Origin of the sequence: Blautia sp. MSK20_18 (assembly GCF_020553125.1) — a bacterium.
Taxonomy (GTDB): domain Bacteria; phylum Bacillota; class Clostridia; order Lachnospirales; family Lachnospiraceae; genus Blautia_A; species Blautia_A fusiformis.
In genome coordinates this window covers 1-57,671 of sequence record NZ_JAJCGR010000013.1, presented here as the reverse complement: position 1 = coordinate 57,671, position 57,671 = coordinate 1, and the positions used below count along the sequence as shown (strand labels likewise).

Annotated in this window: 59 protein-coding genes and 3 pseudogenes (1 of these 62 running past the window's edge); 56 read left to right on the top strand and 6 right to left on the bottom strand. The window is 44.8% G+C overall.

The window, feature by feature from the left end; translation table 11 throughout:
- The 22 genes and pseudogenes from LI091_RS09225 to LI091_RS09120 all read left to right on the top strand — a co-directional run.
- Positions 1–2,808: pseudogene (locus LI091_RS09225) on the top strand (SpaA isopeptide-forming pilin-related protein) (it extends 3,522 nt beyond the left edge of the window).
- Position 2,809: 1 nt separating this feature from the next.
- On the top strand, positions 2,810–3,307 hold the full coding sequence (locus LI091_RS09220) for a gamma-glutamylcyclotransferase family protein (protein WP_025577045.1): 498 nt from the start codon (positions 2,810–2,812) through the stop codon (positions 3,305–3,307).
- The gene (locus tag LI091_RS09215; RefSeq protein ID WP_008400054.1) at positions 3,304–4,119 is read left to right on the top strand and encodes a class B sortase; all 816 of its coding nucleotides are present in this window, start codon (positions 3,304–3,306) and stop codon (positions 4,117–4,119) included. Before LI091_RS09220 ends, LI091_RS09215 begins: the two co-directional genes overlap by 4 nt.
- Positions 4,120–4,352: 233 nt before the next feature.
- Positions 4,353–5,513, top strand: a complete 1,161-nt coding sequence (gene metK, locus LI091_RS09210) for a methionine adenosyltransferase (protein ID WP_015533350.1) — start codon at positions 4,353–4,355, stop codon at positions 5,511–5,513.
- The gene (locus LI091_RS09205; protein WP_008400051.1) at positions 5,513–6,484 is read left to right on the top strand and encodes a DUF3991 domain-containing protein; all 972 of its coding nucleotides are present in this window, start codon (positions 5,513–5,515) and stop codon (positions 6,482–6,484) included. The genes metK and LI091_RS09205 overlap by 1 nt, the downstream gene beginning before the upstream one ends.
- Positions 6,485–6,488: 4 nt before the next feature.
- Positions 6,489–7,262, top strand: a complete 774-nt coding sequence (locus LI091_RS09200) for a hypothetical protein (protein WP_044932607.1) — start codon at positions 6,489–6,491, stop codon at positions 7,260–7,262.
- A 66-nt stretch (positions 7,263–7,328) separates the two neighbouring features.
- Positions 7,329–8,141, top strand: a complete 813-nt coding sequence (locus LI091_RS09195; protein ID WP_015513369.1) for a DNA-methyltransferase — start codon at positions 7,329–7,331, stop codon at positions 8,139–8,141.
- A 148-nt stretch (positions 8,142–8,289) separates the two neighbouring features.
- Positions 8,290–8,613, top strand: coding sequence for a DUF7768 domain-containing protein (locus LI091_RS09190; protein WP_019162195.1), 324 nt, complete (start codon positions 8,290–8,292; stop codon positions 8,611–8,613).
- Between the two features lie 142 nt (positions 8,614–8,755).
- Positions 8,756–9,133, top strand: a complete 378-nt coding sequence (locus LI091_RS09185) for a DUF3789 domain-containing protein (RefSeq protein ID WP_025577043.1) — start codon at positions 8,756–8,758, stop codon at positions 9,131–9,133.
- 126 nt (positions 9,134–9,259) lie between these two features.
- Entirely contained in the window at positions 9,260–9,568 is a 309-nt protein-coding gene (locus tag LI091_RS09180; protein ID WP_019162193.1) for a plasmid mobilization protein, read from the top strand.
- Positions 9,569–9,571: 3 nt separating this feature from the next.
- The gene (locus LI091_RS09175) at positions 9,572–10,861 is read left to right on the top strand and encodes a relaxase/mobilization nuclease domain-containing protein (protein ID WP_008400045.1); all 1,290 of its coding nucleotides are present in this window, start codon (positions 9,572–9,574) and stop codon (positions 10,859–10,861) included.
- A 5-nt stretch (positions 10,862–10,866) separates the two neighbouring features.
- Positions 10,867–11,703, top strand: coding sequence for a PcfB family protein (locus LI091_RS09170; RefSeq protein WP_008400044.1), 837 nt, complete (start codon positions 10,867–10,869; stop codon positions 11,701–11,703).
- A 3-nt stretch (positions 11,704–11,706) separates the two neighbouring features.
- Positions 11,707–12,645, top strand: coding sequence for an ArdC-like ssDNA-binding domain-containing protein (locus tag LI091_RS09165; RefSeq protein ID WP_008400043.1), 939 nt, complete (start codon positions 11,707–11,709; stop codon positions 12,643–12,645).
- Between the two features lie 96 nt (positions 12,646–12,741).
- Complete coding sequence (locus LI091_RS09160; protein WP_173897467.1) at positions 12,742–13,056, top strand: hypothetical protein; 315 nt, start codon at positions 12,742–12,744, stop codon at positions 13,054–13,056.
- Positions 13,057–13,086: 30 nt separating this feature from the next.
- The gene (locus tag LI091_RS09155; protein WP_015513377.1) at positions 13,087–13,338 is read left to right on the top strand and encodes a DUF4314 domain-containing protein; all 252 of its coding nucleotides are present in this window, start codon (positions 13,087–13,089) and stop codon (positions 13,336–13,338) included.
- Between the two features lie 23 nt (positions 13,339–13,361).
- Positions 13,362–15,095: a VirD4-like conjugal transfer protein, CD1115 family gene (locus LI091_RS09150; RefSeq protein ID WP_158440038.1), complete on the top strand. Its 1,734-nt coding sequence runs from the start codon at positions 13,362–13,364 to the stop codon at positions 15,093–15,095.
- The gene (locus LI091_RS09145) at positions 15,095–15,469 is read left to right on the top strand and encodes a glutamyl-tRNA amidotransferase (protein ID WP_173897465.1); all 375 of its coding nucleotides are present in this window, start codon (positions 15,095–15,097) and stop codon (positions 15,467–15,469) included. Before LI091_RS09150 ends, LI091_RS09145 begins: the two co-directional genes overlap by 1 nt.
- Before the next feature lie 74 nt (positions 15,470–15,543).
- Positions 15,544–16,383 (top strand): hypothetical protein, encoded by an 840-nt coding sequence (locus LI091_RS09140; RefSeq protein ID WP_173897464.1) that lies wholly within the window; start codon positions 15,544–15,546, stop codon positions 16,381–16,383.
- Between the two features lie 11 nt (positions 16,384–16,394).
- Positions 16,395–16,826, top strand: a complete 432-nt coding sequence (locus LI091_RS09135; RefSeq protein ID WP_055056946.1) for a DUF4313 domain-containing protein — start codon at positions 16,395–16,397, stop codon at positions 16,824–16,826.
- A gap of 8 nt (positions 16,827–16,834) precedes the next feature.
- Positions 16,835–17,269: a PrgI family protein gene (locus tag LI091_RS09130; RefSeq protein WP_158434690.1), complete on the top strand. Its 435-nt coding sequence runs from the start codon at positions 16,835–16,837 to the stop codon at positions 17,267–17,269.
- Positions 17,262–19,592 carry a VirB4-like conjugal transfer ATPase, CD1110 family gene (locus tag LI091_RS09125; RefSeq protein WP_330508282.1) on the top strand — a complete coding sequence of 777 codons (2,331 nt, stop codon included), beginning with the start codon at positions 17,262–17,264 and terminating at the stop codon, positions 19,590–19,592. The genes LI091_RS09130 and LI091_RS09125 overlap by 8 nt, the downstream gene beginning before the upstream one ends.
- Positions 19,593–19,623: 31 nt before the next feature.
- Positions 19,624–21,555 carry a lysozyme family protein gene (locus LI091_RS09120; RefSeq protein WP_008400034.1) on the top strand — a complete coding sequence of 644 codons (1,932 nt, stop codon included), beginning with the start codon at positions 19,624–19,626 and terminating at the stop codon, positions 21,553–21,555.
- A 134-nt stretch (positions 21,556–21,689) separates the two neighbouring features.
- Here LI091_RS09120 and LI091_RS09115 read toward each other — a convergent pair whose 3' ends face one another.
- Positions 21,690–22,046, bottom strand: coding sequence for a helix-turn-helix domain-containing protein (locus LI091_RS09115; protein WP_005337966.1), 357 nt, complete (start codon positions 22,044–22,046; stop codon positions 21,690–21,692).
- Between the two features lie 588 nt (positions 22,047–22,634).
- On the opposite strand from LI091_RS09115, the gene LI091_RS09110 reads away from it, so the two are divergent.
- From LI091_RS09110 to LI091_RS09000, 23 genes and pseudogenes are all read left to right on the top strand, one after another.
- Positions 22,635–23,417, top strand: coding sequence for an ABC transporter ATP-binding protein (locus tag LI091_RS09110; protein ID WP_008400030.1), 783 nt, complete (start codon positions 22,635–22,637; stop codon positions 23,415–23,417).
- On the top strand, positions 23,407–25,557 hold the full coding sequence (locus tag LI091_RS09105; protein WP_008400029.1) for an ABC transporter permease: 2,151 nt from the start codon (positions 23,407–23,409) through the stop codon (positions 25,555–25,557). The genes LI091_RS09110 and LI091_RS09105 overlap by 11 nt, the downstream gene beginning before the upstream one ends.
- Before the next feature lie 29 nt (positions 25,558–25,586).
- Complete coding sequence (locus LI091_RS09100; RefSeq protein ID WP_025577041.1) at positions 25,587–26,270, top strand: response regulator transcription factor; 684 nt, start codon at positions 25,587–25,589, stop codon at positions 26,268–26,270.
- On the top strand, positions 26,267–27,358 hold the full coding sequence (locus tag LI091_RS09095; RefSeq protein ID WP_265191093.1) for a sensor histidine kinase: 1,092 nt from the start codon (positions 26,267–26,269) through the stop codon (positions 27,356–27,358). The genes LI091_RS09100 and LI091_RS09095 overlap by 4 nt, the downstream gene beginning before the upstream one ends.
- Positions 27,315–27,827 (top strand): hypothetical protein, encoded by a 513-nt coding sequence (locus LI091_RS09090; RefSeq protein WP_008400026.1) that lies wholly within the window; start codon positions 27,315–27,317, stop codon positions 27,825–27,827. Before LI091_RS09095 ends, LI091_RS09090 begins: the two co-directional genes overlap by 44 nt.
- A gap of 22 nt (positions 27,828–27,849) precedes the next feature.
- Entirely contained in the window at positions 27,850–28,122 is a 273-nt protein-coding gene (locus LI091_RS09085; protein WP_243872360.1) for a DUF6619 domain-containing protein, read from the top strand.
- Complete coding sequence (locus LI091_RS09080; RefSeq protein ID WP_243871917.1) at positions 28,119–28,538, top strand: DUF6619 domain-containing protein; 420 nt, start codon at positions 28,119–28,121, stop codon at positions 28,536–28,538. The genes LI091_RS09085 and LI091_RS09080 overlap by 4 nt, the downstream gene beginning before the upstream one ends.
- A gap of 47 nt (positions 28,539–28,585) precedes the next feature.
- Complete coding sequence (locus LI091_RS09075) at positions 28,586–29,014, top strand: metal-dependent transcriptional regulator (protein ID WP_055057440.1); 429 nt, start codon at positions 28,586–28,588, stop codon at positions 29,012–29,014.
- Between the two features lie 30 nt (positions 29,015–29,044).
- Positions 29,045–29,764 carry a winged helix-turn-helix transcriptional regulator gene (locus tag LI091_RS09070; protein ID WP_008400022.1) on the top strand — a complete coding sequence of 240 codons (720 nt, stop codon included), beginning with the start codon at positions 29,045–29,047 and terminating at the stop codon, positions 29,762–29,764.
- Between the two features lie 272 nt (positions 29,765–30,036).
- Entirely contained in the window at positions 30,037–30,477 is a 441-nt protein-coding gene (locus LI091_RS09065; protein WP_055057436.1) for an ECF-type sigma factor, read from the top strand.
- A 56-nt stretch (positions 30,478–30,533) separates the two neighbouring features.
- Entirely contained in the window at positions 30,534–31,034 is a 501-nt protein-coding gene (locus LI091_RS09060) for a DUF3846 domain-containing protein (RefSeq protein ID WP_015533396.1), read from the top strand.
- 524 nt (positions 31,035–31,558) lie between these two features.
- A complete protein-coding gene (locus LI091_RS09055; protein WP_044921380.1) occupies positions 31,559–32,284 on the top strand; it encodes a DUF4240 domain-containing protein in 726 nt (241 codons plus the stop codon).
- A gap of 21 nt (positions 32,285–32,305) precedes the next feature.
- Positions 32,306–34,282: an ATP-dependent DNA helicase gene (locus LI091_RS09050; protein WP_055147730.1), complete on the top strand. Its 1,977-nt coding sequence runs from the start codon at positions 32,306–32,308 to the stop codon at positions 34,280–34,282.
- Between the two features lie 169 nt (positions 34,283–34,451).
- The gene (locus LI091_RS09045; protein WP_015533399.1) at positions 34,452–35,570 is read left to right on the top strand and encodes a tyrosine-type recombinase/integrase; all 1,119 of its coding nucleotides are present in this window, start codon (positions 34,452–34,454) and stop codon (positions 35,568–35,570) included.
- 12 nt (positions 35,571–35,582) lie between these two features.
- Positions 35,583–37,334: a tyrosine-type recombinase/integrase gene (locus tag LI091_RS09040; protein WP_044921292.1), complete on the top strand. Its 1,752-nt coding sequence runs from the start codon at positions 35,583–35,585 to the stop codon at positions 37,332–37,334.
- Positions 37,327–38,844 carry a tyrosine-type recombinase/integrase gene (locus tag LI091_RS09035; protein ID WP_015535740.1) on the top strand — a complete coding sequence of 506 codons (1,518 nt, stop codon included), beginning with the start codon at positions 37,327–37,329 and terminating at the stop codon, positions 38,842–38,844. The genes LI091_RS09040 and LI091_RS09035 overlap by 8 nt, the downstream gene beginning before the upstream one ends.
- Positions 38,810–39,193, top strand: a complete 384-nt coding sequence (locus LI091_RS09030) for a DUF6262 family protein (RefSeq protein WP_015533403.1) — start codon at positions 38,810–38,812, stop codon at positions 39,191–39,193. Before LI091_RS09035 ends, LI091_RS09030 begins: the two co-directional genes overlap by 35 nt.
- A 286-nt stretch (positions 39,194–39,479) precedes the next feature.
- Positions 39,480–39,902, top strand: a complete 423-nt coding sequence (locus tag LI091_RS09025; RefSeq protein WP_265191092.1) for a cupin domain-containing protein — start codon at positions 39,480–39,482, stop codon at positions 39,900–39,902.
- Between the two features lie 25 nt (positions 39,903–39,927).
- Positions 39,928–40,242 (top strand): annotated as a pseudogene (locus LI091_RS09020) (carboxymuconolactone decarboxylase family protein); the annotation flags it as partial.
- 127 nt (positions 40,243–40,369) lie between these two features.
- Positions 40,370–40,636 (top strand): annotated as a pseudogene (locus tag LI091_RS09015) (cupin domain-containing protein); the annotation flags it as partial.
- Positions 40,626–40,802 (top strand): helix-turn-helix domain-containing protein, encoded by a 177-nt coding sequence (locus LI091_RS09010; RefSeq protein WP_265191091.1) that lies wholly within the window; start codon positions 40,626–40,628, stop codon positions 40,800–40,802. The pseudogene LI091_RS09015 and the gene LI091_RS09010, both read left to right, overlap by 11 nt.
- A 561-nt stretch (positions 40,803–41,363) precedes the next feature.
- Entirely contained in the window at positions 41,364–41,786 is a 423-nt protein-coding gene (locus LI091_RS09005) for a MarR family winged helix-turn-helix transcriptional regulator (RefSeq protein WP_265191089.1), read from the top strand.
- 14 nt (positions 41,787–41,800) lie between these two features.
- Positions 41,801–43,084, top strand: coding sequence for a cytidylate kinase family protein (locus tag LI091_RS09000; protein ID WP_265191088.1), 1,284 nt, complete (start codon positions 41,801–41,803; stop codon positions 43,082–43,084).
- A 151-nt stretch (positions 43,085–43,235) separates the two neighbouring features.
- On the opposite strand, the gene LI091_RS18750 is transcribed toward LI091_RS09000, so the two are convergent.
- Together LI091_RS18750 and LI091_RS08990 are read right to left on the bottom strand one after the other, a co-directional pair.
- Complete coding sequence (locus LI091_RS18750) at positions 43,236–43,466, bottom strand: helix-turn-helix transcriptional regulator (RefSeq protein ID WP_442860777.1); 231 nt, start codon at positions 43,464–43,466, stop codon at positions 43,236–43,238.
- Positions 43,467–43,702: 236 nt separating this feature from the next.
- Entirely contained in the window at positions 43,703–44,158 is a 456-nt protein-coding gene (locus LI091_RS08990) for an Rrf2 family transcriptional regulator (protein ID WP_265191086.1), read from the bottom strand.
- A 390-nt stretch (positions 44,159–44,548) separates the two neighbouring features.
- Here LI091_RS08990 and LI091_RS08985 point away from each other — a divergent pair, with 390 nt between their 5' ends.
- Entirely contained in the window at positions 44,549–45,175 is a 627-nt protein-coding gene (locus tag LI091_RS08985) for a DUF3786 domain-containing protein (protein WP_265191084.1), read from the top strand.
- Here LI091_RS08985 and LI091_RS08980 read toward each other — a convergent pair.
- Positions 45,097–45,744 carry a TetR/AcrR family transcriptional regulator gene (locus tag LI091_RS08980; RefSeq protein ID WP_265191082.1) on the bottom strand — a complete coding sequence of 216 codons (648 nt, stop codon included), beginning with the start codon at positions 45,742–45,744 and terminating at the stop codon, positions 45,097–45,099. The two genes, LI091_RS08985 and LI091_RS08980, sit on opposite strands and share 79 nt — an antisense overlap.
- 168 nt (positions 45,745–45,912) lie before the next feature.
- Between LI091_RS08980 and LI091_RS08975 the strand changes: the two genes are divergently transcribed.
- The 5 genes from LI091_RS08975 to LI091_RS08955 all read left to right on the top strand — a co-directional run bounded on the left by LI091_RS08975 (position 45,913) and on the right by LI091_RS08955 (position 50,106).
- On the top strand, positions 45,913–46,683 hold the full coding sequence (locus tag LI091_RS08975) for an ATP-binding protein (RefSeq protein WP_015524503.1): 771 nt from the start codon (positions 45,913–45,915) through the stop codon (positions 46,681–46,683).
- 85 nt (positions 46,684–46,768) lie between these two features.
- Positions 46,769–47,701, top strand: a complete 933-nt coding sequence (locus LI091_RS08970; RefSeq protein WP_265191080.1) for an AAA family ATPase — start codon at positions 46,769–46,771, stop codon at positions 47,699–47,701.
- A 6-nt stretch (positions 47,702–47,707) separates the two neighbouring features.
- Entirely contained in the window at positions 47,708–49,525 is a 1,818-nt protein-coding gene (locus LI091_RS08965) for a cobaltochelatase CobT-related protein (RefSeq protein ID WP_265191078.1), read from the top strand.
- 16 nt (positions 49,526–49,541) lie between these two features.
- Positions 49,542–49,736 carry a hypothetical protein gene (locus LI091_RS08960; RefSeq protein ID WP_059085501.1) on the top strand — a complete coding sequence of 65 codons (195 nt, stop codon included), beginning with the start codon at positions 49,542–49,544 and terminating at the stop codon, positions 49,734–49,736.
- Between the two features lie 22 nt (positions 49,737–49,758).
- On the top strand, positions 49,759–50,106 hold the full coding sequence (locus tag LI091_RS08955; RefSeq protein WP_330383230.1) for a nucleotide-binding protein: 348 nt from the start codon (positions 49,759–49,761) through the stop codon (positions 50,104–50,106).
- Positions 50,107–50,332: 226 nt separating this feature from the next.
- On the opposite strand, the gene LI091_RS08950 is transcribed toward LI091_RS08955, so the two are convergent.
- A complete protein-coding gene (locus tag LI091_RS08950; RefSeq protein ID WP_059085502.1) occupies positions 50,333–51,481 on the bottom strand; it encodes an SLC13 family permease in 1,149 nt (382 codons plus the stop codon).
- A gap of 651 nt (positions 51,482–52,132) precedes the next feature.
- Here LI091_RS08950 and LI091_RS08945 point away from each other — a divergent pair.
- On the top strand, positions 52,133–52,888 hold the full coding sequence (locus tag LI091_RS08945) for a helix-turn-helix domain-containing protein (RefSeq protein ID WP_320442619.1): 756 nt from the start codon (positions 52,133–52,135) through the stop codon (positions 52,886–52,888).
- Here the strand turns inward: LI091_RS08945 and LI091_RS08940 are convergent.
- Positions 52,861–54,198: an MATE family efflux transporter gene (locus LI091_RS08940; RefSeq protein WP_059085505.1), complete on the bottom strand. Its 1,338-nt coding sequence runs from the start codon at positions 54,196–54,198 to the stop codon at positions 52,861–52,863. The two genes, LI091_RS08945 and LI091_RS08940, sit on opposite strands and share 28 nt — an antisense overlap.
- A gap of 781 nt (positions 54,199–54,979) precedes the next feature.
- Between LI091_RS08940 and LI091_RS08935 the strand changes: the two genes are divergently transcribed.
- From LI091_RS08935 to LI091_RS08920, 4 genes are all read left to right on the top strand, one after another.
- Positions 54,980–55,189, top strand: coding sequence for an excisionase (locus LI091_RS08935; RefSeq protein WP_044963320.1), 210 nt, complete (start codon positions 54,980–54,982; stop codon positions 55,187–55,189).
- A 109-nt stretch (positions 55,190–55,298) separates the two neighbouring features.
- The gene (locus LI091_RS08930) at positions 55,299–55,508 is read left to right on the top strand and encodes an excisionase (RefSeq protein WP_044941017.1); all 210 of its coding nucleotides are present in this window, start codon (positions 55,299–55,301) and stop codon (positions 55,506–55,508) included.
- Positions 55,508–56,788, top strand: coding sequence for a site-specific integrase (locus LI091_RS08925; RefSeq protein ID WP_059085506.1), 1,281 nt, complete (start codon positions 55,508–55,510; stop codon positions 56,786–56,788). The genes LI091_RS08930 and LI091_RS08925 overlap by 1 nt, the downstream gene beginning before the upstream one ends.
- 134 nt (positions 56,789–56,922) lie before the next feature.
- Positions 56,923–57,651: a hypothetical protein gene (locus tag LI091_RS08920; RefSeq protein ID WP_199874098.1), complete on the top strand. Its 729-nt coding sequence runs from the start codon at positions 56,923–56,925 to the stop codon at positions 57,649–57,651.
- Positions 57,652–57,671 lie beyond the last annotated feature (20 nt).

The window sequence follows — 57,671 nt, the reverse complement described above, 5'->3', positions numbered from 1 at the left end:
TACACCCACAGTGCCAATACCGTGGAAATCAAGGTAGACAGCGATACTGCATACCAGGAAGATCCGGTCAGCGGTGACCTGATCATCGAGGTGGAATTCGAGAACCACCCGGCAAAAGGCAGACTGACCATCCACAAGGAAGGAGAAGTAGTCAAAGGTTTTGACAAGGATTTCATCCATGAGGAAGCCAGCCTTGCAGGAGCCGTGTTTGAGGTTTATGCCGCAGAAGATATCTATACCGCAGACCATCAGAAAGATGAGAACGGCAACCGTTATCTGGAATATGCCAAAGACACACTGGTGGCAACGGTGACAACCGATGAAACCGGAAGTGCCGTAGTAGAGAACCTTCCGCTCGGCAAATACCGTGTAGAAGAGAAAAAAACGCCGGAGGGCTACACCTGGAATGCCAAAGGCGAAGAAGTAACTTTTACCTATGCCGGACAGGATACCCCAGTCGTAGACGAAGAAGTGACTTTTACCAATGAACGCCAGAAAGTAAGCATCACCGTGGAAAAACAGGATGCAGAAACAGGAAGCACGGTAGCTGGAGCTACATTCGGTCTTTACAATAAGAACGAGATCAAATCCGGTGACAAGATTATTGTGAAAGCAGATACCTTATTACAGGAGATCACAAGCGATGAAAAAGGACAGGCACACTTCACCCTGGACCTGCCGCTTGGAACTTATTATGTGAAAGAAATTTCTGCACCGGATGGTTTTGTATCTTCTGACGAGATACTGGAATTTGATGCCACCTATCAGGGGCAGGACATTCCGACCATCAAGCTGAAATCTGTGAAGAAGAACCAGCCGACCACCATCGAGGTGACAAAATCCGACCTGACCACAGGCGTAGAGCTGAACGGGGCATCCCTTTCTGTTCTGGACAAGGATGGAAATGTGATCGACAGCTGGACTTCCGTAAAGGATGAGCCTCATGTGATCAAATACCTGACCGTTGGAAAAACTTATACCCTCCGTGAATCTCTTGCACCGCTTGGTTATTTAAAGACCACGGATGTGGAATTCACCGTTCAGGATACCGCAAAAGTACAGAAAGTGGAAATGAAAGACGATGTGCCGAAAGCCCTGCTGATCGTAAACAAGAAGGGTGAATTCCTTGATAAGATCACCCTGCTGGACAATGTCAAAGGCGTTGTAGAGCATCTGTTTGAGTACATCACAGGAAGCCTGTCAGACGTTACCTTTGAGATTTACGCTGCATAGGATATCAAAGCAGCCGATGGTGTAAGCCCGGATTATTATGCTAAGGACGAGCTGGTGGCAACCGTGACTACTGATGCAAACGGTGTTGCAGAAGTATCTGACCTTCCGGTTGGAAAATACTATGTCAAAGAGGTGGGCACAGCATATGGTTATGTGCTGGATGAAGAACCACGATATGTAGATCTTTCCTACCGTGACCAGGATACCCCGGTTGTCGTATACGATGAGGACTGGCAGAACAACCGTCAGAAAGTAAAAGTGAACGTCCTGAAGAAAGAAAAGGATACCGACCGTGTATTAAAAGGCGGCATCTTTGGACTGTACACCAGAAACGACATCCTGTCCGCATCTGGAAAGGTGCTGATGGAAGCAGATACCCTGATCGAGTTAAAAACAACAGATGCAGATGGAAAGATTTCCTTTATTGCAGACCTGCCGATCGACGGAACCTATTATGTGAAGGAGCTGTATGCACCGGATGGATTTGTCACCACCGGAGAAGAGCAGGAATTTGTTTTTGAGTACCAGGGGGATAAAGAAGCAGAAGCATCCTATGAATTTGTATTTGAAGATGAGCCGACAACCGTGGAGCTTTCCAAAACCGATCTGACCACGGGCGAGGAACTGCCGGGAGCCAGATTACAGCTGACGGATGAAAACGGGGCTGTTGTTGAGGAATGGACATCCACCAAGGAGCCGCACATCATCAAAGAACTGGTTGTAGGAAAATCTTACACCCTGACAGAAAACAAGCCGGCCGATGGATATGCCACTGCGGAAAGCATCACATTCACCGTAGAGAATACTGCGGAGATCCAGAAACAGGTAATGGAAGATGACGTGACCAAAGTGAAGATCAGCAAAACGGATATTACCGGAGATAATGAGATCGAAGGAGCCAAACTGACCATCACAGATGAAAATGGCAACATCGTAGAAACCTGGACTTCCGGTAAAGAGCCGCATTATATCGAAAAACTTCCGATTGGTAAATACACCCTGAAAGAAGAGCAGGCTCCAAACGGTTATGTCGTTGCAGAGGAGATCACCTTCGAGGTGGCAGATACCGCAGAGATCCAGAAGGTAGCCATGAAAGATGACACCGCAAAGGGACGCCTGATCATTGAGAAAACAGATAAGGATACCGGAGCAGCACTGAAAGATGCAGAATTTGAACTGAGGGATGCGGATGGCAAAGTGGTAGAAACCCTGACCACTGATGGAAACGGCCATGCAACCAGCGGACTGCTTGCAATCGGAACTTATAAGGACGGCAAATTTGATAAGGCAGCCACCTATTATCTGGTTGAGACCAAAGCACCGGAGGGCTATCAGCTGGATGAGACCAAACATGAGGTGACATTTACCTATGTAGATGACAAAACTCCAGTGATCGAAGTCATCCAGAAAGTGACGAACGAGAAGCTGCCGGAGGATACCCCGTTTGTAAGCAACCCGAAAACAGGCGATGACACCAACCTCTGGATTCCGGCCCTGTGCCTGATTCTTTCCGCAGGCGGTCTGATCGGCATGGGTGTGGCATCCAGAAGAAAGAAGAAAAAAGGGGGCAGATAGGCTGAAACAATTATATTTTGCGTATGGAAGCAACATGGATCTGGACCAGATGGCATATCGGTGCCCAAAGGCGGAGGTGGTAGAAATCGTCCGCCTGGAGGGGTATCGGCTGACCTTTGCAGCCGCAGGAAGCGGCCTTGCCACCATCTTCCCGGAAGAGGGAAGCCATGTGGACGGCGTCCTCTGGTCACTGACCGGGGACTGTGAAAAGAGCCTGGATCTTTATGAAGGCTATCCTGATTTTTACGACAAGCAGGAGATCACTGTCAAGAACAAAGATGGAAGAGAGATCAAAGCCATTGTCTATATCATGACAAAAGATTACATGCAGAACTTTAATCCGCCCGGACGGTCGTACCTGACTGGGATCTTAAAGGGCTGCAGACAGAACCAAATCCCGACAGAGCCGATCCTGAAAGCAGCAAGGAAACCGCCTGTGCCGGGAAAGACGCAGAAGAGTCAGCCAAAGAAGCAGAGAAAAGCCGGACAGGAACGATGAAGAAAAAACCAAAGACAGGAATCTTACAGAGGTTTTTCAAGATCATCTGCCTTGCAGTGACGCTGACAAGTGCCGGGTTTCTGATTTACCACATGGTATATCTTCCAATGGAGAACAAAAAGCTGATGGCAGAGCTGAAAGGGAATTTCCCGGAGCCGGAAGCTCCGGGAGCCTCAGGCTCTGAAAAGAAAGACCAACCAGCTGGAAGAAAATGCCCGGTGGCTGCGGTAGACCTTGTTTCTCTTCGGGAACAATACCCGGATGTGCAGGGATGGCTGACAATACCGGATACCGGGATTGATTACCCGGTGCTTCAGTCCGAACAGGAGAATGGGGAGTTTTACCTGAAACGGAATTACAAAAAGGAATATGACATCAACGGAAGCCTGTTTTTACAGGCAGACTGTAAAGTGTCTGAAAGTCGGAACCTTATCATTTACGGTCACAACATGAACAGTGGGGCAATGTTCGGAAATCTGGACTTATATGCAGATGAAACGTACTATCAGGAGCATCCCTTTGCTTATCTTCAGACAGAGGATAGCATTCAGGAATACCGAATTGTCACGGTGCTGAAAGCAGACAGGAATTTGTTCCCATTCCAGCAGAAACTCGCAGATGCGGAGGCAGTGCAGGAATATTTAAAAGCAGCTAAGCAGAGGGAAGTGTTCGAAACCGGGGATGATTACCTGAAGTGTATATACGATAAGGTTTTGACGCTCGTCACGTGTTCATATGAATGGAGCGGTGCCAGGAACATCGTCCTGGCGGTGCCGGTTTCCGGGGCAGTGTGGAGTCAGAAGTGTTCGTAAGTACCCGAAAAGTGCAGAAAATGAGACAAATAATGACCGCACGGGCAGGGATGTGTTCAAAACAGGGGGATTATGAAGGGTGTGCATTGGTAGTATTTAGGTTGAAAAAAGTGTCTGAAAGTACCAGAAAAGTGCAGAATGTGAGACAACTTATAACCCAGATCCGGCAGAAAGTGTTCCAGAAAGGAGCGTTTCCTGCCGTTATTATTTACTTGGAAAGGATGGTAACGATTATGAAACGATTTTATACAGCAGAATCCGTAACAGAAGGACATCCGGATAAGCTCTGCGACCTGATCGCAGACAGCATTCTGGACGCGTGTCTGAAAGAGGACGAAAATTCCAGAGTGGCCTGCGAGGTGCTGGCGACCAAAAGGAACATCATTGTAGCAGGAGAGATCACCAGCCGATTTGAGCCACAGGTGTTTGAAATCATCAAAAAGGTGCTGGAGAGTGCAGGCTATGAAGCAGAGGAAATCCACATGGATGCCCTCATCCACAAACAGAGTCCGGATATCGCCGGGGCAGTGGAGAGATCCAGAGAACGAAGGGCAGGGACTGTTTCTGTTCAGAGCGGACTTGCCAGCGGTGCCGGGGATCAGGGCATCATGATTGGCTACGCCTGCGATGAGACACCGCAGCTTATGCCGATGCCAGTGGTTCTGGCGAACCGCATTGTAAGGGAACTGTCTGCAAGCCGTAGAAGCGGATATATCACGGGAATCTTGCCAGATGGAAAGGCGCAGGTGACCGTGGAGTATGAAGATGACAGACCTGCCCGGCTGGATACCGTCATTGTGTCCTGCCAGCATGAAAAGGAAAAATCCCTTCGGAAGCTGGAGCATGAGATCCGGGAGAAAGTGTTACGCCCGGCACTCCGTATGCTGCCACCGGATGAGGATACCAAGATCCTGATTAACCCATCGGGCAGATTTGTGTGCGGAGGTCTGGATGCAGACACCGGACTGACCGGAAGGAAACTAATGGTGGATACCTACGGCAGCCTGGTACCGCATGGCGGCGGTGCATTCTCCGGGAAGGATTGTTCCAAAGTTGACCGTTCCGGGGCATACATGGCCCGTTACATCGCCAAAAACATGGTAGCTGCCGGACTTGCCAGCCGATGCCAGGTGTCCCTTGCCTATGCCATTGGGGTTGCCCAGCCAGTCATGGTGCAGGTGGATACCTTTGGAACGGGAAAGATCTGTGCGGATGACTGCCTCGCCGCAGCGATCCCTCTGGTGTTCGGGCTTACCCCAAGCCAGATCTGTGACACCCTGCACCTGAAGCGGCCAATCTACCGACAGAGTGCGGTGTTCGGGCATTTTGGAAGAAAGGAATTCCCGTGGGAGAAAACGGATAAGGCAGAGCAGCTCCGGGATACCGTGATGTAATGCCGTGGATTCCGGAAGAAGAAATCAAACGTGCAAGGGAGATCACCGCCATTGAATACCTGAAGAAATATCAGCCAAACCGTCTGAAAAAATCTTCAGCCAGAAATGAATGGGAGCTGACAGACCACGACAGCTTTAAGATTAACGAGCAGACCAGCCAGTGGCACTGGAAATCCAGAGATATCGGGGGCACCAGTGCTTTAAATTTCCTGATTCATGTAGACGGGTGTTCTTTTCTGGAGGCAGTGCAAATGCTGAAAGATGAGTATCCCACCTATATCCCTCCTCCAGTGGAAGCAAAGCCAAAGAAGCCATTTGTCCTGCCTACGGCCAGCCCAGACTGCCGCAGGGTGTTCCGCTATCTGAAAGAGCGGGGCATCAGTGGCGAGGTCTTACAGCGGTGTGTTCATTTGGGAATCTTATATGAGAGTCTGCCCTACCACAATGCCGTGTTCATAGGACGGGATGAAAACCAGGTGGCAAGATATGCTTTCCTGCGTGGGATTTACGATGCCAGCGGAAAGTCTTTTAAGATGGAACAGGCCGGAAGTGAAAAGGCATACGCTTTTTGTGTTCCGGCGAAATCGGGATGCAGACGGGTTGCTGTTTATGAAGCCTGTGTGGATGTGCTTGCCCACATGACATTGGAACAGAGACAAGGAAGCCGGGATAAGTACCGTCTGGAGCTTGGCGGGATCAGCGCACCAAAAGAAGGGCAGAGCCAGCGGAGCATGAAAAAGCCGCAGGCATTGGAACATTTTCTGTCCCAGCACCCGGAGATCACCGAGATCGAAGTGTGTACCGACAATGACTTTGCCGGACGGTGGGCGTGTGAACATATCCGAAAAGCCTACGAGGGAAGCTATCGGATCATCGAGAACCTGCCGGAAATCGAAGGGGCAGACTGGGCAGACATGGCAAAAATGGCTGCCCGTACACCGGAGAAACGGCAGAATAGGGAAGCGAGGTGATGCTTTGAAAGATAAAATAGAAGTGGGAATGCTGTCACCTCTGATGGCAGAGTTTATTCCGGACTATTCAGATATTGTGAATCTGGATGATGCGGAGCCATTGGAAGGACCTGACCTGGTGCAGTATCAGACATCCATCGCAGAAAAGGTTGACGAGATCAATCGGCTCGGTATGCCTGACAACCAGCCATGCAACCTGATCGATTATTTTGACCAAAACAAGGACATTAAGGAAAAAGTGGAACGCATTACAATGGCGGTAAAGGAACAGGAGGGCGTTTTATATGGCTGTGCAAACCTGACACTCCGGGAGAATCTGACACCAGAGGAATACCGTGTGGTGGGGCAGTATCTGAGAGGGCAGTACAGCGATGGCTGGGGAGAAAGTCTGGAACAGCGGGAGATCAAGGTAGACGGTGGTGAATTATACTTACATTTCTATGTTGGTGCCGGCTCGGATTTCCAGATACAGGTGAAAGCACCGGAAAACGGTGTGCAGGAAAAGCAGCCGGAACAAAAGCCGTCCCGTCCAGAACTTAAGCTCTTAGGGCATGACGGAAATATTTTCTCAATCCTTGGGGATGCCGCAAGACTGCTTAGACGTGCTGGGATGTCCGAACAGGCCAACGAAATGGCGGATCGTGTCCACAAGAGCAGCAATTACTATGAAGCGCTGGGAATCATCAGCGAATACGTGGAAACCGAGCTGTCGGACCACCGTGAACAGCCCAGAACGCCAAGAAAAGAAACACTGAAAAAAGAGGATACCTGCCGATGAGCAGTTCCATAAAGAAAAGCACTTCCAGAGAAATCTGGAAAATAAGCGACCGAAAGGATGATGCCTATGGGAAATACCCTGAAACTTGAAGATCTTTTAAAACCGGACTGTGTGCCGGATGAGTCTGCCGGAGGGGAGAACTGGCGTATCCTGCATGGAGATACATTAAAACTGGTCAAAGGATTCCAGCCGGGGATCTTTGATGCAGTTATAACCGATCCGCCCTATGCGTCCGGGGGAACCAAGCAGAACGAACGCAACCGAACTACCAACCAGAAGTACAGCAGCATGAAAGCAGAAAATGCCCTGCCGGATTTTGATGGGGATAATAAAGACCAGCGTTCCTGGACCCACTGGATGGCAGAATGGCTGTACGATGTGCGGAAAGCCTGCAAGAGAGGGGCTCCGATCTGCCTCTTTATTGACTGGAGACAGTACCCGTCCATCACCGATGCCCTCCAGTGGGCAGGGTGGATCTGGAGAGGGACTGCCGTCTGGGACAAGGGGAACTCCCGTCCGCAGAAAGGCAGATTCCGCCAGCAGGCAGAATATATTGTATGGGGAAGCAACGGACCGATGCCGATCAACCGCCCGGTGTCCTGCCTTCCGGGTGTGTTCCGTTATGGGAATCCCCAGAACCGCATCCATGTGACAGAAAAGCCGCTCCAGCTGATGAAGGATGTCATCCAGATCTGTGAGCCGGGCGGCCTGATCTTAGACCCGTTTGCCGGAGCTGGTACTACCATCCTTGCGGCGGCAGAGTCGGGGTTTCAGGCAGTCGGCATTGAAGTGACCGATGCGTATTATAAGCTGGGAAGCGACCGTGTCCGCATTGCACTGGAAGCTGGGGAAGAAGCGGAAAACAAAGAACCACAGTAGCCGGATGTCTGGCAGACATCTGAAAAAGAGAAGAAAAGAATCCAGATGTCCACAAGACATCCACAGAGCGGAATGCTTTGTGGGTGTTTCTTTTTGGAAAAACGCCGGGCAGAGGAAACCTGTCCGGCCAGGAAAGGAGATGGTCGTATTGGAACAGGCACTTGCTTATGTCTGCTGTTCTGCAGAAGAAGGAAAGACCAAAGTACAGCGGTACTGCCGGAAGATCTACGAACTGGGATATGTGCCGATCTGCCCGCAGTACAGCTTTTCCCCATTCCTTGATGACGGGGATGCAGAGGATATGCAGGCCATGCGGAGAATGTCCCACCAGATATTAAGGCGGTGCAGGATGGTGGTTGTCTGCGGAAAAGAGACCACCGGGACGATGAACACGGAGATCAGCATGGCTGACAGACTCCATATCATCTGTACCACACTGGATGGGTTGAGCAAAATCAAGGAAAATGAATGATTCAGAAAAACGACTGGTTCAGAGGGGACGAAACCGGATGCGACTGGTTTTGCAAGCATAGCGTTTGGATATCCAAACGCACTTTGGGGAGAACCCCAATCCCCCATACCGAGCCGTAAACAGACGAAAGGAGAACGAAAAAATGTTGGGATTTATACTTGGCACAATGACCGGAGGAGTAATGGGCGTTTTTGCAATGTGTCTTTTCATAGCTGGAAAACGTGAGGATGAGGCACTGGAGCGGTGCCGGATGAAACCAAAGGAGATCATTGACCACGGCGTGTGCATCTGTTTTGTAAACAGCCAGGGAGAGGAACTGTTCCGTCTGGCAGACGGGGAAAGCCTTGTGCAGAATGCCCCAAATGGAGAGCGGAACGTATCCACCTGCCACTATCTGGATGCCGATTCTGCTATGATTGATGGGAAAAAATGGAACCTCCTGGAATTCGCAAAAGAGATGGAAAAGAGAGGGATCATGTTCGCCCCGATGGAGCTGTGCCAGGTATCGGAAAGGGGGTGAGGCCCATATGAAGAAAAAGATCATTGCTGCAGCGGTAGCCATCGGCGTCCTGGCAGGTTTCCTGATCTGGAAAAATCGTGAAATGTAATGACGCAACCAATAACCCGTTGGAAAGCAGGTGAAGAGATGAGAAAAAGGAACCATGTGATACCAGTCCGCCTCAATGCAAAAGAGCTGCGTTTTCTGGAAGAGCAGGTAGAAAAAAGCGGCCTGTCCCGTGAGGAATACATCCGTTCCATTGTCATGGGTGGCGAAGTCCGGGCAAGACCCTGTGAGCATCATACGGAGCTTTTGCGGAAAATATCCGGTCTGTGCAACAACGCCAATCAGCTTGCCCATGTAGCCAACGGCTGTGGGATGGCCGGGGAAGAGAGTATCCGGGAAATGCTCCGCATGACGAAAGAGACATGGAGGCTGGTCAAAGAGGAATGGTAGCCGATGGCATACACCAGTATCATCCCGGTCAGCCGTCTGGACAATTCCATCACGTACATCCGAAACAAGGATAAGACCACCAAGAAAGGGCAGAGTGCCGGCTCTCTGGAAGAAGCCATCGATTACGCCATGAATCGGGACAAGACGGAGCGTTCCGTTTTTGAGGATGCCATCGGCTGCGTCTGTGAGACTGCCTATCAAGATATGGTAGCTACGAAGAAACGATACCACAAGATGGACGGAGTACAGGGGTACCATCTGGTGCAGAGCTTTGTCAAAGGGGAAGTCACCCCGGAGCTTGCTCACCAGATCGGCATGGAAATGGCAGAAAGGCTCCTTCAGGGAAAATACGAAGCAGTCATCACCACCCATCTGAATACGGAGCATTACCACAACCACATCGTGTTTAATTCCGTGAGCATGGAAGATGGGAAAAAGTACCACAGCAACAGCAGGAGTTACTATGAGGATGTGCGGAAAGCTTCGGATGCCTTATGCCTGAAATACGGCTTATCTGTCATCGAACCGAAAAACGGCAAAGGGAAATCCTATGCACAGTGGATGGCAGAACAGGACGGAAAGCCGACCTGGAGAACCTCGATCCGTCTGGACATCCGGGATGCTGTGGCAGAGAGCTTCACATGGAAACAGTTTCTGGAACAGATGAAGCAGAGGGGATACCAGTGGAAGCTGAACCGGAAGTACATTGCATTAAAAGCACCGGGGATGGAACGGTATATCCGTCTGCGGAGCCTTGGGAAGCATTACTCGGAAGAGAGCATCCGGCAGTGGATCTTGCAGCCCAAGAGCAGGATACCTGCTGGAAAAGAAGGAGATTCCAGATTCCCGAAAAAGAAGTTAAAAGGGATACAGGCCCTGTACTATTCCTATCTGTACCAGATGGGTGCACTAAAGCAGAAGCCGAAAAGGATCTCCCCGGTGCTCCGGGCAGACATCCGAAAACTGGATGCCAGGATCGAGCAGATGGAATTTCTACAGAAGCATCAGATTACTAGCCGTGAAGAGCTACTCGCCTACCGCACATCGTTGGAAGAGAGGGTACAGGCACTCACGAAAGAGCGGAAGCGGCTCTACCGGAGCGAACCGGACAGTGTCAGGATAGGTCAGATCACCGAAGAACTGAAGCCGCTTCGAAAGGATATCCGCATTTGTATCCGGATCGAACAGCAGTCCCAGGAGATGGAAGAAAAGATGCGTCTGGCAGAGCAGATCCAGAGACAGGAAGAAGAACAGACGGAGAAAAACAGAAAACCGAGAACAGAAAGCAGGTGAACAACATGAATTATGGAGGCGATGCGGCGGACCAGATCGTCCGGTATTCCCTAGACGGCGTGGACCACGGGCTCAGGCTTTCGGGTACGCTGGCAAAGCATCTGGCGGTATTTGTTGCCGCCGTATTAAAAGACCAGAAGAAAACGAGGGGCAAGACCAGAATGGTGCGGATGTTAAAGGAGAACAAGCCATTGAAGTTCTTCACTGTGCCATCTGACCGCCTGCGTGAATTCTGCAGTGAGGGCAGGAAACGAGGACTGCTCTATGTGATCATCCGGGATAAAAAGAACCCGGAGATGAGCGAGGTCATGGTCTTTGCCGATGATGCAGCCAAAGTCAACCGTGTCATGGATAAGATGAACCTTGATTTTGTAAGGAGCGAAGTCGGGGAAGCTGTCCATGAGGTAACCGCCGGAATGGAAGCACCGGAAACCGAAGCAGTACAGGAAACTGTGCAGATGCCGGAGGGCGAGGTGCAGTTTGAAATCAGCGATCTGGACGAAGCATTCCAGGTCGGTGACATGGACTTTTCTGAAGAGGAAAAGAACCAGAATCATCCCGAAAAGGAGTTTTCCGAACCGGAAAATTTTATCCCGGTGCAGGAAGAGGGGGAAGAGAATCTGTCCGGCTCTTCCTTGCACAGCAGAAATATTTCTACCGGGCAGGAAAAAGGGACTGATGCAGGGCAGAGGGAACAGGAGCGTCCCAGTGTCCGCCGGGAGCTGGAGAACATCAAACGGGAGAAAGCAGAGGAATCCCAGAAGCGGAGCCGGGAAAAGAACCGTGGACCAAGGAAAACGCAGAAGAAAGCAAGAAAGAAACGAAAGGTGAAAGCGAGGTAGGAGATGGACCTGACAAAATTTTTAGGGCAGGACTCGCAGGAGCAGTCCGCCCAGCGGTTATCGAAAGAAGAATATGCCGCACAGAAAAAGCAGGAGAGGGAAGAAATCTGGGGTATGATCGATGGAAAGGCACAGGAGGTCTTCCAGAATGGGGACTCCTTAAAAGGATTCCTTGATTTTATGGGACAGTGCAAGCCGCAGAGGACAGACAACCTGTTCCTGCTTTATGCACAGAATCCGGAGATCCGGCAGGTCAAGACCTTTGAAAAATGGAAGGAAGAAGGCAAGGTAGTCAAGACCGGAAGCAAGGGATACAACTTCATTGTCGGACAGGAATATGAAAAGGACGGTGTCATCCAGCAGGGGTACTCCATCCAGAAAGCCTATGACATCAGCCAGATCCGTACCAAGCAGCCGGAAGAGGCAGAGCCAAAGCCGATGGACCAGCTGATGGAAGCACTGCTGACCGACAGCGAGGTACGGATTCAGATCGCAGACAATCTGCCGGATAAGGTACAGGCACAGTACATCCCGAACAAGCGGACGATCTATGTCCGAAATGGCATGAGCGAAAATGCAACGTTCCATTCCATCAGCCGGGAGTTGGCCTGTGCATCCCTTGACCATCACGATGGAAGCTACAGCCGGGCAGGGGTATCGGCACAGGCCTATTGTGCGGCGTATGTGACAGCACAGAAATACGGCGTGGATGTCTCCGGTTTTTCCTTTGACAAGGTATGCCAGATGCAGGCATTCGGACAGAAAGATCCGAAAGAACTCCGCTCCTTTATCCAGGATGTAAAGAGTGCAGCCTATTCCATTGGCAAGCAGGTAGACCGCAACCTTGGCAAAAGCGAGCAGGAATTTATGACCGATGAATTTGCCATCCCGGAGGAAAAAACGGAGAAACCTGCCAAGAGTAAAAAGTCTCCGGAACGCTGATAAAAAGGGGCTTTTCCGGCTCTTTTGCAGTAGCTTTCCGGGAGGAAGTGTGGTATGTTGTGGTTGAGAAAAAAGAGGAAATAAGGAGGCTCGCCTATGACAAGAATGCGATATGTAAAGATGGACCGGATCATGAACCACATGCTGATCCATGCACTCCGGGAAGTGTTCCGGCAGGAAAAAGAACAGGGGCTTCCGGTGGATACCATACGGGATCTGGTTCTGAAGCTGGCAGAGCAGGAAGAGGGAAAGCTCTACCTGACAGAAGCCGAACACAGCAAATCCGTGGAAGCCTTAAACCAGCTCCGGGACACATACCTGAAAAACGGACGCTATTCCGATGGGATCGACAGCGTCCTGTTAAAGATCATGAAATCCAGATACCGCCCATACCGTGGAAGGGGAAGATGAAGAAAGGATGTGGTACAAATATACAGAAATATGACACAAGAAAGAATAGAAGCCATGCGGAGAAGATATCCGCCGGGAACCGAGGTCACGCTTAACAGCATGGAGGGGGAGAGCCACATGCCACCCGGCTTAAAAGGTAAGGTGGATATGGTAGACGATGCAGGGCAGATCCACGTAAACTGGGAGAATGGAAGCAGCCTTGCCCTCGTTCCGGGAGTGGACAGCTTCCACATTACGGACCTGCCAAGAGCAGAGAGGCCCAAACAGCAGCCATCCCGGTAACAAACAGCCGGAAGTCAGACTGGATGATTTGGCTTGCCGGACTGCCTGTCATCTGGTGGGTAGCAATCCTGCTTGCGGATGCCATCCAGCCGGGCAGGAATCTTTTCGAGCTGATGGAGGTTCTCACAGAAAAGCTGAACCATCCCTTCCAGTTTCATTATACGGAATATACCATCAAGTCGATGCTGGTCTGCACGTTACTTTACGCAGCTGGGATCGGCATTTTTTATTCCAGTCAGAAGAACTACCGCAGAGGGGAAGAACATGGCTCTGCCAGATGGGGCGATGCCCGGCAGATCTGTAAGAAATATAGCCAGAAGCCGTACTCCCAGAACATCCTGCTGACACAAAACTTCCGCATTAGCCTTGACACCCACAAGCACCGCAGATGTCTCAACATTCTCGTAGTGGGAGGCTCCGGTGCAGGAAAATCCAGAGGCTTTGCCCTGCCAAACATCATGCAGTGCTGCTGTTCGATGGTCATCACCGATCCGAAAGCCGAGCTGCTCCGAAAGACAGGCGGTCTGCTGGAAAAGCAAGGATATGAGGTGCGTGTCTTTGACCTCATCAATCCCGACACATCTTTTTGCTACAATCCATTCGAGTATGTCCACGATGACAAAGACGTGCTCCGTCTTATTTCCAATCTGATACAAAACACCACACCCAAAGGTTCCCAGTCCTCTGATCCCTTCTGGGAGAAGAGCGAAACCGCACTGCTTCAGGCACTGATGCTGTATCTGCTCCACGAAGCTCCGCCGGAAGAACAGAACTTCGCCATGATCATGGAGATGTTAGGCTCGGCACAGGTAAAAGAAGAGGACGAGGACTACGAGTCCCCTCTGGACATTTTGTTTGACCGTCTGGAGATGCGGGACCCGGACAGCATTGCCGTCAAGCAGTATCACATTTACAAGCAGGCAGCAGGAAAGACCGCCAAGTCCATCCTGATCAGTGTAGGTGTCCGGCTGGCAGCCTTCAATCTGCCGCAGATCGCCAAGCTGACCAATACTGATGAACTGGATCTTTCCAGCATGGGAGAAAGAAAAGTTGCGCTTTTCTGCTGTATCCCGGATGCAGACACCTCTTTGAATTATCTGGTAGGCATGATCTACAGCCAGCTTTTCCAGACGCTTTATTACATGGCAGACCGTGTGCATGGCGGTGCCCTCCCGGTTCCGGTCAACTGCATCATGGATGAGTTTCCAAACGTATCCCTGCCAAATGAGTTTGAGAAGATCCTGGCAACCTGCCGTTCCCGTTCCATTTACTGCAGCATCATCATCCAGAACATGAGCCAGCTAAAGGCTCTGTTCAAGGACTCCTGGGAAAGTCTGGTGGGCAACTGCGATGAGTTTTTGTACCTGGGCGGCAATGAAAAAGAGACACACAAATATGTATCAGAATTACTGGGGAAAGAAACCATAGACACCAACACCTACGGGCAGACCAAAGGAAAATCCGGCAGCTACTCCACCAACTTCCAGCAGAGCGGAAGGGAGCTGTTACAGCCGGATGAAGTCCGTATGCTGGATAACCAGAATGCACTTCTGTTTATCCGCGGGGAGCGGCCCATACTGGATGCCAAGTATGACCTGATGAAGCATCCCAACATCCGGTATACCGAGGACGGAGGTGCCGGCCCGTTCAATTATGCGAAAGCACCGCTGGCGCATGACGATTTTACATTTGACGAAACAAGATATGACGATTACGAACTGCTTCTGGATGAGGACATCATCGGGGAGCTTTTTTGATGGGAGGAATGCCAATGAATTTACTGAAAAATAAGAAACACACAGAAATCAGGAAAGAGACCGCACCGCTGAAGATGAAGAGAGGGCAGAAGAAACTGTTTGCCCTGTATGCGGTGATGGTGCTGACCTTCTGCATCGGGGCAACCTGCGTTTACGCTGCGGGTGATCCGCTGGCAGTCGTCAATAACCTGTCCACGTTTATCTTTTCCCTGATCCGTGCCATTGGCCTGATCCTGCTTGGATTTGGTATCGTGCAGGTCGGCCTGTCCTTAAAGAGCCACGATCCGAGCCAGAGGGCAAACGGATTTCTGACACTGGCAGGCGGTATCATCATTACCTTTGCAAAAGAGATCCTGGACCTGATCATGGGATAGGAGAAGAGTCCAGAAGGGGAGCCATGCGAAATGCCGGCTCCCTGCTCACTTTTGAGGATGGGAGGTGAAACTGTTTGAGTGATAACTGGATCGTACAGAATCTAAATTCTGCCTTGCAGACCTGGAGCGACAAGCTGGCTGAAATCTGGACACTGCTGACGCAAAGCCCGGAGAATTTCAAGGGCGGGGCAATCTGGAGCGTGATGACGAACATCAACGGTGGATTGAAAGCCATCGGGTACGGCCTGCTGGTTCTGTTCTTTGCGGCAGGGCTGGTAAAAACCTGTGGGAGCTTCACGGATATGAAAAAGCCGGAACACGTAGTGAAAGCCTTTATCCGTTTTGCACTGGCACAGGGAGCCGTTATGTCCGGCATGGAGCTTCTGACTGCGATCTTTTCCATTATGCAGGGCATCGTGACAAACATCATGTCCCACTCCGGGATGGCAGGAGGAACCGTAACGGAACTGCCCTCGGAGATCGTGGACAAGATCGAAGCGGTCGGGATGCTGGAATCCATCCCTTTGTGGATCGTAACCCTGTTAGGCAGTCTGCTAATTACCGTGCTTTCCTTTGTAATGATCCTGACCGTATATGGAAGAATGTTCAAGCTGTACATGTACACGGCCATCGCACCGATTCCACTGGCAACCTTTGCCGGGGAGCCAACCCAGTCTGTAGGAAAGAACTTTATCCGTTCCTATGCCGGAGTATGTTTGGAAGGAGCCATCATCGCACTGGCCTGTATCATCTTTTCGGTATTTGCGGCAAGTCCGCCGGCCATCGGGGACACCAGCCTGTCCGCCGTGACCATTGTCTGGAATTATGTCGGGGAACTGGTCTTTAACCTGCTTGTACTTGTCGGGGCAGTCAAGGCATCCGACCGGATCGTAAAAGAAATCATGGGATTATAGGAGGCAAGAAAATGGAAGAACCAAAGAAATTAGTCTATGACAGTGGAGCGCAGCCGGAGGAAGTATTCTTACGGGTCAGCGGTTACCTGGACAGGAACCGTCTGTATGTCGGGATCTACCAGACAGAGTATGGCTACCCGGAACTTTTTTCCGACCTTACGGTGAACCTGCACCATGCTCCGCTGAACGGTGTGAACGAAGCCTATATCGACCACAATTTCAGCAAAGAGCATCTGCGTTTTATTCGGAAATACAAGCTGGGCAGGGTATTGCCGGAGACTGTAGCTTCCGGTTACTGCACTTTTCAGAAGGTCGCCTTTGACCTGAAAAAACTGGCAGAATATGATCCGCAGGGAACCAGAGAATTTATGGAAAGCCACGGCATCCAGATTGCGGATGCACCAAAACAGAAACCAAAGAACAAATCACAGAGAGAAAGGTAGAAAACAACATGGAAGTGAAAATGAATAAAGAAATCCGAGACTATCAGGAGTCAATGTTCTGGGGCTTAAGCTTCCGGCAGTGCTTATTTTCGGTACTGGCGATCCTGGCAGCCCTTGGAATCTATTTTGTCACCCGGAAATATGCCGGGGAACAGGTAACCGGATGGCTGTGCATCCTTGGGGCGGCTCCCTTTGCAGCCTGCGGCTTTTTCCGTTACCACGGCATGACGGCAGAACAGTTTGCATGGGTAGTCATTAAATCCGAACTGCTGTACCCGAAGCGGCTGGTATTTAAGTCGGAGAACCTGTACCTTTCCTGCATGGAAGAGAGCCTGCGGCTGGGTGAGAAAATGATGGAAAACGGAGCGGAACTTCTGGAAAAGAAGCGGACGAAACAGAAGAAACCAAAGAAGCGAAGAGGAAGGGGTGATGCCTTTGATTAAAACCCTGAGTCAGACACTGAAACAGGACAAGGAAAAATTTAAAGTACCGAAGTCTGTCCAGCAGGCCATCCCGATTCGCAAGATCTGGCCAGATGGTATTTTTCAGGTGGAGAGCAAGTATTCCAGGACATTCCGGTTTACGGATATCAACTATTCCATTGCCAGTAAAGCGGACAAGACGGAAATGTTCCTGGACTACTCTGAACTTTTAAATGCACTGGATTCTGGCTGTACGGCGAAGATCACCCTGAACAATCGTAAGATCAACAAGGAAGAGTTTGAGCAGTCCCTGCTGATCCCGATGAAAGGGGACGGTCTGGACGAGTACCGGAAAGAGTACAATGACATGCTCCTTTCCAAGATCTCCGGTACCAACAACAGTATCTACCAGGAACGCTATCTGACCATCAGCGTCCACAAGAAAAACATCGATGAAGCCAGAACCTATTTCGCACGTGTGGGAACGGACATCATCACCCATCTGGCCAAGCTGTCCTCTATTGGGGAAGAGCTGGATGCAGAGCAGAGGCTACAGATCTTCCGGGACTTTTTCAAGGCAGACGTTCCACAGAGTTTTCCATTTGACATGAAAGCCTTTGCGAAAAAAGGACACAGCTTCAAAGACTGGATCTGCCCGGACACGATGGAATTCCATAACGACCATTTCAAGCTGGGCGAGCAGTACGGCAGAGTCCTTTTTATGGAAGATTACGCCAGCTATGTAAAGGATGAGATGATCTCCGAACTGTGCAGCCTTGGCAGGAACCTGATGCTGTCCATTGATATCATCCCCGTACCGACAGACGAAGCGGTGCGTGAGATCCAGAACCGACTGCTGGGCGTGGAGACAAACGTCACCAACTGGCAGAGACGCCAGAATGCCAACAATAACTTTTCAGCCGTAGTTCCCTATGACATGGAGCTGCAGAGAAAAGAGACCAAGGAAATGCTGGACGATCTGACTACCAGGGACCAGAGGATGATGTTCGGTATCCTGACAATGGTACATATGGCAGAAAGCAAGAAACAACTGGATTCTGATACGGAAACCCTGTATTCCATTGCAAGAAAACACCTCTGCCAGATGGCAACCCTGAAATGGCAACAGGTCGATGGACTGAATACCGTCCTGCCGTATGGCCTGCGGAAAATCGATGCCGTGCGAACCCTTACCACAGAGTCCACTGCCGTATTGATTCCATTCCATACGCAGGAGATCATGCAGCCGGGCGGCATCTATTATGGGCAGAATGCAGTCAGCAAAAATATGCTGGTGGCAGACCGAAGGAAACTGTTAAATGGCAACTCTTTCCGACTGGGTGTCAGCGGTTCGGGAAAGAGCTTCTCAGCAAAAGAAGAGATCGTAGACCTTGCCCTTTCCACGGAAGATGACATCCTCATCCTTGATCCAGAGTCGGAGTTTGCTTCTTTGGTGGAAGCCTTAAACGGAGAGGTTATCCGGATCTCGGCAACCTCGGATACCCATCTGAATGCACTGGACATGGATTCCGCCTATGGCAATGACCGCAACCCGCTCATTGAGAAGTCAGAATTTATCCTGTCCTTGTTTGAGCAGCTTGTCGGAGCCGGAAACCTTTCGGCAAAGGAGAAATCCATCCTCGACCGCTGCACCGCAGATGTGTACCGGGATTATATGAGGGGCGGTTACAAAGGGCAGGTGCCGACTTTGAAAGACCTGTACCGACAGCTCATGCTCCAGCCGGAGGAAGAAGCCAGAGGACTGGCCTTGTCTTCGGAATTGTTTATCAACGGAAGTCTGAACACCTTTGCCCAGGAAACCAATGTCAACACGAAGAGCCGTATCATCGACTATGATATTCGGGAGCTGGGCGAACAGCTGATGCCCCTTGGCATGCTGGTCACACTGGATTCTATTTTCAACCGTGTGATCCAGAACTGGAAGAAGGGAAAAACGACATGGATCTTTGCGGATGAGTTTTATCTGCTGTTCCGCTACGAATACAGTGCGGACTTTTTCTACCGCCTGTACAAGCGTATCCGTAAGTATTCCGGATTTGTCACCGGGCTTACCCAGAACGTAGAGGAACTTCTGAAATCCGATACCGCCCGCCTGATGCTGGCGAACAGTGAGTTCCTGATCCTTTTGAATCAGGCCACCACCGACCGGGACGAGCTGGCGGCACTTCTGAATATTTCAGACAACCAGTTATCCTACATCACCAATGTGGGTGCCGGCCATGGTCTGATCCGCTGTTCCGGAAATCTGGTGCCATTTGAAAATTCGTTTCCAAGAAATACAAAACTGTACCGCCTGATGACAACCAAGCCGGGCGAAGCGTAAGAGCGGGACAAGCCGGGACTGGAGGTGAGAGATGAAGGATATCAAAACCAAAGAAGTTACAACAAAACCAAAGACCAAAAATCCTGCCTCCAGAATCCCCAAGGAGCTGATGCGGACGGCCATACTGGAGAGCAAGGAAAAATCCCAGACCATCGCAAATGCCAGGGACAATGACATGGGAGAACAGTCCCCATCCGAATATGCCAGTGGGAAAGTCACATCCGCAGAGGAATGGGCTGCAAGAAAGACAGGCAGAACTGTAACCAGAGCCGGAAAGACAGCCGCACAGACTTCCTACGAGAAGATCAAACAGAGAGCCGCTGGCAAAAAAGAAGCGGAGAAAGAAACCGCCAGAGGAACAGGGGACACACAGACCGCCAATCCTGCCAGCCGGGAAGCTCAGGAAGCACAGATCCGGGAAGTACAGATCCAGGAAGCCCAGCGGCAAAAGGTGGTTTCAGATGCCGTCAAAACGAAAGAGCAGAAGATCCGGGCTGCCAGGGAGACACCAAGAATCCAGAACAGACAGGAAATAGCAGAAATGAAGCAGCTCTCCATCCGAGAACAGAGCCGGAAGAAGGAAGCAAAAGATACAGTAAGGCAGACCGCCATCCGACAGAAACAGCCGGAAACCATTCGGATTAAAGAAAAACCAAGGAAACAGCCGGAGCCGAAAACCATACAGAAGCGTATCATCAAGACGGCTCCCCAGTCTGCGAAGATCAGCGTCCAGCCAGAGCAGAAGCTCCGTGCGGCCAGCTCCAACGCCCTGACAGCCCGGATGCAGAAGCAGATGGAACGAAGGGCAGCGAAACAGGCGGCGAAGAAAGCAGCCTTGCAGACTTCTGATGGAATCCGTCGGATACAGAAAACGGCAAGGGCAGGGGAGAATACATTCAAGGCGGCTAGGGCCGCCGTGGAAGTGGCAGCGAAAACCGTGCAGTCCATGATGGCTGCACTGGGAGCCGCCGGAGCAGTTATCGTTCTTTTATTGGTTATCATGGTTGGAATCATTGGCGGTGCGGCATTTTCAGGAAGCTCAGAGAGCAACGAAGCATTGAGTCAGGAAGTCCTTTCCTATACAACAGCTATCCAGAAATATGCCAACCAGTACGGAATCCCCGAATACGTTTCCGTGATACAGGCGATCATGATGCAGGAATCCGGCGGCCGGGGAACCGATCCCATGCAGAGCAGTGAGTGCCCATACAACACTAGGTACTCCAACAGTCCCAATGCCATCCAGGACGCAGATTACTCCATACAGGTAGGAATCCAGTATTATGCAGACTGCCTGAAGGAAGCCGGATGCACCAGTCCACAGGATATGGATAAGCTGAAACTGTCCCTGCAAGGATATAACTACGGCAACGGATACATAACGTGGGCGATACGGAAGTATGGCGGTTACAGTGCCGAAAATGCCCTGCAGTTCTCCAACGAGCAGGCGGCTTCGCATGGATGGAGTGCCTATGGCGACCCAGAGTACGTCCCACATGTCCTGCGGTATTATTCCAGCGGCGGATTGTTTGCCGGCCTGTTTGGAGGCAGCGGCCAGATCGTATCGGTGGCACTTACCCAGCTTGGAAATGAGGGAGGCCAGAAGTTCTGGTCGTGGTATGGCTTTGACAGCCATGTGGCATGGTGTGCCTGCTTTGCCAGCTGGTGTGGGGATCAGGCAGGACTCATCGAGAGCGGCAAGATGCCAAAATTCTCCCTGTGCGATGATGGAATCGCATGGTTCCAGAGCAAGGGAAAGTGGAAAAGCCGGGGATATTCCCCAGCACCCGGAACCCTGATCTTTTTTGACTGGAACGGGGACGGAACCTCAGACCATGTGGGAATCGTGGAGAAAACCGAAGGCAGTACCGTATACACCGTAGAAGGAAACTCCAGCAATGCCGTGAACCAGAGAAGCTATAATATTAATAACGGAACAATCATGGGATATGGTATACTTTGAAAATAAAAATATAAGTTATAACCTATGAAGAGAAATTTGATATGTACAAGTTGACTTTTTTATTTGATTGAAATTTTAATTTTATATGAAATGAAAAGAACCAGTGAGAGAATCGTTAAATTTCACTCACTGGCTCAATTCGTTTCAAATTTTTCGGACAACTCTGTCAGTTCTTTCACCGTTTCCTGGGTGTGATGCAGCAGGGTGTCACGCATTTCTGGCGGACAGCTGGAATAAAGCATTTTCATCTGATTGACACCCTCATCCTCCAGAGAAACATCTGGATTTATAAGTGTATCTAAAGAGATGTGCAGGACCTTTGCCAATGCTCTCAAAATCAAATAGGAAGGATTCATTTTCCCTTTTTCGATATTGGCGATTTGCTTTACAGAAACATGGCTCAGATCAGAAAGTTCCTGTTGTGTCAGTTCTTTATTCTTTCGGGCTTCCCGCATTTTTTGCCCTAAAGCAGTTAAATCATCAATCGGCATAATCGTTCACCTCAATAATATCGTATCGTTCCGGTTTATGTGATGGAATGACCTTATTATGCCGGTTAATGGGCTTGATTATACCGATTATAAAACTGAGAATACAAATTCCATTAAAGAGTAATGAAGGATGCAAACTTACCTGTATCCGTGACAGCATCCGGCGTGGTCTGAAGCAGCTGGCAAAGTATTTTTAGGGTAGAATAACAGAGGGCGCAAGGTCTCAAAGTGCTTCTGCATAAGACCTTGCGCCCTACCTATTGTAGTAGCCTTAGAGGTGTATTTTGTAAAGCTATCTTTGAGTGAAGAAACATGATCTTTATCAAGAAAATTTGTTTCTTTCGGATATGTTTATATAGTTCCACTTGATAGCCAAAATAATTCATAACTATTACCTTGAAGCGGGCAAGCACATCGGATAGAATAAATATAAAGAAAAGCAGCGGCGATCTGGCACAAACGTCACATCGCCGCCCTTTAGCATTTAGCATAGAAACCTTACATCAACTGTAAGTGGTTTATCTTCCTGCCATGCAGTAAAATATAATCAACAACTAATCAAAAAGCGAAAAGGCAAAAGGTGATAATATGAATTGCAAAGAAAAACTTTTGGAAGTCCGAGATATACACAAGGTATATACGAAAGAGGGTGTTCCTACAAAAGCTCTTAATGGCATTACCTTTGATGTTCTTGATGGCGAATTTTTGGGGATCATGGGCGCAAGCGGATCAGGAAAAACGACCCTGCTAAATTGCATTGCTACGGTTATTAAACCGACCTCCGGGCAGGTCCTGCTTTCCGGCGCAAATGTGAGTTCCTTTGATAGCGAAAAACTGGCTGAGTATCGGGGCAATAAAATAGGCTATCTGTTTCAGGATTTTGCTTTGCTTGACAACTTGACTGGCAGAGAAAATATCCTGCTGCCGCTTTCTATCCATAATGTAGATATATCTGCTGCGGAGAAGAAGTTGAATGACATTGCAGGACTTTTTGGAATCACGGATGTGCTCTCCAAATTTCCGGCGCAGATGTCAGGTGGTCAAAAACAGCGCGTCGCTGCCGCCCGCAGTTTGATTTCCGACCCCGATATTATTTTGGCAGATGAGCCAACTGGGGCATTGGATACAAAGGCAGCGCGGTTGCTTATGGAAAAACTGTGCGAGATCAATCACGGTCGCGGACGCACAATTTTGATGGTAACACACGACCCGAACGCTGCAAGTTTTTGTTCCAGAATCCTATTCATACAGGACGGTGTGATTTTCCATGAGCTGCGCCGGAAAATTCCGACTGAAACACGGGAGGAATTTTATGCGCGTATCTTACAGGTAATGGCACAGATGGGAGGAGGGAGTGCAAATGTTCTTTAACCTTGCGTGGCGAAACTCCAAACGAAACCGTAGTGAGAACCTGATTTATTTTCTTACTATGGTTACAGCTGTAGCCACATTTTATATCGTCCTCTCCCTTGGAAGCCAGGACGTGATGCGCTTCTTGGAGGAAATCGAAAGTGACGCTGTTAATCGACTTCTGACAATGCTAATGCCGACGGTTTATCTTTTTTCGCTGCTGTTTGTGTTTTTCCTTGTCATTTTTGCGAACAAATATCAGCTTGAATGTAGGAGCCGGGAATTAGGGCTTTACCTGATGTTTGGAATGACAAAGCGACACTTGTTTATTCAAATCATGGCAGAGGGGCTAATCACATCACTGCTGGCTCTTTTGGGCGGACTGATCTGCGGCGGCTTTTTATCAGAGGTAATCAGCCTTGCTACGGCACGGCTTGTAGGTCGCGGCATAATTGCACATCAGTCAAGTTTTTCTGTGAGCGCTGTTCTCTTGACAACGCTTGGATTTCTAATGATTCAAGTTGTCGCGTTGTTCATCCTTTGTGGAAAACTATTCAACAAAGAAATCCACCAACTCCTTTATGGAGAAATGGCGAAGAAACAGCAAGTTGGAAAAATGAGTGGGAACTTATTTTCCCTCATTCTCGGAGCGGTAGTTTTGACGCTTGCATATTGGGTAATCCTAAAGTATTTCATGGTTGCTGGCGGTATGATGATAATTGTTGCCGTGATATTAGGTATTGTGGGAACAATGCTTTTTATCCGTGGGCTTGCAGGCTTGCTGAGCGCAGCGGCGGCTTCTGTGAAACGCAACACAACACACGGTCTATATATTTTCACTCTGCGGCAGTTACACGAAAATATAGTCCACAAGTATATTTCAATCGGTGTTGCATCTATTTTGATTATGCTCACTATCATGCTCATTGCGGACGGATCAACCCGCATTATGTCGTATGGGAACCAAATGACGCGGGGATCTTCTGTTTACGATTTTACCGTCACGGGCAATGAAGCGACTGTTGAAAAATACCTTTCGGGTAAGCAAATGCAGCCCTATGTGGCTGATTTGAGCCGCATGGAAACAGGAACAATGAAACGCCCAGCTTCCGTGAAAGCGAACTCTTTTATAGATTGGTCCGGGCTGCGTGAACAGGTTGTTTTGAATCTGCCGCCAGAAGTAGAGGATCCCGTCACACAAGGAGCTACAAGCTATGAGTTCAGTCCCAATCAACCAGCCGCGCTTAACCTTTTAGGGTGTATTGATACTACGGGAGCTTCGCCATTTTTAATTCCCGTATCTTCATATAACGAATTGCTGGAAGCAGCTGGAGAAAAAACTATCGTTCTTGGAATCGACGAAGCTGTATTCTATCTTAACCCGGATTTTCAGGGGAGTACAAAAGAAGAAACCACCACCATGTTGAACCAGATTGCGGAGGACGCACGGGCTAATGGTAAAGTCTTGATTTCTATTGACGGACTGCCAATTACGCTTATCCCGTTTGTGCCGATGAAAGGCTTGACTGCGGATGAAAACGTAAAAATCATAACCGCATTGATTGTTTCCGATGAAGTATATTCTGAATATGTAAATCCAGACACCGTTACCGTTTATCACAATTTCTGTATTCCGAGCGAAACTGTGGAAGCTGATGGCCTGATGGTGTCGATTATGGAAGCCCGTGACCTGTTAAAGCCCTCTGGCCTGTACTGCGAAAGCTATTTGGACAATTTCGGACGGCAACTATTTTATGTCATTTCCGGCAGCTACACGACCTTATACATGGGTTTTATGCTTCTAATTATCGCTTGCGCCCTACTTGCCCTGCAATTCCTAACCCAAATGCGAGAAACAAAGGCAAGGTATGCGACACTTTCTATTCTGGGCGCACGACGCGAACAAATGAAGCGTTCCATAAACCAACAGGTGCTATGGTATTTTCTGCTCCCGCTGTTTCCTGCGTGTATCAGCGGTACAGTCGGAATTTGCGCAATGCAGCATTACCTATACTCTAATATGGCAAAACTGCAACAGTCTTATCCTATGCTGCTCGTTATGGCGCTTGTCGTTGTTTGTATGCTTGCATTGTACGGTGTGGCTATTGCGCGGACAGCAAACCGTGAAATCAGCAAATTAAATTGGAAGCCAAATGCTTAATGGGCTTATTCGGGAAGGAGGTGTTCATATTGGCGCAAATTATTGTGGTTGAAGATGATGTATATATGCGGGAAGAATTGATTGATGTGTTGGAAAAAGCGGGATATGACGCTGTTCCTTTGCTTGACTTTGAAAATGCCGTATCACAGATAATGTCTCTTTCCCCGGACTTGATTTTGCTCGACATCAATCTTCCTTTTCACTCCGGCTTTGAAATCTGCAAAGAGGTAAAGGCCAAACAGCTTGGGACTGTGCTGATATTAACTGCAAGAGATAAATTACAGGACGAGCTTCACGCTTTGGGATTAGGGGCGGACGATTACCTAACAAAGCCATGCAACACGGAACGGCTTCTTGCCCGCATTAAAAACCTCTTGCGCCGCAAAGAAGAACAGATGCAGCAGGGATTGCTTAACGGGGGCGGCTTCCTGCTTGATCCAAACACTTTTACGCTCTATGCAGGAAAGAAATCTTATGTTCTTCCGCAGAATGAGGGGAAAATACTTCTCACCCTTTTGAAAAGCAGCCCGAACCTTGTATCAAAGAGCGACCTGTTTCATGTGCTTTGGGGAACAGCGGAGTTTATAGACGAAAATGCGCTGCAAGTCAATTTTACACGACTGCGGAAAACGCTGCGTGAAGTTGGACTTGATGATCGCATTGAAACGGTGCGCGGGCAAGGCTACCGTTTGAAAGAGCAGGTGGAAGTATGAAGAAATTTAATACTCTCTTGACCTATGTATCGTCCAATCGTATTTGGTTGATTACTCTTGGCTGCTTGGATTTGTTCTTTGCGTTTCTGGCATGGGTGGCTTATCCGGGGGATTTTTTGAGCCTTGTGGTGCTAATGATATTTGTATCACTTGCCGCGTTTGTCATCCCCTTTGTCATCTCAATTCATAAACGCAGTAAAATTGATGCCGCTTTTCGGCGCTTTCTGTTAGAGCCGGACGACACAAACGAATACCTGTTGTGTGAAAGTGCCCCCGCGTCAATGCGCCCATATATCCATGAATTAGCCCATCATCTGAGAATGCAAGAGGGGTATGTGAACGAACAGCAGTTAAAGGTTGCCAACTACGAAAGTTATATTGAAAATTGGGTGCATGAAATCAAGAAACCTCTGTCCCTTATGACGCTTCTTTTAGATAATCGAAAGGTTGAGATGTCACCGTTGGTGCATACTCGTATGCTATATGTACGCGACCATGTGCGGCAGAACGTAGAACAGATTTTGTACTTTTCACGTCTTGGGGCGGCTCACAAAGATTGCTATTTTGAACCAATTCTGATCTTAGAGACTTGTCGGGAAGCGGTTGAGGACAATTTATCCTTGCTTGAAGAAGCCCAATTTTCTGTCACATATTCCGGGAACGACTGTAACGTAATTTCTAACAAAAAAGGCTTTATGTTCATTTTGGGACAGATTATTAGCAACAGTGTAAAGTATGCTGTGAAGGACACCGCCCCCGCTATTCAATTTTCAGTAACGGATAATCCAGAAAGCGGGCAGATTACTCTATCCGTCAGCGATAACGGAACAGGTATACCCGCGTCTGATCTGCCGTTTGTTTTTGATAAGGGCTTCACTGGGGACGCAGGAAGCTTTTTAAGCCGCTCCACAGGTATGGGATTATATTTAGTGCAGAAAATGGCAAAAGATTTAGCGATAGATTTACAAATCACATCACAGTTGTCATGCGGAACAACCATTATTCTGATGTTCCCCAAGGTGCAATATCCAGTCAGGAGGTTTGATGATGCAACAGCAGATTCGTACGCAAACACCAAAGAAAAATAAGCCTGCGGCTTCTCTGATTATAAGTTGGCTGATTATCTTGGGCGTATATTTACTTTTGCGCCTTGTCTTTGTTATCTTCGGATTTCATTTGGCACCAGTTGTTTTAGGTGGATGTTTAGCTGTTCTACCTTACATTGCGGGAGCGTTTTATCTTTTTAAGACACCAGCGGCACATCGGGTGGGAGGTTGTGTGTTAGGAATTTTACTGCCGTCCATTGTAGAAAAACTCGTTCTTTATTTTTTGGGTGCGTCCCTTTACGGAATACCTCTGGCAGATGTCAGCGGAGTAATGAGCAGAATTGCAGCGAATGAGCCGTTCACACACATTTTTTCTAATCCGGCAGCACGCTATATTCTTAATCTATCATTTTTTGGATGGCAGTACATTGTCGGCAGTATTGTCGTATGTGCAATTCTGATTTTAGGCATGATGGGTATTCAAAAAAGAAAATCATGTTCTCGAACGTAAGGAAAACTGAGGGGATTTGTAAATGAGCAGAAAAATAGTGATGACACTCGTGTGCATCCTTGTATTGGGTCTATCTGGGTGTGGAGATACACTCACTCTTAATCAATACAATACGAGTGAAATTTGGTATATAGCATATACAGACATTGATACAGTTTGTGAGAGCAATGAATTAACCGCAGATGGCTCCAGCATTTTACATTCTGAGGAAGATTATCTTCTGCTTTCATATGTAGTTGACAGCAATATTGAAATTACAAAAGAGCTAAAGGATGGGGGGGGTGGGACCATTTGATCCTGACAAACCCTCAATGGATAGATCGCTTTGGTGATCCCAGCAAGTTAAAACCTGTGGAATATGGCAGTTTGGCAAATAGCATGCAGGAATTTTTAGATGTTCAAATGCCTATATTGACTGCTGATGGAAATGTATTGCCTGATGGAGTGGGACTATATCAATATGATGGAGAGACATTATTGGCATTTCCGGTGCATGTGGCGTTGGGCGCAGCAGAGCCGATAGAAGCAAAAAATCCATTGATTATCCTTGTGGATAAACCGGCACAAAGTCTTAAAGCGAGTAGCTGTATGTTGCCGCTGACTTCAAGCGGAAATGTCCTGTTTGCAGAAGGAGAGAAACTTCAAGAGTCATTTGACGAGAGCAAACTAATTGACTATGGATCGATTGAAGAGTTTCAGATGAATCATTAAAGTGAATCTGAAATGTGGAAAACAGTAGCTTAGTATAACAGAAATAGCTGCCGCACGACGGCAAAAGAAAAAAAGCCGTCGTACAGCAGCTAGAATCCGTGCTTATACTTCAAAAGAAACTCGGTATGGTGCGTTCCGTGGATGTTGCCCGGTACATGGAAGTTTCAAAACCCAGCGTATGTTACGCAGTAGGAACTTTACGAGAGGACGGTTTTTTGACAACAGACGAAAACCATTATATACACCTGACCGACCTTGGCCGGGATGTGGCCGAAAAAATTTACGAACGCCATTGCTTTTTTACTTATCAACTTATAGCCGTTGGAGTTAATCCACAAACTGCAGAAGTGGATGCTTGTCGCATGGAACATGCAGTCAGTGATGAAAGTTTTCAAAAACTGAAAGAGCATGCGATGAGAGGGATTGCTGCACAAAAAATTGACAATACATTTGATAATTTTCCTGTGAAGAAATAGAAAATGTTGCTTTGCTAAAATAGATTAAATATGAAAGACACAAAATACAAGATATTAGCATATTTTGACAATCAATCATATCGAAAACTATTCAATGAGGTAAACTCAGATTATGCAGAAAATCTACAAATTTTACTGCATAATTTGAGTTTATTTTCTTATGATGTGCTTATAATAGGAGTGATCCTTTATAAAGAGAACATAAGTAATATTATATCTGCTATTAGAAAAATAACGCAGATACCAATTATTATTTTGACGGATGCTTCCTCTTTATTGTGTATGTCATGGAAAAAAGAATTAATATACGCTGGTGCAGATTGTGTAATGGATATAAATAGCACTATAGAAGAAGTAGATCTGCAGATTTTTTCATTGGCACGACGAAATAATAAACAAAAAATAACTCAAAAGCAATCCGAAACGATGATTGATAAGGGAAAACTTGTAATGGATCATAAGAAACATAAAGTATTTTGGAATAATGTAGCGTTACATTTAACACGACAAGAATATAATTTTTTATACTTATTAGCGGTGACACCGATGAGAGTATACACATTTGAACAGATTTACCAGCTCGTATGGAAAGATTATTCTGTTGGTGATATTAAAAATATCATCTGGTGTCTGGTAAAGCGATTGAGAAAAAAGTTGAATGTCGTTGAAGACGGTGCCGGGAATTGCATTGTCAGTGTCAGGGATATAGGTTACAAATTTGAATTGAATAATGAAAACGAACAGCAGTAAGGCGAATAATCCGTAAAAAGATTGTTCGTCTTATTTTATTTGTGCTGGAAAGAAGGTGATAAAAATTGACCGTCAATTGACAGGTTTCTGACCGTTAACTGACAGGTGCATCCGATACACTGTGCCTTTGTAAAGATATGATTACAAAGGAGATCCGTGTTTGCAGGGAAACAGCAGAGATGCCGGACATTCCTGTGGACAGGAAGAACGAGCCAGATCACCGCCACACTCCGATTTGATTTCACAAAAATTCAGATCGGAGGAAAAGATAAGTGGCTTATAACAAAGCAAAAGAAGAATATAGATGGAACCAGTGGAAAGCAGAGGAAGAGAAGATCCTGCGTGAGCAGGGTGTGGATGAAGAGACGATCCAGAAGCTCCGGGAGTATGACTGGAACGATTTTAACGCAGAGCGGAGATTCCGGGAACATCAGACCTCACTTCTGGACTGTATGGAACTGCTTCTGGAAGAAAAAGAATCAGGAGAGTCTCAGCCAGAGAGTGTGGAAGCCCTGCTCGATACCGTGGAGAATGAGGAATTGCTCCAGATCCTGTTATCGACTGACAAGAAAACTCTTCAGATGGTTGTTCTGAAGATGATGGGATATGCACCAAAGGAGATCAGCCATCACATGGAACTGCCGGAGCAGACTGTTTATACAAGACTGCGGAGGTTACGGGAGAAAATCAAAAAGTCCATGAAATTTGAATAAAACAAAAGGCTCTCATCGGCTGATTATCAGAACGAACAGACAGGAGGATTGATACGATGGATGAGAAAGAAGTGTCCGAAATGCAGGAAGAAATGATGACGGTGCTGGTAGTCGAGCCGATGAAAGCACCCTATGTCAAGAACATCCCCAATGAGCTGGAGGATCTGCAGCAGGCGGTAGGCGGTGACATTGAAATGACCTATCCGTTTGATGATAAAGTTGGAATCCTTTTAAACGGCAATGGAAAATTTGAGGGGCTGCCGTTAAATCGGGCATTGTACGATGACCGAGGACAGGTCTATGATGCCATTGCCGGAACATTCCTTGTAGTAGGACTGACAGAAGACGATTTTACTTCGCTGACACCGGAGCAGATTGAAAAGTTTAAAGAAAAATATCAGTCACCGGAAATTTTCACCCTGTTTAACGGGGAACTTCATGTGATGAAGATGCCGCCGGAAGAAGCCAAAGAGCAGAAAGAAAAGCAGAAGAAAGATGCACAGCAGAAGAATCCGGCAAAAGGAAAAAAGAAAAACAGATCCGGGGAATCACGATAAAAAATTTTTTTGTGAAGTGAATAAAAAAATACACTGCCATCGGCTAGTAAGCAGAGGGACATCCCTCGGCTGTTCTTTGGCAAGTGAATATCGGCACTACAGGTACGTTCCCAACCGTAGAAGCGTGACAGTATGAGCGCCATGATTAAGTATAGGGTAAAGATTCTTAGACTTGGAGCGAGAAAGCATAGCTGTGAATAAGGCGGTGGCAGCCTTTCGCCAAGATCACGGATGGGGGATAATGATACACGTTACCAGCCAGAGAGCGGAAGATGGACTCCGGGTTGTAATCAGAAAGACCCCCAGGACATCTGTGAGCGGCGGCAGGCCAGCCGCCCGCCTGTAGTGTCCCCTTTCCCAGAAGAAATACAGGGATAGTTCCGGGGGTGCGAGGTCAAATGCGGAACAGCAAGATAAAAAAGAAATCAATGAAGAAGTGTGTCGTTGATATCAGATACCATGCGGCTGTGGGAGACTACAGCCGTATTCTTGTGGTATTAACGTCACATCAAGGGGAGAGAAAGATGGAAGAAACAAAAAGAAGTGGGATGAGCAAGGATCAGTTCTGGAATCTGATTGAAAAAGCAAAGGAAGTGTGCGGCACCGATCTGGATGCTTCGGCGGTGTGGATCAAGCAACAGCTTTTCTATATGACACCGGAGGATGTTCTGCAATTCCATAATCTGGTTTACAGTTACCGGGATGCAGCTTATAAGTATGGCTTATGGACAGCGGCAGGTATTCTGATGGAAACAGGGTGCAGTGATGACAGCTTTTCCGATTTTCGGATGTGGCTGATCGCCCAGGGAAAAGATGTATATCTGAATGCCTTAAAAGATCCGGATTCCCTTTCCGGTGTAACTCCTTATGGATACTGTAGTTTTGAATCATTGGGATATATCTCATTGCAGGTCTACAGTGCCATGAAAGGAAAAAATATTTACCAGGATAGTACAGCCAGAATGCAGATGGAAAGCTATGAGCAGGTGATCCGGGATATTGTGTACCATCCCATGATCGAGTATCCGTTGGAATTGCCAGAAGCCATGGTGGTTTATCCGAAACTCTGTGAAAGGCATTTGTCCGAGCAGGTAAGGAATGCTCCACAGAAGGTAAGGACATGGAATGTTTCCCGGACGGATATCCGAAGGATGATGGCACGGGGAAATGCTGCCATAAAGAAAATGCAGGAGCAGGGAGCAAAAGCACCGGAAGCAGTCAGATCCGTCCGTAAGGGTACGGTAAGATAAGCTTCCCGGCAAGGAGAAGTAATGTGTTATAAAAATGAATATCAAAAAAGGGCGCATGGCGAAGTGGAAAGAATCTTTCGGGAACTTCTACCGGAAGCCGGGCTTCACGTAAGAGAAGAACAGATCCGTCTCTGCCATGAAATGCTGGATGCCCTTATGAAAAATGAGATCACGCTCTGTGATGCAGGAGTGGGCATTGGAAAAACCTATGCCTATCTGACTGCCTGCATCCTGATGCGGAAATATAGTGTACTGCATTCCGGTTATTCGGGATGTGACAGGCGGCCTGTGGTGGTATCCACTTCCAGCATTGCCTTACAGAAAGCTATCATAGAGGAATATGTTCCTTTTTTATCGGATGTACTGTTAAAAGCAGATCTGCTTCAGGGAGAATTAAAGGCAGTTGTCCGCAAGGGAAAGGAACATTTTGTGTGCGATTACAGGCTGGCCCAAAGACTGGAGGCAGTCCGGGATAAGAATAAAAATCAGGCACAGATGGAGGCATTGAAGTCCCTCCGGCATAACTTTGATTTAGATTCCGTACATAACCTGAGCGGTTTTGACCGCAGGCTGGTGTGCGTACCGAAATTCTGCCCCAGGGAGTGTCCGGGGAAAGCAGGATGCCGTTATCAGAAATATTTGGATGTTTCCAAAAAAGAGGAAGTTTTTATACAGATATGCAATCACAATTATCTTCTGGCAGACGCCATGCACCGGATGAATGAATACCGGCCTCTGCTGGCAGATTACAGAGCATTGGTAGTAGATGAAGCACATAAGCTCCCAGAAGCTGCCAGCCAGATGGATGGGAGAAGTATTGGAAGAGAGGATGTGCAGGAAATCTCGTATTTCTTAAACAGGGAGCATAAAAGTTCGGAAGGTAAGAGACTACAGGATTGGTTTAATACACTTTCAATGGAAATCCGTAAGGATCAGGCCGGGATGGGAGATGACATAGCTGGAAAAGAAAATTTCTATTTTCCGGCAAAGTGCCGATCTTCTCTGGAGCAGGTAAGGGGGAATCTCAGTCTTATGCTTAAAAGACTTGCTGGAAATGTCCCTTACTGGATCTTCCGGCGGCTGGAAGAGATGGAAGAGCTGTTCGGCTGGTTTCTGAAGAAGGATACCAGATACGTTTTATTTCTTCAGCCAGACGGCAGGGGAGATCCTGTGTTTATGGCTGTTAGCAGAGAGATTCCAAGGTTTCTCCATGATTCCTTATGGGACAGGGGATTTCCCTCGATTCTCACCAGTGGAACTTTAAAAGCCGGAAATGGGTTTGTAAGGACCAGACAGATGACCGGGCTGGAAAAGAAAAGCAGAGTCCGGGAGTGTGTAGCAGAATCCCCATTTTGTTACAGAGAGAACTGTCTGCTTTATATTCCTGAGAATTTAAAAGCGACGCTCAAGGGAAGCCGGGAAGAGGCCGAGCAACTTGCAGGCCAGATCCGTGATCTGGTGTGTTCCACTTACGGGCATACACTGGTACTGTTTACATCTTATACCCTGATGGGAAATGTGCAGCAGCTCCTGCGGGATCAGATCCCGTTCCCGATGGTGCAGGTATGGAGAAACTCACAGGAAGAAATCGCACGGTTTAAGAAGATGGAAAATGCCGTTCTGTTTGCAGCCGGCTCCTGTTGGGAAGGTGTGGATTTTCCGGGGGATATGGTATCGTCCCTGATCATTGTAAAATTGCCGTTTGCTGTACCGGACCCCATCCATGAAGCACAAAGGGAACAATACCGATCACTGGAATCCTACATTCAAAATGTTGTTGTTCCAGATATGCAGAAGAAACTGCGCCAGGGATTCGGACGGGCGATCCGGACGGAGCAGGACACCTGTGTAGTGTCCATTTTAGACCACCGAGCGGCAAAGAAAGGAAAGTACCGGGGAGATGTTCTGGACGCCCTGCCAAAGTGCCAGATGGCAGAAAAAATCGATGAAGTAGAGGACTTTATCCGAAGCCGGAAAGTGGAGCGTTACTACAGCTGATAACATCCGTGGTGTTGTTGGTTCTGCCCAGATCTGGACAGAAAATAAGACAAAAAGTTTAGTGGTATTTCAGGAGCGGTTTTGACCGAATTGGTGGTATTTGTGATAGCTTTATCGGCATGAGTTGGGTATACTGTGTATAGCGTTAGAGGAAAGGAAGTGAGCAGGAATGAGACGATATGAACTGGAAAAAGAAAGAGAGGGTTCCACCGTTTATTTCTTTATCAGAGATGTGGAAACACTGGATATCGTCCTGCTTCCAACCAAATATCTGATGCACAAGATACGGAGTAAATGTTCACCGAATACGGTGCGGCGCTCCGCACTTGCAATCCTGTACTATCTGGAATACATCCATGAAAAGAAAAAGGAATTGACAGACGTATATCAAATGCCTTATGTTGAACAGACAAATCACTTTGTGGAATTTTTATACTGGCTGAAAGCCGGGAAGCATACCAGAGATAAAAATCACAGATCTCCAAACAATGGAACCTGCAACGCATACTTAAGAGATGTGTTCAGGTTCTATCTTTTTATAGAAGAAGAGTACCAGCAGTTCGGGGAGCTGAAAGTCCTGTCCTATAATTATTTTGTAGCCGTGGATGCAGTAGGCGTAAAGAAAAGCATACGATCAAAGAGTTTCAAAGGCTATTTAAAAGAGGAAGAGCATAAGGCGAGAGCAGCAAAGAAAGATGAAATTGTGGAAATCTTGAAAGCGTGTACCAATATAAGAGATCGGCTTCTCATGCTGCTTCTGGCAGAGACAGGCTACCGAATCGGTGAGATCTTAGGAATTGATTACAGTAAGGACATTGATTATCAGAACCACATAATCCGGGTATATTTCCGTGAGGACAATGAAAATGGAGCGAGAGCAAAGAATGCAGAATACCGAAGTGCGAAGATCAGCAAAGATACCTTCGGCTTTTTAAATCTGTATATCGCAGAGTACCGAAAACTACTTCAGCACCAGACAAGCCTGTTTGTGAATATTTCCGGGGATAATATCGGAAAACCAATGAACGTGGAAGCAGTATACTCCATGCTAAAAAGAATGGATAAGAAAACAGGGATTAAGATCACGCCTCATATGCTCCGGCATTACTTTGGAAATGAGCGGAGAAAAGCAGGATGGTCGCTGGAACTGATACAGCTGGCCTATGGACACCGCCACATCCAGACAACCATCAATTATCTGGACATTGTGGATGATGAACTGCTGGATGCCAGCCAGGAATTCTACGAGAAACACTCCTCCCTGTATGGGATTGAGGAATTGCTATAGGAGGTGGTTTTTATGCCTGTGTTTTTACAGTCTTTTATAGAGGCAGAACAAGAACGGAGCAGGCGGATTGAGCAGCTACGAAAAGAAATCCGGGAGTTTGCAAAAGAGGAAGCAGGAAGTTCCATTACAGAACAGATTCTGCTGTTTCTGGCAGATGAGATGGTAGAACATCTTTCGGAAATAGATTATGAACTGCGAATGAAATTTGAATTATACATAACACCGCTGATAAAGCGAAATTACATTTACCGATATACCGGAACGTTCGACCGGATACGGCAGGCGTACATCCGGGAACGGATGAAAACTCCGGCTGGACAGAGGGAATGTGAATGGAAATATAAAAATGAAATACTTTTTGTTCCATACCACTCAGATCCTGTAATCGTAAAGAGTGTGGAAACGGTACGGTGTCGGAGCAACATGGTCTGGAATTTTAAAGCGGCAGCCAGTGAGAAACTGAAACGTCAGATTTTTACCGTGCTGGAATATATTCTGGAGAATTATGAAATTTCCAGACTGAGGGAATATAAACTGACCGGGCTACAGCTTTTTTACGAATTTTGCATCCGGGAGCAGATTACAGATATCCAGCTTCTGGAGCTGGAACAGGAAACAGCATTTCAGGACTACCTGAAGCAGAAAGTCGAGAAAGAGCAACGGCGAAAACGACTGAAGAGCATTGTGGAAACTGCCCGTAAAGTGATTTTTATAGAAACTGATGAAACAAGATGGGATGCTACCATCTGGTATTTAGAGCGGTTTCGTATTGCCAAAGAAAGAATAAACCAGAGTGACAGTATAGAAAAAATATCATTTCAGGAAGTTCTACAGCCCAAGAATCGATTGCTGCTTCAGGAATATATGAAGTACGAAATTGGAATCGGAGAACTGGCGCTCAGTACGGTGTACGAAAGATTCCGAACCATTCGAAATTTTTTGCAGGAGATCAGCGAACTGGAAGTTACCAAGTGTGATGCTAGCCTGATTGATGTATATTTAAAGAATTTGCAGAATGGTGCTATGGGAGCAAAGACATTTAATACCAATGTTTCGGGAATACAGTTTTTTATGAAATTTCTGGAAGTAAAGGGGTATATAAAAAAGGTTCCGTTTTATGCATCGTATTACTTGGAAAAACAGATCCCAGTCCACCATGACAGAAGTGTGGAAGAGGATGTGTATATGGAAATTATCCAAAACCTCTCACAGTTTCCTGAACACCTGAGAATGATGTTTTTACATCTCTGGTGTGTAGGACTCCGGATCAGTGAGGTCTGCACCTTAAAAGGGGATGCGTATTATATCCAGAATGGTGACTGCTGGATGAAGGTCTACCAGGTGAAAATGAAAAATTATAAAAGGGTTCCCATTCCGGTAACATTGTATCGTCTGATGCAGGTTTATCTGAAAAAGCACCCTACCAAAAAAGAAGCATACATTTTTCGGAATCGGAAAGGTGGAGCATTTTCCAAAAGCACCTTCATGGGGCAGATGAAAAAATACTGCTCCCAGATAGGCATACAGAATGGAGAATATATTTTTAAGTCTCATGATTACCGACATACCGTAGCAACCAATTTTTATGAGCATGGCGTATCAATCCAAAGCATCCGGGACTATCTGGGACATACGTTTGAGGAAATGACCATGCAGTATATAGATTATATGCCAAGAAAAATTGCTAAAGAAAATGACGCATACTTTGAGGAAGAGGAAAACAGCCTGCTTGCCTGTATGCAGAAAGGAGAGAAGCATGGATAATAAACTGAAATTCCAACAACTGGAATGTTATAAGCTGGCTACCGATGAGCAAAAGGAAAAGCTGAATAAGGAACAATATTTTGATCTGGATAAACTGCCGGGAAACCAGCTTCAGACAGAATTTGTCGAATACATTTACTACCGTGGAACGCAGGTATCCATCCTGACCATAAAAAGGGAAAGGCATTATTTTAACAGCTTATGTGAATTTTTTCAGAAGTCATCCCATCAGGAAAACAGCCTGCTTGACAGAGAAAAAGACTTCTGGATAAAGCAGTTGAAAATGTGGATGATACAAAACGGTAGGGCTTTGACGAAGCATAAAGTGACGAACATTCAGACTGAATCGGTGGAAAAAGCTGCCCTGATCCGGTATTTTGAAAGCCTTCTGGAATTTACACTGGACCGATCAGAAACCAATGAGCTGGCAAAGGATATCTGGCATCTGGAAAGGCTTCCGCTTATCCTGCGGACAAATCCGATTGTCAACCATAAGACACTAAATTTCAGAGGAATCCGGCAACCAGATATTCGGGAAGAAGTAAAAAAAGCAATTTACCATCATCTGAAAACCGAAGCCCTTGGCAGTATAAAACGTGAACTGTCCGCAATGAATAAATTTTCAAAGTATTTGGATGAAAAGCATTCCAAGATCAGCACCTGCGAAGAGATTGACCGGGAGATCATAGAACAATTTTTAATCAACATCAAGGTAGAATCAAACGGAGGGAATGGCATCCGGGATGACCTGCTAAAGCTTCGAAATGTGCTGGAAACAATCGGAAAAATTTATGATTTTCCACATCTTACAAAACTGTTTTTAAAATCTGATTTTCCGCCAGAACGGAAAGCAGAATTCAAATCTTATTCGGACAGTGAGCTGAAAAGACTGAATGCCCAGATTGTAAAAATGGAAGAGCAGATAGCAAGGGCAATGATCATCCACCAGATGCTTGGAACCAGAATTTCCGACACGCTGACCTTGCGGAAAGACTGCCTTTATAAACATGACCGTCAGGATATGATTATCATATACCAGCCGAAAACAAGAAGATATGAAAAACCGATCAGCCGGGAGCTGGCACAGCTGATTGGAAAGGCAGTCAGTTATGCAAATGAGCATTATCCTGAAAGCATTTATATCTTTGCGGACGAGAACAAACCGGAGAGACCAATCAGTTACCAAACCTTGCAGGATAAAGTGCTTCGAATGATCTATGAAAAAGATATCCGAGATGACAGCGGGAAATTATTCGGATTTGGAACGCATATGTTCCGGCACTGTTATGGGGTAAAGCTGACAGAACTCCATGTGGATGATTGGACCATAGCAAAGCTCCTGGGTCATAAAGGAGTGAAAAGCGTCCAGTACTACCGGAAAATGAGCAATCAGCGACTGGCAGATGAGACAAGGGAAGTAAGAAATCTTATGTCACAGATTATCTTAGCAAATCTGGACGGATGGGGAGAAGAATATGAGCAAATACGACAAGATGCTGGAATTGAATAAAAGAAAGAGCGAAGAAAAAGTGGAACGGGCAGTCCTGACAATACGGACAATGGTGTTGGAGAGAGAAAAGGTGTCCGTACCAGCACTGATGCAAAAGACTGGTTTATCTAGAGGATTCTTTTACAAGAATCCGATTGTAAGAGGTGAGATTGATGCAGCAATGGAACAGCAGGCTGGTATGGTGGATCCAAGGAGAAACATTATCAGTCAGGCGATGGAAGCGGAAATGAATCTGCTCCGGCAACAGCTACAGAAACTGAAAAGCGAAAATGAGAATCTAATAAAGGAAAACCAGAAGTTAAAAAAAGCACTATCCAAGAAAGAGTTGAATCTTATCAAACAGATTTAAGCTATATCATAATGCAAAGTAGGTCTGCCAGAATACAGCAGATCTGTTTTGCATTGTGATATAGAAACAGATTATGCTTAAAAGGCATTAAGCAACCCATAATAATGGGTATTGGACATAGAAAGCAATATGGGAGTATGATGATACCGATAAGAAATAGAGTGTACCTGAAATGCAAACTGTCACAGAAAAATTATGAACTTTATGTAAAAAGTTGCAAAATCTATTGACCTAGAGCTTACTTCAGGTTGTACCATAAAATAAAAAGAGCAAGGAGGAATTTTTTATGGATATCGAACAGATGAAAAAAGACTTAGGTGGAGGTAACGTATTTCCAATCGGTGAAGAAAACGTAGCATTCGCAAAGTATTTTACAGGTGAATGCTATTTGAATATGCTTACAACAGAGAGAGTACCAGTTGGTCTGGTTACTTTCGCTCCGGGAACAATCAATGCATACCACATCCATCATAAAGGTGGACAGATCCTTCTGGTTACTGGTGGAAGAGGATGGTACCAGGAAGAAGGAAAACCAACTCGTAAATTGAAAGCTGGAGATGTAGTAAATATTTCACCAGAAGTAAAACACTGGCACGGGGCAGCGAAAGACAGCTGGTTCCAGCATCTGGCTGTTGAAGTTCCAGCAGAGGGAGCTTCCAACGAATGGCTGGAGTTTTTACCGGAAGAAGAGTATAACAAATTACCATAAATAAGAAAGATGGAGGTTTGATATCATGGCAAAGATCACACAGATAGCAGGAAGAAATGCTCTGGGAACATTTGCACCAGATTTTGCACATTTTAACGATGACATTCTTTTCGGAGAGAACTGGAATAACGAAGATATTGATTTAAAAACAAGAAGTATCATCACAGTTGTAGCACTGATGGCACAGGGAATCACAGATTCCTCTTTGAAATTCCATTTACAGAATGCAAAGGATCATGGGGTAACACAGAAAGAGATCGCAGCAATCATCACTCACGTAGCATTCTATGCAGGCTGGCCAAAAGGCTGGGCAGTCTTTAATCTTGCAAAAGAGGTTTGGAATGAGGACGAAGCAGAGAAATAACCTGGCAGAAACTGCTCGTCATGAAAGGGTCGCACAAAACACAGACGTGTATGCCGTTAAAGCCCGTAACTATAAGGGATTGCGGAGGGGTAGTCCAGTTTTTTGCAGGAATAACTGGCATATTCATCATGCAAAAAGCGGAGGCGGACAGATTCTTATCTGCATTGCAGGACGTGGATACTATCAGGAAGAAGGAAAAGAAGCAGTAGAAATGAAACCCGGAGATTGTGTCAATATTCCGGCAGAAGTAAAACACTGGCATGGAGCAGCACCAGATGAATGGTTTTCACATCTGGCAATTGAAGTACCGGGAGAAAAAACATCATCCGAATGGTGTGAAACAGTAACGGATGAGATATATGGAAAATAAACTTGATGCAGTCCAGTACTATCAGGATCACAAAGATCTCGGAATACGTGGATGTGCAGAAAATCTTGGCATCGGATACAGCACATTAACAAAATGGCTGAAAGACTTCCGGGAATCAGGTGATATTCCTGTTCATGGTTCTGGTAATTATGCATCTGATGAGTAGAAGGAAATTGCCCGTCTCAGACGTGAATTACGTGATGCCCAAGATGCACTTGATGTGTTAAAAAAAGCAATCAACATTCTGGGAAAATGACGGAAGTCATTTATTTTGAAGTGTCTGAGAAGACGGAAGCTGCCAAAAAGGCTGGACGCCGGGTTTCCGTCTCCGGGATGTTGAAATTTTTAGGTGTCTCTCGCTCAGGCTTACATGTAAGTATAGATGATGTTTGGGATGCAACATGATAGAAGAGCTGTAAGATTTTGAAAAGAAAATCTTATGGCTTTTTTTGCAAACAAATAGAAGAGGAAAATAGTGCTAAAATGTAAAAAAATATTTTACAATAATAAAAAAGAAAAATGCTGATGAGGTATCAATTACGATTTAGTTTGAGCTAATATCATGGTATTACCCTGAAACAAAGACACTATATTCTCAAGAGGGTAATACATTGTACAAGATTCCAATATACTAAAAAAGTTATTGACATACACCACAAATATAGTTATGATTCTAAATGTTTGAATTATAACTATTTATATGATAAAAGAAGGAGCTAAATAATAAATGGATGATTCATTTCACTACCTGTCTATGATAAACCATATGACTGTCCAGAAAAAACTAATGGAACAGCTGGCAGACACAGGCCTTACCTTGGGACAGCCCAAAGTATTGGATTACCTGAAAGATCACGATGGTGCCAGCCAGAAAGAGATTGCGGCAGGATGCCTCATCGAGGCAGGATCTTTAACGTCCATTTTGAACCGTATGGAAGAAAAAGGTCTGATCGAAAGAAAAATGCTCAATGGAAACCGTCGTACTTTTCATATTTTTATGACAGAATCCGGAAAGAAAAATCAGAAGTTTGTGGAGGAGGCTTTTAAGAAAATAGAAAAAACTGCATTAAATGGTATTTCCGTAGAAGAGCAGAAGTTGTTTATGGATATTTTTTGCCGGATCTATCGAAATCTTGCAGATATGAAATGAGGAGGAAATAAAAAATGGAGAAACTAAAACGATATTTAATATTTCTGGTGGGATTATTTGTAAACTCCCTGGGAGTCAGTCTGATCACAAAGGCAAACCTAGGAACATCCCCGATTTCATCAATTCCTTACGTATTAAGTCTTAATTTTCCATTTACACTTGGAAACTTTACCATCTTTTTCAGTATCTTTCTGATCGCACTGCAGTTGATCATCCTGAGAAAGAACTTTAAATTGGAGCACATCCTTCAGATTCCGGTATCCATCATATTTGGATATTTTATTGATCTTACCATGATTCTTTTTTCCTGGGTCAATCCGGAAGCGTACATCATGAAGATTGTATATCTTCTCATGGGATGTCTGATTCTTGGCGTAGGTGTATATATGGAGGTCTTGGCAGACGTTGTCATGCTTCCGGGAGAATCTTTTGTCCGTGCTATTGTTCTTACATGGAAAACAAATTTCGGAACAACCAAGATTTGTTTTGATGTATCCATGTCAGTGATCGCTGCTGTACTTTCTTTCGTATTTGCAGGAAGACTGGCTGGTGTAAGAGAAGGTACCGTTATTGCTGCCCTTCTGGTAGGCTTTATCGCCAGACTCATCGGTAAGAAACTTGTATTCCTGAAAGATATGATTTTCCCGGAAAGCGTATCTGCAGAAAACGAGAACGAAGCAAAAGAACAGACAGCAGGAACTTATGGAAAAAATGTTATCGCCATTGGAAGACAGTTTGGAAGTGGCGGCCACGATATTGGCAAGATTCTTGCAGAAAAGTTGGGATATGATTTTTATGATGCGGAGATTATCCAGATGACAGCAGGAACCACCGGATACACACCGGAATTCGTTAAGAAAAAAGAGGAGATCATGACAAACAGCCTTCTCTATGATCTGGTCAATCAGATGTACCTGAATACAGACAGGCAGGATGAAGCGCCGAAGGATAAAATTTTCGAGGCAGAATGTCAGGTTGTACGTAATCTTGCGAAAAAAGGCAACTGCGTGATAGTAGGCCGTTGTGCAGATTACGTTCTCAGAAATTCCGGAAATTGTCTGAAAGTATTTTTTTCAGCGCCTCTTATGAGCAGAATTAGAAGAGTAGCACAGAGACAGAATATCTCCGAGGGAGAAGCCAAAGCTACGGTTCAGAAAAATGAAAAACTCCGTGCAGATAACTACCGTTATTACACCCGCCGTATGTGGGGTGCAGCCGGAAACTTTGATCTTAGCCTGAATACAGATTTGGGAGAAGAATATATTGAGAACTGCATCCGCAGTGCTATGAAACTGTAAAAATATATAAAGCCTTATAATATTTGTCGTAAATGATATAGCCCCTTAAGGAACAGTCAATCTAAAAATCATATTTGAGGGACATATCATTTGCAGTAATATTATAAGGCTTTTTCTTTTCTACTGTATACAGATAAGACACATACAGGACTTATAAAGTATTTCGGTATTCCGCTGGTGTCATATGGAACTTTTTCTCAAAAATTTTATAAAAATGCGTAATGTTGGAATAACCGATCTCTTCCATGACAGTAGTAATAGAACGATCAGGCTGCTTTAATATTTCCGCCGCTCTGGACAGACGGATATTCTGGATAAGAGAAGAAAAAGTCTGTCCCGTATAATTTTTTAGGATAAAAAGCAGGAATCCTTGGCAATTCAATTACCGAGATGAAAGCGTAAACTGTGCATGTCTACACTCATAATAAATGAAAAGATTGCAGAAAAGTACAACACAACACCAGAAGAGGTACGCAGAGAAATGCAGATAGCCATAGATGCAGGATTTGATAATCCTGATCCGGCTGTGCAGGAAGTATTTATGGGAAACCTGAATCCGGTCATAAAGAAGGTGAACCGGATGTAGTAGGAACATTTTCCGTAAATCGGGATGAAAATTTAACCGTGATGGCTAACCGGGGAGATATTGAGGATTGATGTTCGCTGATAATAGGTATCTATGATATCCTGTAAAGTAATCATATTCATTTTTTCTTCAACAGTTTTTTGGATTTCATTATAGAATTCCTGTAAAGATAACTGAATATTAATGCCAACGCCGCAATCAGGGTTGGTATGAGTATCTAAATGGAGCAGCGGCTTCTCGCCTTCAACTGCTTTATAAATATCCAGCAATGTAATCTGATCTGCTGGTTTTGAAAGAGAAGGACGGGCATGTCCGGCTACACTGGTCATAAGTCCGGCTTTTTTTAGTTTTAACATAAGCTGGCGTACAAAGCCGGGATTTGTATGGACACTTTCTGCAATTGAGGCACTGGAGAGAGATTTTTCCTGATTGATAGCAATCAGAACCATCACATGAACAGTATCGCTTAATTTTGTTGAATATTTCATGATAAGAAACTCCTTATAGTATGATATAATGATTTTTCTTCACATTTTGAGACAAAAATATTTCTGGTTTGTCTAAAACATTTCAAGTTCTCAACAGTTCTTTTTAATGTGTTGAGAAACTGTGCATATTTATTATTTTGATGATTGTAAATAATATAATTACAACTATAATGAAATTTAAAGGAAAAGTCAACACAGTAATGAAACTTACGGAGGAGTGTATAATATGCTAATCGTAGACAAATCTATGAAACTATGACTGAGGTAATGAGTTTTGTCCAGGAATGGATAAAAGAGAATCCGGACAAAGTTAGATTTATGAGAACATTAAAATCCTTGTATAAACATTGATTATTACATGATACTATAAATGTTCACAAAGGAGAGCTTATGGAATACAAAAATCAAACAGAAAATCGTGCATTTCAGGAAATGTTGCAGGCAGCAGTAAAACGGCTGCAAAATCGTTCCGGAGAGGATCTTGCTGCAAAAAGTGGGGCTGTTTTTCATAGCAGTCGAAATGTGCTTGAAGTACTGAGTTTTTATGAAACGATTGAAATTCAACTCCCTGAGTTTCGTATTAACTCAAACATGGACGAATGGCATTATCTGACATTGCTGCATTATCTGGATATGGCCGATGGAATAGAAGGTTCACAGAAGCTCATTACTTTTGGTAACCTGAAAGATGGATTGATTCGAGGAACCAAGTTTGACCGGACTGCAGAGCAGAAACTGGAAAAGCTTTTGCAGGATAAAGATCCTGAGAAAATTCAGAAAGCATGTAAAAACCTGGGTGCAGAATTCACAGAGACAAAGGCGGATTTGTGTGCTGTTTTTCCAGTTCTGCCAAGATATCCGGTAACTTTAAAGATATGGTTTGCAGATGAAGAATTTCCTGCATCTGGCAAAATATTTCTTCAGGATCATGCCGATCATTATCTGAGTGTAGAAGATGCGGTAACAGTTGGAGAAATTTTGCTGCAAAAATTATCGGAAGCATTTTCTTCCCTCTGATCATGGATCAGAAAACTTTCCAGTCCGGCTTTGATAAATTTGTCAATTGTTGTCTGAATCTGTTTCCAGTCATTACAGTGATTGCGTAGCATCAGCCTGTTGATGGAAAGGCAGCCATTCATTTGAAAATAAAAAACCGATTCTGCCTGCTCAAAGGTCAGGAGGCTGTGTGACATAAGCCAGGTCACATAGCCTTCTTTTGTATTTTCTGCTAATTTTTCCAGAAGAACGGGGGCAATTGCATCATCCAGAAACAGTGCCCTGTATTGTGATTCCATCTGTATTTTCTGACAGAACGGATAGGAACAGCTTTTTTGATTTAGACAGAATAAATGATCTACAGTTGTTAACATATCCTGAGTCATATCATTAAAAATATCTGATAATACATCATGGATATCGTAGTAATGAAGATAAAAAGTGCCACGGTTGATTTCAGCATTTTTGCAGATCTCTGTAACTGTAATTTTCGTAAAACTCTTCTGCTTTAACAATTCTAAGAACGTATCTTTTATGGTTTGCCTGGTATAGCGGGTACGGCGATCTTGTTTTCTCGTTTTTTCTGACATTATATACTCCTGTATTATTTGGTATCATATGATTCCTCAACAATTTTTCTGATGTGTTGAGTAGCCATACAAATCTCACAGATTGATTATTGTAATTTATATAGTAACAACTATAATGAGATTTAAAGAAAAAGTCAACAGATTGTTCAGAATTTTAGGAGGAAAAACATGGGACATGTAATTGCTGTATCAGGAAAAGGCGGTGTAGGGAAAACAACCCTTTGTGGATTGTTGATTCAATATTTATGTGAAAATGGAAAACATCCGGTTTTAGCTGTAGATGCAGATGCAAATGCGAATTTGAATGAAGTGCTCGGCGTTGAACCGGAGATTACACTCGGAGAACTGAGAGAAGAGATTGAACGTGCAGGAGTTGATCCACGATATCAGATTCCGACAGGAATAACAAAACAGGCTTATCTGGAAATGCGTCTCTCCGATGCAATTGCAGAAGAAGATGATTATGATTTGATGGTAATGGGGCGAACCCAGGGACAGGGCTGCTATTGTTTTGTAAATGGTCTTGTGCAGACCCAGGTTCAGAAACTGCAAAGCCATTATCCATATATTGTGGTTGATAACGAAGCAGGTATGGAACATATCAGCAGAGGAATCCTGCCAATGATGGAAGTTGCGATTCTTGTAAGTGACTGTTCCAGAAGAGGTGTTCAGGCGGCCGGACGTATTGCAAAGCTGATGAAGGAGTTAAACTTTAAACCACAGAAAACCGGATTGATCGTGAATCGTGTTCCAGATGGAAAACTGGATGCCGGAACTCTGGAAGAAATCCGAAATCAGGGACTGGAACTGTTAGGGGTTGTACCACATGATGACCAGGTATATCAGTATGACTGTGATGGAAAGCCGATCATACGGCTTCCGAAAGATTCTCCTGTAAGAAGTGCACTGGGAGAAATTGTAAAGAAGTTAGGATTGTGAGTTGGAGGATTGAAAGTTTGAAGATTGAGTAAACAGAAATATTATCTGATTTGGTATAACCAATTGTAAAGAAAGGAAAATCCTCATGAGAAATCATTGGACAGAAATAGAAAAATATTTAGAAGACCAGAAGATAGCGCAGGAACTGATTGGAGAACTGAGAGATTTTCACATGCGTTATGAGGTAAAGGATCAGGTAAAGGAACGGGTAGAAAAACCGGATATCCTATTTTATGGGAAAAAGATTCTGGAAATGTCAATAGCAGCGCTTCTTCAGGGAGATAACCTGTTACTTTCCGGTGCGAAAGCTACAGGAAAAAATGTACTATGCGAGACACTGGCATGGATATTCGGAAGACCGGAATACGACATTTCTTTTCATATAAATACAGACAGTGCCGATCTGATCGGAACGGATACCTTTATAAATAATGAGGTTTGCCTTCGGAAAGGCCCCATCTACCAATGCGCGGAATTTGGAGGATTTGGAATCCTGGACGAAATCAATATGGCAAAAAATGATGCGGTTTCTGTATTGCATGCCACACTGGATCATCGGCGCAGAATTGATATTTCAGGATATAACAGGATTTTACTTCATCCGGCAACACGATTTATCGGCACGATGAATTATGGTTACGCAGGTACCAGAGAGCTAAATGAAGCATTGGTTTCAAGGTTTATGGTAATTGATATGCCTGAAATGGATGAGGATAGTGTCCTTTTTGTATTAAGACAACATTTTCCAGATGGGAAAAAAAGTGCACTGAAAGCCTTTGCAGGACTGTTTCTGGATTTGCAGATCAAAGCTTATCATGGAGAAATCTCAACAAAATCTCTTGACCTGAGAGGATTGGTTTCTGCTGTAAAAGCAACAAGAAGCGGACTTTCTCCAATTGATGCAATCCAGATGGGGATCATAAATAAAAGTTTTGATGTATTTGAAAAAGAGATCGTAGAAGATGTGGTTTCTACCAGAATCCCATCTTCCTGGACCGGAAAAGATATATGGGGGTAAGCTTGTATGGAGGATGTCAGATGGCCGGTGGAACAACTGGAAGAACATCGTCTGGAGATCAGCAATCGTATCAGAAATCTTTTTTGGACAGTCAGTGGTGATTATGATATGGAATTTGAACCGGATACAGAAAAATATGTTTATTCAAAACAAACGGTTCTGTATGAGGCAGTGAAGCAGGGTGCCTTTGTACGATATTTTGATCAGAAGAAACTTGGCATGTATTTGATGAAAAAAATACATTTTTCTGCTGGAGAAGATATGCTTTTGCCTCTTGCCGGATTATGCATGGATGCTGCAGTGAATCGTTTTATCATGCGAGAACGTTTGGGAACAAAGGAAATCAGAGAACGGGCGTTCAGAGAATTGGAAAAGGCCGAGGAAGAGCAGGGATCAGACAAAGCTGGAACAGACCTGATTCACAGGATTAGGCTTCTGTATATAAGGCATGTTCTGGAGAACACAGACGATGAGGGAATGGATCCACAGGCAGAGATTGCATTGTACAAGATTCTTTCTTTGAAGGATGCGGAAAATACGGAAGAGGTCATAAACGTGATAGATGAGATTTATAATCATGTTCTGGATCCCTCTTTTGAAAAAAGGAATGGAAATCTGGAGAAGATTCTGAATTTACCGGATATGGCATTGGCCAATGACGCGTGGCAGGAATGCATGACGGATGAACAGATGGAAGACATCATTCAAAAATATCTTTCTAATCTCAAAAAAAAGATGATGAGTCTGGATATCAGAAACAAAAAGAAAAAAAGATTTTATTTCTCTCCAGAAAATGAAGAAGTTCCGGAAAACTCGGAGAATATAAATCCACAGGCAGTGCGACGGATACGTGAATATGTGGAACTGAATTACGGAAAATCGTATCTAAGTGAATCGGAGCAGGCCAGAGTCAACCGTAAATTTTGTACAGGAATCCACAAAAACTGTATCCTGTATCTTACAGATGGAATTTTACAGAACCCTTTGATAAAAAATAATCAATACCGTTTTTCACAGCTGCAGTTTGAAAAAAATAAAGCCTATTATGGAAATAATCACTGGATCATCAAAAGAAATATTTCTGTGTTGGCAGAGTCACTGAAACGGGCATTTATAATCCGAAAGGATGATTTTGTCAGCAGATCTGATGCGGGGCAGCTTGTTCCTGAAAGGTTATGGAAAATTGGAAGAACAGACGATGACAAGTTATTTAATAGAAAAAAGAGATCAGAAGATTCTGAGTTTGTAATAGACGTCCTGATTGATTCCAGTGGTTCTCAAGCTGGCAGACAGGCTCAGGTAGCGGCGCAGGGATATATTATCAGTGAAGCATTAAGCCAGGCAGGAATTCCTCATCGGGTGACAGGATACTGTGCTTTCTGGGGATATACAGTACTTCAGAGATTTCGGGATTATGAAGATCCAAGGGAAACAAATGAAAGAATCTTTCAATTTCGGGCATATGCCAATAACAGAGATGGGCTTGCCCTGAAAACCGTTTGTTCTTCTCTCATGGAGCGACCGGAAAAAAATAAGATTTTAATCGTATTAAGTGATGGAAAACCATGTGATATGAGCATACAACGACCAGGAACCCGCCAGCCCAAGATCTATGATGGAGAAGGAGCTGTGAAAGATACTGCATATGAGGTACGTCGGGCCAGAAATCAGGGAATTTTCGTAATTGGTATTTTTGTAGGGAATGAAGAAGAACTCTCCGTGGAAAAGAGAATCTATGGAAAAGACTTTGCCTATATTCGTAATATCAGCAATTTTTCCCGTATGGTAGGAACTTTTTTGCGAAGACAAATTGATATGGAATGAAAATGGAGGAATCACTATGGGTAAAATTGGATTTGCCAATTGCCAGGATGTAAGAAATCAGAAAAAGATACGGGAATTAGATTGTCCACGCTGTCATGAACCGGGAGGTATTGAAGCCTTTGTGAAAGACGGGATACTTGCAGAGGATGGAGTATGTGATAACTGCGGATATATTCTTCCAGAAGGAACAGAACTGGAGGAAGTGGAGTAAGAAGCATTTAAGGAGACAACAGATGAAAATTGCTGTAACTGGAAAAGGCGGAGTAGGGAAAACCACGATATCTGCAGTATTAGCACGGCTGTATGCAGAAGAAGGGAAAAAAGTATTTGCTGTAGATGTGGATCCAGATGCAAATCTTGGACTTGCACTGGGTTTTTCAGAGGAAGAACTGGAGAGTATTACGCCTATCAGTAAAATGAGAAGGTTGATCGAGGAGAGAACAGGTGCAGATAAAAGTAATACTTTTTATAAAGTCAATCCAAAAGTGGATGATATTCCTGAAATTTACGGAAAAGAAAATAATGGTGTTCGACTTCTGGTTCTGGGAACTGGTCCTATGTCAAGATTTAGTACAAGTTAAAAAAACAAAATATCTGCTGTTGGAGCAAACTCATTATACATCAGAAAGCCCTGTACGATATTTTTTTATGAAAAAGTTGTAAAGTGGTGTAAAGATTAATGATCTTTGTATTGGCACCGAAAATATATTTATTTCTCCGCGGCTTTTCTTCCAGGATGTGAGAGTGCCGCGGAGAATTTTTTGCGAAGAAAGAATTGCTATAGCTTTTGTAATTCCGGGAAAACCTTTATCTAAGAAAAAAATACAATATTAACATGAATATCATGAATATAATATTGGAGGCTGTGAATATTCCCAAATACTTCCCTCTCAGATTCCTGTTTTCTTTTGCAATATATTTGAAACTTATCAGGCTTGCCATGGATGCAATCAGAGTGCCGAGACCTCCAATATTGGTTCCGACAATTAAAGCCCGGCAATTATCTGTAAAGCCGGATAAAAGAAGCGCAGCGGGAACATTGCTCATAATCTGACTGGCAAGAACAGCAGTAAGTGTTTCCCTTCCTGCCATGATTCTTTCCAGAAAACTGCTGAATTGCGGAATCCTTCCAAGGTTGTCGATAAAAATAAATAATGCGATAAAGGTGGCAAGCAGGGAGTAATCCACCCTGCTTATATTTTCCCTGTTTCTTAGCAGCATATATATAAGAACCAATACAAGAGGAATCTGGTATGGAATGATACGTGCAACAGTGAGCAGGCAGATTGTAAATAAGATCAGGTAAGCGGCCAGGTATTCCATGTTAAGTTCTTTTCTGTCAGAGAATCCCAAAAGAGTTTTATCTTTTTCGGAACCGCATACGTGAGGTGCTTTGGCAGCGGCTACCTGTATCCATATCAGAAGAAGGATAAGTGCTGTGGCGGAATAGGGAAGCATCAGGGTTATTAATTCTGCCGCGGACATCCCTGCTCTGGCATATAGATAAAGGTTCTGCGGATTTCCGATTGGTGTGAGCATGCTTCCGAGATTAGCAGCGATTGTCTGCATGGCTACAATTTTAAGAAGCCAGTAATTGCCCAGTTCCTTTGGCAGTTTATGCACAATGATCAGTGCAAGAGGAACAAAAGTAATCAATGCCACATCATTGGTGATCACCATTGACAGGAAGAAACATAAGAGTACCAACAGCCTGATCACACCCACAGTTCCCGATGTTCCCATAAGCAATTTTTTGGCAAGTATATCAAAAACACCAACAGCCTTCAAACCAGCTACAATTGCCATCAAACAGAAGAGGAGCCCGAGAGTCCTGAAATCGATATAAGTAAAATAAGCCTTATCCGGTCTGACCCAGAACATAGAAAGAAGCGCCAGGATCACTGCAATTGACAAAACGGTTTCTTTCCTGAAAAAAACATATAATTTTTGTAACATAATATTTCCTTTCCGGTCTGATACGACCGCGCATAAGTATATCACAGAAACATCCAGAAAAAAAGAATATCATTTTGTATTGTGGATTGTGTTTGCGATTACCGCCACATTCCTGTATAATAAAAATGTTATCAATGGCGACATCATTTCAAAAGTTCAGAATATGAAAGGAAAACGTTTTGGAAGAACTATACAGAAAATATCAGGGAAAAACAATAAAAGATGACTATGGGAAAAAATTCCAAGGAATTTATAGATTTTGCAAATGACATGAAAAATAGCATGAAAATTAATGCCGCAAAATATGGATTAAGGCTTATTACCTTTGAGACGGGGCATTACGATATGTGCGGATATTTTAAGGACAACGAAACAAAAAAAGTATGCATATTTTTCATTCCATGAATGCAGGAACCACCCCATAGATTTCGACATGATGAACTCTAAGGGATTTCTCGTCCGTTCTGCAAAAGGATTGAACGATTGCACTGGAGGATATAACAACTTTACGGCGTATCTGCGTCATCAGAATCTTTATGCGATAAAAGAAAAGTGCCAGCACGGATCCATTCAGGTTCCATACAGTTACTATGACTGCGGTATACCGGATTATTTTACGAGTGTACCGCTGCACTGGCACAGTGAAATGGAATTAAATTACATAAAATCTGGAAATGTTTTTTCAAATACGAGGATCAGACCATCTCTGCCAAACCAGGAGACATCTTTCTGATCCAGCCCAACGTCCTTCATGCTATCATGTCGGATGAGCACAGCTCTTTTTTTTATGATACCATTGTTTTTCATCAGAATATGTTGGTGGGAAGTTACGATGACCGTTGTTATACAGATATTCTGCTGCCGATCTTTTCTTCCAGACGAAGAGTTCTGGTCCCTGTATTTCAGGAACCACCGGGGTATCATGAACTCCATGATTCGGTCCGGACTATTATGCAGTGTGCGCACAAAAATCTTGCAACGTCTGATCTGTTACTGAAAAGCGAACTGCTTCGCTTATTTTATCTGCTGGCATCGACACCGGGACTCTGCACCGAACACACGGTTTCGACAGAATCTCGGATGACCGAAACACTTCGGCCTGTTCTCACTTATATACAGAAACATCATTCTGAATCTGTCACCATAGAGCAGCTGGCAAAGATCGCTCATATGAGCAGCAGTTACTTTATGAGCTGTTTCAAACAGAATTTCGGTCTCGAAGCCATTGAATATCTGAATCAGGTACGTATCCGATCAGCATGCGATCTTCTGCGCAATACGGATCGCAGTATCTCCGACATTGCTTTCGATACCGGATTTCATAACCTTTCAAATTTCAATCGACAGTTTCGCACCAAGGTAGGATGTTCTCCTCAGACTTACCGAAAAGAATCCGTTCTTTCCTGATAGATCCAGTAAGTGATCATCAACATGATCCAGGCGCCGATCCAGGCAGATACTTCTGCCAGAGCAACACCACGAAAAGCCAGATATGGAGTCAGTAGCTTTACCATGACCACTCGAAGAGACACTTCCAGGACTCCTGAAAGCATCGGAACAAACGTATGTCCCATGCCCTGACACCCGTTGCGGAACACAAACAGCCATCCCAGAGGAAACAGACAGATGCCAGTAACCGCCAGAAAATCTCTTGTGTAAGAAATAATCGACGCATCATTCAACATGAAAGAAGTCAGAAACTCAGGAATACACAGCAACATCAAAGCCAGTGGAATATTTATCAGGATCGTCAGGATAACTCCTTCCCGGATACCGGTACGTATCCGCTCCTTTTTTCCGGCACCATAATTCTGTCCCACAAAAGTAAGAAGTGCCAGGCCCACTGTATTTGCCGGCTGTTCAAAAAGACTGAGGATCTTGGTGCATGCCGCATAGGCAGCCACATAGCTTGTTCCCATATTGTTGACAAATGTCTGCAACACCATTCCACCCACTGCAGTGACAGAATTCATAACGGCAACAGGCAGACCTTTCAATGTCAGTCTTTTGATGATTACACTCTGTGGTTTCCAGTCCGTTTTTTTCGGAATCAGATTTTTTTCCCTTCCTATGTAGTAACAGCAGTAAAGCGCAGACAGAACCTGTGCCAGAACAGTGGCTAACGCTGCGCCAAAAACACCCATATGCAGCGGAAAAACGAATAACAGATCCATCAGAACATTAGCAATGGCGGAAATTATCATTGCAACCAGAGGCACCCGGCTGTTTCCGACGGAACGCAGAAGTGTCATGGTAAAATTATTAAAAATTGTAATGGTGGTTCCCGCAAGAATTGTTCCGAAATATTGCAGTGTTTCCGTCATCAGATCTTCCGGTGTATGGAGAAATGTAAATAATTGCCGCATGAAGGCCAGACTTACCACTGTGATCACAATCCCAATAGCCAGACAGATCCAGACAGACATTGCCAGCTCCTTACGAAGTTTTTCATAATTGCCACTTCCAAAAGACTGAGAAATACAGATTCCCAATCCTCCTGTCAGCCCAATTGCGAAACCAATGATCAGAAAATGTACGGAACCGGTATTTCCGACTGCTGCAAGTGCCGTATCGCCAATTCCTTTTCCCACCACCATAGAGTCTGCAAAGCTGTATAACTGCTGAAACAGATTTCCTGCCAGGATCGGCAGAAAAAACTGTACCAGTAAACGCATGCAGTTTCCCTGCGTCATATCATTTGTCGTGTTCTTACCCATTATGTTACCTCCTGATGTCTAAACGGTACTCTCCAAATACTGTCTGCTTTTAGCCAGTATTTTACTACTGAAATGATACTTTTTCTATGACATTACTATGCTGAAATATTAGCAGAAAGTTTCTTGTTTAAATTTTTTATGATGTTTTCAGAGTTATCTTTTGAATAATATCTCATTTTTGCTGCCGATAAATAGTCCATAATAATACCTCCTCTTCAAAATTAATTCTATCATAAAATGACATATAAATCTAATAAAGATATGCTTAAAAGACAAGAGTTCATAATGATTAGTGAACATCATAATATTTTTAGAGTAGCATCCAAATATCACAAACCGATTTGATGAGGAGAAAATACCAGAGCAAGATCCACCCGTGTATTACAGTATTGTCATTTTGACAATTTTGTATTACTTACGAGTAGCAGACCTTGATTGGGATTACGTCCCCATACCCACGTGAAAATATAATTGCTGGCAATTATATTTTAGCAGATATGCAGGCATATCTGGATAAGCGTCACAGACAACAAAATAAGGAAATTTTGATAAGGCATTCACCTGGAATAGGTGAGTGTTTTTTTGTTTTTAAGTATTCAATTAACCGAAAAAATAAAAAAATTTTCCTCAGGGGGCTGTAAAAATGCCTCTCAGCGTTTCGTATTAATGAAAGGGTATTTTTTGCAGGAAAAATAAAAAATTTTCATCAAAAAATGACAAAAAAGGAAAAATAGTACAAAGGAGTCAGCTGTGTGACCACCTTGTCGGAAGGAGAGATACTATGAATGCAGAAAGCAATGAAATGCTTCCTGTTAGTGAGAAGTATATGCTCACCATCAAGGAGGCAGCAGCTTATTTTAATATTGGTATAAAGAAACTGAGAAGAATTGCAGAGGATAACCTTGGAACGGTGGCGGTGTACTGTGGAAACCGATTCCTCATTATCCGCCCGAAGTTCGAAGAATTTATTCTTAATTCTTCAGAAATATAGTTCCTTTTATCTGCCGAAAGTAGTTGCTATTACAGGGCATAAGAGCGAACATAGGATGACCCCGAAAACCCTTGAAAACAGCCACTTTTGGCAGAAAGGAAGTACTTTTATGGCAAGACCAAGTTTAGCAGAAAAGGATATTTTGAATCCTTCTGAGGCAATTGAATATTTTGTTCTGAGCCGGAGAAAATTTTATGATTTATTGAATAATACGGATGGGGAAGATTTTCTAGCATACTACGGAGAACGCAAGCTGATTCTTCGTGTAGCCTTTGAAAGGTATCTGCGTAACCATCCAGAACTAAGGAGGCGGGTATAATGGCAAAGGCAGGAAGAGGACAGACAAGGCGGGATTCCAAACGCAGGGTTCTCAGGCCGGGAGAGAGCGTAAGGGCAGATGGAAAATATCAATATAAATATCACATTGATGGAAAACCACATTTTGTATACAGTTGGAAACTGGAACCTACGGATAAACTTCCAAAGGGCAAAAAGCCATGCCTTTCCCTTCGTGAGTTGGAAAAACAGGTAAACACAGATTTGGATATGCTTGTAAATATCGTGGACGGGCAGATGACTGTCTGTGAACTGGTAGACCGTTATCTGAAAACCAAAACAGGAGTAAGGCAGAGCACCAAGCAGGGATATGTTACAATGCAGAGATTACTTGCAAAGGAATCTTTCGGGAAAAAGACAATCCGAAGTGTGAAAACATCGGATGCCAAGTTATTTCTCATCAAGCTGCAACAGGAAGATGGAAAAAGCTACAGTTCCATTCATACCATCCGGGGAGTGCTGCGACCAGCTTTTCAGATGGCTGTGGATGATGACATTTTGGTAAAGAATCCATTCGGATTTCAGCTTGCCGGAGTATTGGTAAATGACGCAGTCACAAGAGAGGCAATCACAAAAGATCAGATGCGAAAGTTTCTGAAGTTTGTGCATGACGATGTGGTGTACTGCAAATACTATGAAGTGGTGTACATACTCTTTCATACGGGAATGCGAATATCGGAATTTTGTGGACTGACGCTGAAGGACATTGATCTTGAGAACAGAACTGTGAATATTGACCACCAGTTGCAGAGACCATCGGATATGCGGTATATCATAGAAACCACAAAGACAGATGCCGGAACAAGAGTACTGCCAATCATAGAGGATGTGGCACAGATGTTTCAGGCAATCATCGAGGACAGAAATGCACCAAAAGTGGAGAAATCTATAGATGGATATAGAGGATTCCTATTTTACGATGAGAATGGAATGCCACTTGTGGCAATGCATTGGCAGCACCGATTCAACCACATGGTCGGCAGATACAATGATATCTATCGGGTGCAGATGCCTAATATTACACCTCATGTATGCCGACATACCTATTGCAGCAATATGGCAAAATCAGGAATGAATCCCAAGACACTGCAGTACCTTATGGGGCATTCGGATATATCAGTTACGATGAATGTCTACACGCATATCAGCTTTGATGATGCTGAGGAAGAACTGAAACGAATGGAAGAGTTTAGGAAGGCACAGGCGGAGGTTGAGCAGAAGAAAGAGAAACCGATGTCGCAGAAGATGTTTAAGGTAGTTTAATATGGAAAAGAGATGACGCTCCGGCTTAGGCTGGGGCGTTTTTTGAGTGGAAAAAAATTGCTTATACATATATAATGAAACTGGTGGTTTTCTGCGATTTTAGGGAAATAATATAAAAGATTGGAGTGAAAAGCTTGGTATATAACGAATTTATTAGGTGTGAAGTCTGCGGATGTATAACAAGAATTAGATTGCAGGTTGGATGGCTTGATGAGCATCCTATTGCTGTAACTTGCGGAAAATGTGGTATATCATTAAAAGGAAAAGTAAAGATTGGACAAGATACCTTGGGGCTTAAATTTGAATTTGAAAATGCTGAAAGAGTTAATGCCGCTCCAACAACTATTCCAGATTACGTAGTAGAGTGTTCAGGAGAATTCACAACAATTAAGATGTGTGATGGATGGTGCCTACAGGAAAATTTTATTACACCATTTATAAGATATCAGCAGAAAAGTGGTGATTTTGATAATTATAAGAGTTTTGGAAATAGTGTGAATACGCTAAAACAAACGGCTAGTAGATGGCCTCAATATAAACGTGTTTTACAATTGTATAAAAATGGAAATCAAGAATATCTTAAACAAGAGATAAAGAAACTATTTCCAGAAGAATATATTATGTGTAGAAATGAACTTGAAATAATGAGAGCAGTTCGCATGATTGAAGTTCATGGATTCCTGTCACCGCTAAAACCAGTCATATTGGATTTTCCACAAATTGGATCTGATATTCTGAAATTAGATAAAGAAAAAATGAATTGTCTTATAGAATATCTTAATACACACGATGGATATTCGTTAAAACAGATGCAGGAACAGATTAATAGTAAGCGTCAAATAAAACAGTGTATAGAAAAATAACCGTCAGCCTTTTATACTAA

What these genes read in the sequence shown, in the direction of transcription:
- LI091_RS09050 (WP_055147730.1), top strand. Translation starts at nt 32,306, where the DNA reads ATGTGTTATAAAAATGAATATCAAAAAAGGGCGCATGGCGAAGTGGAA.
- LI091_RS09070 (WP_008400022.1), top strand. Translation starts at nt 29,045, where the DNA reads ATGAAAGACACAAAATACAAGATATTAGCATATTTTGACAATCAATCA.
- metK (WP_015533350.1), top strand. Translation starts at nt 4,353, where the DNA reads ATGAAACGATTTTATACAGCAGAATCCGTAACAGAAGGACATCCGGAT.
- LI091_RS09170 (WP_008400044.1), top strand. Translation starts at nt 10,867, where the DNA reads ATGAATTATGGAGGCGATGCGGCGGACCAGATCGTCCGGTATTCCCTA.
- LI091_RS08985 (WP_265191084.1), top strand. Translation starts at nt 44,549, where the DNA reads ATGGAATACAAAAATCAAACAGAAAATCGTGCATTTCAGGAAATGTTG.
- LI091_RS08940 (WP_059085505.1), bottom strand. Translation starts at nt 54,198, where the DNA reads ATGGGTAAGAACACGACAAATGATATGACGCAGGGAAACTGCATGCGT.
- LI091_RS09090 (WP_008400026.1), top strand. Translation starts at nt 27,315, where the DNA reads ATGATGCAACAGCAGATTCGTACGCAAACACCAAAGAAAAATAAGCCT.
- LI091_RS09030 (WP_015533403.1), top strand. Translation starts at nt 38,810, where the DNA reads ATGAGCAAATACGACAAGATGCTGGAATTGAATAAAAGAAAGAGCGAA.
- LI091_RS09010 (WP_265191091.1), top strand. Translation starts at nt 40,626, where the DNA reads ATGGAAAATAAACTTGATGCAGTCCAGTACTATCAGGATCACAAAGAT.
- LI091_RS09040 (WP_044921292.1), top strand. Translation starts at nt 35,583, where the DNA reads ATGCCTGTGTTTTTACAGTCTTTTATAGAGGCAGAACAAGAACGGAGC.
- LI091_RS08960 (WP_059085501.1), top strand. Translation starts at nt 49,542, where the DNA reads ATGGGTAAAATTGGATTTGCCAATTGCCAGGATGTAAGAAATCAGAAA.
- LI091_RS08925 (WP_059085506.1), top strand. Translation starts at nt 55,508, where the DNA reads ATGGCAAAGGCAGGAAGAGGACAGACAAGGCGGGATTCCAAACGCAGG.
- LI091_RS09025 (WP_265191092.1), top strand. Translation starts at nt 39,480, where the DNA reads ATGGATATCGAACAGATGAAAAAAGACTTAGGTGGAGGTAACGTATTT.
- LI091_RS08970 (WP_265191080.1), top strand. Translation starts at nt 46,769, where the DNA reads ATGAGAAATCATTGGACAGAAATAGAAAAATATTTAGAAGACCAGAAG.
- LI091_RS09130 (WP_158434690.1), top strand. Translation starts at nt 16,835, where the DNA reads ATGGAAGTGAAAATGAATAAAGAAATCCGAGACTATCAGGAGTCAATG.
- LI091_RS09110 (WP_008400030.1), top strand. Translation starts at nt 22,635, where the DNA reads ATGAATTGCAAAGAAAAACTTTTGGAAGTCCGAGATATACACAAGGTA.
- LI091_RS09060 (WP_015533396.1), top strand. Translation starts at nt 30,534, where the DNA reads ATGGATGAGAAAGAAGTGTCCGAAATGCAGGAAGAAATGATGACGGTG.
- LI091_RS09115 (WP_005337966.1), bottom strand. Translation starts at nt 22,046, where the DNA reads ATGCCGATTGATGATTTAACTGCTTTAGGGCAAAAAATGCGGGAAGCC.
- LI091_RS09120 (WP_008400034.1), top strand. Translation starts at nt 19,624, where the DNA reads ATGAAGGATATCAAAACCAAAGAAGTTACAACAAAACCAAAGACCAAA.
- LI091_RS09045 (WP_015533399.1), top strand. Translation starts at nt 34,452, where the DNA reads ATGAGACGATATGAACTGGAAAAAGAAAGAGAGGGTTCCACCGTTTAT.
- LI091_RS09085 (WP_243872360.1), top strand. Translation starts at nt 27,850, where the DNA reads ATGAGCAGAAAAATAGTGATGACACTCGTGTGCATCCTTGTATTGGGT.
- LI091_RS09195 (WP_015513369.1), top strand. Translation starts at nt 7,329, where the DNA reads ATGGGAAATACCCTGAAACTTGAAGATCTTTTAAAACCGGACTGTGTG.
- LI091_RS08950 (WP_059085502.1), bottom strand. Translation starts at nt 51,481, where the DNA reads ATGTTACAAAAATTATATGTTTTTTTCAGGAAAGAAACCGTTTTGTCA.
- LI091_RS09215 (WP_008400054.1), top strand. Translation starts at nt 3,304, where the DNA reads ATGAAGAAAAAACCAAAGACAGGAATCTTACAGAGGTTTTTCAAGATC.
- LI091_RS09185 (WP_025577043.1), top strand. Translation starts at nt 8,756, where the DNA reads ATGTTGGGATTTATACTTGGCACAATGACCGGAGGAGTAATGGGCGTT.
- LI091_RS09095 (WP_265191093.1), top strand. Translation starts at nt 26,267, where the DNA reads ATGAAGAAATTTAATACTCTCTTGACCTATGTATCGTCCAATCGTATT.
- LI091_RS09105 (WP_008400029.1), top strand. Translation starts at nt 23,407, where the DNA reads ATGTTCTTTAACCTTGCGTGGCGAAACTCCAAACGAAACCGTAGTGAG.
- LI091_RS08930 (WP_044941017.1), top strand. Translation starts at nt 55,299, where the DNA reads ATGGCAAGACCAAGTTTAGCAGAAAAGGATATTTTGAATCCTTCTGAG.
- LI091_RS09035 (WP_015535740.1), top strand. Translation starts at nt 37,327, where the DNA reads ATGGATAATAAACTGAAATTCCAACAACTGGAATGTTATAAGCTGGCT.
- LI091_RS08935 (WP_044963320.1), top strand. Translation starts at nt 54,980, where the DNA reads ATGAATGCAGAAAGCAATGAAATGCTTCCTGTTAGTGAGAAGTATATG.
- LI091_RS08990 (WP_265191086.1), bottom strand. Translation starts at nt 44,158, where the DNA reads ATGAAATATTCAACAAAATTAAGCGATACTGTTCATGTGATGGTTCTG.
- LI091_RS09005 (WP_265191089.1), top strand. Translation starts at nt 41,364, where the DNA reads ATGGATGATTCATTTCACTACCTGTCTATGATAAACCATATGACTGTC.
- LI091_RS08975 (WP_015524503.1), top strand. Translation starts at nt 45,913, where the DNA reads ATGGGACATGTAATTGCTGTATCAGGAAAAGGCGGTGTAGGGAAAACA.
- LI091_RS09160 (WP_173897467.1), top strand. Translation starts at nt 12,742, where the DNA reads ATGACAAGAATGCGATATGTAAAGATGGACCGGATCATGAACCACATG.
- LI091_RS09135 (WP_055056946.1), top strand. Translation starts at nt 16,395, where the DNA reads ATGGAAGAACCAAAGAAATTAGTCTATGACAGTGGAGCGCAGCCGGAG.
- LI091_RS09205 (WP_008400051.1), top strand. Translation starts at nt 5,513, where the DNA reads ATGCCGTGGATTCCGGAAGAAGAAATCAAACGTGCAAGGGAGATCACC.
- LI091_RS08965 (WP_265191078.1), top strand. Translation starts at nt 47,708, where the DNA reads ATGGAGGATGTCAGATGGCCGGTGGAACAACTGGAAGAACATCGTCTG.
- LI091_RS09000 (WP_265191088.1), top strand. Translation starts at nt 41,801, where the DNA reads ATGGAGAAACTAAAACGATATTTAATATTTCTGGTGGGATTATTTGTA.
- LI091_RS09155 (WP_015513377.1), top strand. Translation starts at nt 13,087, where the DNA reads ATGACACAAGAAAGAATAGAAGCCATGCGGAGAAGATATCCGCCGGGA.
- LI091_RS09150 (WP_158440038.1), top strand. Translation starts at nt 13,362, where the DNA reads ATGATTTGGCTTGCCGGACTGCCTGTCATCTGGTGGGTAGCAATCCTG.
- LI091_RS08955 (WP_330383230.1), top strand. Translation starts at nt 49,759, where the DNA reads ATGAAAATTGCTGTAACTGGAAAAGGCGGAGTAGGGAAAACCACGATA.
- LI091_RS09175 (WP_008400045.1), top strand. Translation starts at nt 9,572, where the DNA reads ATGGCATACACCAGTATCATCCCGGTCAGCCGTCTGGACAATTCCATC.
- LI091_RS08980 (WP_265191082.1), bottom strand. Translation starts at nt 45,744, where the DNA reads ATGTCAGAAAAAACGAGAAAACAAGATCGCCGTACCCGCTATACCAGG.
- LI091_RS09165 (WP_008400043.1), top strand. Translation starts at nt 11,707, where the DNA reads ATGGACCTGACAAAATTTTTAGGGCAGGACTCGCAGGAGCAGTCCGCC.
- LI091_RS09055 (WP_044921380.1), top strand. Translation starts at nt 31,559, where the DNA reads ATGGAAGAAACAAAAAGAAGTGGGATGAGCAAGGATCAGTTCTGGAAT.
- LI091_RS09180 (WP_019162193.1), top strand. Translation starts at nt 9,260, where the DNA reads ATGAGAAAAAGGAACCATGTGATACCAGTCCGCCTCAATGCAAAAGAG.
- LI091_RS09145 (WP_173897465.1), top strand. Translation starts at nt 15,095, where the DNA reads ATGGGAGGAATGCCAATGAATTTACTGAAAAATAAGAAACACACAGAA.